The following is a 57,671-nucleotide window of genomic DNA, read 5'->3' on the forward strand; positions in this document are numbered from 1 at the left end:
TTAATTCCTTTAAATGTCTCAACAATTACCTTTCCTGTTTCATATTCATATCTTCCCTTAATTTCTTCTTGTGTCATTTTTCTAGTACAAGGAATACTTCCATAAAAATAATCCGCATGTGTTGTTCCAAAACAAGGTATTGCTCTCCCTGCCTGTGCAAAGCTTGTTGCCCAGCTTGAATGAGTGTGAACTATACCTCCAATTTCTTTAAATTTTTTATACAACAATACATGTGTATCTGTATCGGATGAAGGATTTAAATTACCTTCTACTATTTTGCCCTCTAGATCAATCACTACCATATCTTCAGCTTTCATTTCTTCGTAGGAAACTCCACTTGGTTTTATCACAATTAATCCTTTTTCTCTATCAATGGCACTTACATTGCCCCAAGTAAAAGTTACCAGCCCTTTTTTAGGAAGCTCTAAATTAGCTTCTAGAACCTTTTGTTTAAGCTCTTTTAGCATTATCCATCCCACCTTCAATCATTTTTTCTTGAACAAACATTCTTGCATTGTAAATATCCTTTATAGCATCTTCTTTTGTAATAACCTTACTATTATCAGCCCACATTTCTATTAAAAAAGGTCCTTGGTAATTTAGTTCTTTTAATTTTTTAAAAAGTGAAGCAAATTTTACAATCCCCTCTCCAAACGGGACCTCTTTAAATACTCCTGGCTTTGTCTCTTTTACGTGAATTGCAACAGTGTGTGGAAGTCCAAGCTCTAGTTCCGATTCAACATCACTACCCCACGCACTCAAATTACCTAAATCCGGGTATATCTTAAACCAAGGCGAATTAAATTTAGTTATATATGGCATTGCTCTTAATATAGTACTTATGAATTTAGTATCCATTATTTCGAGTGCAAGCATTACACCTGCTTTACTTGCCATTGCTATAGATTTTCCCATTCCTTCTATAAAGAAAGCTTTTGTAATCTCATCCTCTTCTTCATAATATACATCATAGGCTGCTAATTGAATTGTCCGTATTCCTAGATCTACTGATAGTTCAATTGCCTTTTTCATAATATCAAAAGCTTTTTTGCGAATATTTTCATCTTTACTCCCAAAAGGAAATCTTCTATGACCACTTAAACACATACTTGGAATCATAACTCCAGTAATACTAATGAGATTCTTTAATTCTTCTCTTTCTTCCTTTGACCAATCAAGTCTAGCTAACCTTTCATCTGTTTCATCTATTGAAATTTCCAAATAGTCGAAACCAGCCTCTTTTGCTGATGTTAGCTTTTCTTTCCAGGAAAAACTAGAAGGCAAAGCTTTTTCATAAATACCAATTGGAACTCTATCTAAATCATACATTTCCTATTCCCCCTTCTACAGAACTTTTATTTGTATGTTTCTGATTTGTAAAAAAAGAACAAAGTTAAAATTACATTATAATTTTAAAACTTTGTTCTTTTTTAATAAATCTAACCTCCATTTTTTTAATTATTAATTTATTAATATCGTTGTACTTAATATATCATCTAGTTTTTTCTCAGTCAACATATTGTCAAACATTGCACATATGTTCAGTGTAATTTCTAAGCCTTATGGAATATAGGTCATTGTGTTTTTCTCATTATAATATTATAATAATCTTATAAGTATATGTTCACTATAGATGCCATTTGTTCAAAACCAACTAATATTGGTTTTATAGAATTCTTTATAAATACACTTAGCAATTGAATTGTTAGTGATTAACTACCCTAGATCATGTATACCTTTACTTATAAATAATAATTTAAAAGGAGTTTTAATTATGAATGACTTTGAAAATATGAATGAAAATGAAAAAAACAGTCTTTTAGCTAGTGTATCAAGCCTTTATTATGAACATGATATGACTCAATCACAAATTGCTGAACGTTTGTTCACTTCCCGTTCTAAAATTTCAAGATTATTGAAAGAGGCAAGGGACAAAAAAATAGTAGAAATAATTATAAAAGAACCATGGGAAAGATTAATGGACATTGAGAATGAATTTATGAAGAGATTCAAACTAAAACATGTAAGAATTATCAATACAAAGGGATCTTCAAATGAATTAGCTCTAATTAAACTTGGAGAAATTGCAGCTTACTTTATTGATGCTAAAATAAATAAGAATACCATACTAGGTATATCTTGGGGTAACACCATATATAATACAGTTCAAAGTCTTAAATCCAACAAAAACATTCCGCTTACTGTAGTTCAGATAATGGGAGCCGCTTTAAAGGATAAGCCAGAGATAGACGGAATAGATCTGGTAAAACAATTTGCAAAGATCTATGGTGGAAAGTATCACTACTTATTAGCTCCTCTTTTTGTGGAGGATAAAGACATGAGAGATAAACTTATACGGGACCCTTATATATCAGATACTTTGTCTCTTGCTAAGAGAGCTACAATTATACTAACAAGCGTAGGATCTATAGATTCAACTATTTCTAATACAGCCTGGAGCAAATATATAGACAGCTATACTCAATATGCCCTTCAATCAAGTGGTGCTGTTGGTCATATTGGAGGACGTTTCTATGATATAAACGGTAAACAAATTGAGTCTGAGTTAAATAATACCATTATAGGAATAGATCTAGATGATTTTTATAATGCACCAGATGTTATATGTGTTGCAGGTTCTAAGGAAAAATCAAAAGCTATACTTGGCGCTATAAAAGGTAAGTATATAAAAACACTAATAATAGATGATACCGCAGCATTAAAAATATTAGAGTTGGATGATGAAAATCATTCTCACAACTGAACACATGTGCAATCGCTAATCATATGTTGACATTGCATTGTAATATCGTTATCATAAGCGTATACAGAATATTGAAACTTAATTTCTTAAAGGAAGTGATTAAAATTAATAATAACATTATTCTTTCGGAAAACATTAAACTAAAGGCTACAGCTAAAGATTGGGTTGAATCTATGAGACTTTCTGGTCAACTTTTGGTTAACTCAAACTACATTACTAAAGGTTATATTGACTTAACAATTAAAACTGTTGAAGAATATGGTCCATACATTGTAATAATACCCGGACTCGCTTTATCTCATTCGAGACCAGATGTAAGCGTTTTAAAGACTGGTATCAGTTTGCTTACTTTATCGGAGCCTGTGCACTTTAATTGCGAAAATGATCCTGTGGACATCGTTATAACACTAGCTGCTGTGAATGATACTGATCACCTTGGTTTGCTTGCAAAATTATGCGATTATCTCTCAGAAGAAGAAAATTTAAATTTTATACGTAATTGCTTAGACCCAAAAGAAATGGCAGAAGAACTAAACAAATTTCAAGTGGAATAATAGTTAAATTATTAAGGGGGGCTAATTATTGGATATTAATAGTATTGCAAATAGTGGTTTGTTTAAAGTGTTTTCAGACAATATTCTCACAAAACCAGAATATTTTATTAGTTTAATTGTATTGATTTGTTATTTGTTTTTAAGAAGACCAATACATGAAACTTTTGCAGGAACAATGAAATGTATCATTGGCATCATGATTTGGAATATAGGTGCAGGTGGTCTTGTTACTACATTCAGACCTATTCTTGCTGGATTAAATGATCGTTTCCACCTGAATGCTGCAGTTATTGATCCATATTTTGGACTAGCTGCTGCAAACAAGAGCTTAGGCACATTAGCTTCCATGGTTATGATTGCACTTATGTTTGCATTCATATGGAACCTTCTCTTGGTTGCATTTGGTAAAATAACAAAGATAAGAACTCTATTCCTTACTGGTCACATCATGCTTCAACAAGCTACAACAGCAACTTTTATTGTATTCTTTGCATTACCTGCTTACGCTAATGCAACTGGAGCTATTATAGTCGGTCTGCTTGTTGGTACTTATCAGGCTGTATTCTCAAACTTAACAGTTGAGGCATGTAACAACCTTACAGACAATGCTGGTTTTGCCATTGGACATCAACAAATGGGCGCAGTATGGCTAACAGATAAAATTGCGGGCAAACTAGGCGATAAGAATAAAAATCTTGATAATATAAAGTTGCCCAAGTTCCTTTCAATATTTAATGATAACGTTGTTACAGCAGGTACTTTGATGTTAGTTTTCTTTGGTATCATTATGCTAATTCTTGGTGAGCCATACATGAGGCTACTAGAAAATCCAATTGGCAAAGTTGCTTCAGGTAACTTTCCAATAACATTATCCTTCGCAGCCTATATTATAAATCGTTCTTTAACATTTTCAGTTTACTTATTCATACTTATGAGTGGCGTTAGAATGTTTGTTTCGGAACTTACAACAGCTTTCCAAGGTATATCTGATAAATTTATACCAGGATTAACTCCTGCTGTTGACTGTGCAGCTACTTATGGATTTGGTGCAAAGAACGCGGTTGTATATGGTTTTGTTTTTGGAGCAATTGGTCAGTTCATCGCAATCGCAGGGTTACTCATATTTCACTCCCCTGTTATGATTATCACAGGTTTTGTACCAGTATTCTTTGATAATGCAACTCTTGCAGTATTTGCTAATAAACGTGGTGGTGTTCGTGCCGCTACAATAATACCAATATGTTGTGGTATGCTTCAGGTACTAGGTGGTGCTTTTGCAATATGGTTCTTTGGTGCTGGAGTACAAGGCCCTCTTGCTGGTGGATGGCATGGTAGCATTGATTGGGATACCATTTGGCCTGCATTCGGTGTTTTTGCAAATACCTTTAAAATATTTGGTATATTTGCTCTAATTGTAGCAATGCTAATTATTCCTCAAATACAATATCGTAAAAACAAATCAACTTATTTTGCAAATATAGATACAGATACTGATTGTTAAACTCATATTAAAAAAGGAGAGATATAAATGAAAGTATTAGCAGCTTGTGGAAATGGAATGGGATCAAGTCAAATGATTAAAATGAAAATCATCAAAGTTTTTAAAAAACTTAAGATTGACGTAGATGTTGATCATCTTAGTGTTGGTGAGGCAAAGTCCGTCATATCTTCTTATGACATGGTTTTTGTATCTGAATCCTTAGTATCAAACTTTTCAAATGCCCGTTCTAAAACTAAAATCATTGGCCTTAGAAATCTTTTATCAGAAGTAGAAATAGAAAGTAAGATTAGAGAAGCTTTAAATTTAAATGAAGTAAAATTATAATAATTTAAAAGGAAAGGTGAGAGTAATATGAGTAAAATAGATGATATAACAAGAGAATCCTGGATACTAAGCACTTTTCCTCAATGGGGAACTTGGCTTAATGAGGAAATTGAAAGAGAAGTAGTCCATCCTGGTAGCTTTGCAATGTGGTGGCTTGGTTGTACAGGCCTTTGGGTAAAATCAGAAGGCAATGCCAATATTTGTATTGATTTATGGTGTGGCACTGGCAAAAAAACTATGAAAAATCCTTTGATTAAGCCAGAACATCAGATGGCAAGAATGTCCGGTGGTAAAAAGTTGCAACCAAACCTTAGAGTGGCTCCTTTTGTTTTAGATCCATTTGCTATCAAACAAATTGATGCAGTAGTATCAACCCATGATCATAATGATCATATTGATATAAATGTTGCAACTGCAGTTATGAAAAATTGCGATGCATCTGTACCTTTTATAGGGCCAAAAACTTGTGTTGATCTTTGGATTAGCTGGGGCGTACCTGCAAATCGTTGTATTATAGTAAAACCTGGAGATGTAGTTAAGATTAAAGATACAGAACTTATTGCCCTTGAGTCTTTTGACCGTACTGCGTTAATTACAGTTCCAAAGGGTGTTACTTTAGCTGGTAAAATGCCAGGAAACATAGATGAGCGGGCAGTAAACTATATTATAAAAACACCAGGCGGAAGTATATACCATAGTGGTGATTCACATTACTCTAACTACTATGCTAAACACGGAAACGATTATCAAATTGATGTAGCATTAGGCTCTTTCGGAGAAAATCCTAGGGGTATAACCGACAAAATGACTGCTTCAGATATACTTAGAATGGGCGAAGCTTTAAATACTAAAGTTGTAATTCCATTCCACCATGATATATGGTCAAACTTCCAGGCCGACACTGAAGAAATAAATGTGCTTTTCGAAATGAAGAAGGATAGATTACAATATAAATTCTTGCCATACATATGGCAGGTAGGTGGAAAATTTGTTTATCCTGATGACAAAGATAAACGTGAATATCACTACCCTCGTGGTTTTGATGACTGTTTTGATGGAGACATTGATTTACCATTTAAATGTTTCCTTTAAATTAAATCATGTTTGTTATCACTAATAGTAAAACATAATTTTAGAATATATTAAATTCTGCAAGCTGACGTCGTTTTTATTCTGATGTCAGCTTTATTTTGTTAAAAAAATGACACAAACAAATAACTATCTTAATCTAACAAGATAGTTGTTAAATAGATTATTTATACTTATGCATTGTAATTGAAACATGTTTAGATAATATTATTAGATACCCATAACCCAATATAAAAGCGGCAAAAGCCCATGGAATTATCGTTGAAACTAAGGGCCCAAGACCTATGTATTTTATCGTTAAGTTATCCTCTAATATCATTTTAAAAGATGTACGAGCTAGTATTGCACCACCTATGTATATAACAAAAGGGTGATCCTTCATTAAATTTGAAACAAATTGACTTCCATAGAAAATTATTGGTATGTTTATTAAAATACCAATAACAATTAATAACACATTGCCATCTGCTGTACTTGCTATCGCAATTACGTTATCAAGACTCATGCTAATATCAGCAATAATAATTATAGCTACAGCATCCCAAAATTCAACTCCTTTTTTTATGCTGCGATCATTTTCTTGGTACGCAGGTTTAATGAAGTCCCATGTGATTTTCACTAAAATTATCCCACCAACTAATTTAATTGGTAGCCACTTTATATTCATTATTTGTGTAATAATGCATGCAAATAGTATTCTTAATCCTATAGCTCCTGATATACCTATAGAACTAGCTTTTTTAGCATATTTAGGCGATAAGTTTTTTGTTGCTAAAGCAATGATACCAATATTATCACCGGATAATGTTAAATCGAGTATAGTAATTTCTAGTACTCCTATGATAAAAATCATTAGATTCTCCATTTGCCCTTCTTTCTTTTCCATACCTATGGAAATTACATATTATAATAAAGCTCAATCATTAACATATATTAATTTACGTATTATATATATGTATGGTTAATTTTTAATATATATGATTGTATTATCTTCTATAATAAATCTTCCTCTAATTACTAAAAAAATCACCCAATTTATTATAATTAGGTGATTAATATTCCTATTTTTTAGAATGACTACTCTTAGACTTTTTTTCATGTATTGTTTTGCCATTATTCTTGTCATTTTCCACCTTTGATTGTGGCATTGTAACCTGAACTACCTTTTTCCCCTGGCTTATAACTAAACTTATTTTTCCACCTTTTTCATATGATGTATTTACCGGGGGTGATTGACTAATAACTAACCCCTTAGCTATACTATTACTATATTTTTTTGTAATAGTACCAATTAGAAATCCATTATTAACTGCAATCTCCTTTGAAATATCTTGAGTCCTTCCCATAAGTGCTGGCACAAGATTTTTTTCAACTACCGGTGATTTTTCACTTACCTGTGGTTTAACCTCTGCTTTAGGATCAGAAGTATTTACAACAGGAGTGGTAGTTTTTACAATTGGAGTTTGTGTACTAGTTGGCGTTCCTTTTGAAAGAACTTTCCCTAATACTCCAGCAATCATAACTAAAATAACAGATGCAATTATTATCATTGCTTTTTTATTTTTACTTATCTTCTTTTTTCCCGTTAGTGTTGCTTCCTCTTTTTTAATTATTGTTTCTTCAGAGACTGCGGCTCCACTCATAACTATTGTATAATCATCTTTTACATCAGAAACAATTGTTGCACCCACAATCTTTGTAGCATCATCTGGACCATTATTTACATTCAGCATATAATTAGAATTTTCTTTAATTGCTCTTAAAATGTCTGCCATTTCCTTAGCTGTTTGAAATCTATTAATAGGTTCTTTTTGCATCGCCTTCAAAACTACTTGGTTTATATTTTCAGGTATATCTTTAATGATTTCTTTAGGCGCAGTAACAGCTTGGCTGATATGCATCATAGCTATCGATATAGAGCTTTCTGCATTAAATGGTACTCGTCCTGTTACCATTTCATACATAACAATACCTAAAGAGTATATGTCTGTTCTACAGTCTACAAACTTTCCTCTTGCTTGTTCTGGCGAGAAATAGCGTACGGTGCCCATAACCTTATTAGAATTCGTCATGGTTCTTGAATCCGTAACTTTAGCTATCCCAAAATCCATAACCTTAACTGTATTGTCTTCTTTTATCATAATGTTATCTGGTTTTATATCTCGATGAATTATATTGTTTTTATGAGCACACTCAAGCGCTTTTGCTATTTGCAAAACTATGTCTATTGTCTTCTCAGAACTAAGCCTATCATTTTCCTTTATTACTTGCTTTAATGTTTTCCCATCAATATATTCCATAACTATAAAATTAATTTTATTTTCTATACCAACATCATGTACATTCACTATGTTTGGATGAGACAATTTTGCGATTGAAGTAGCTTCCCTTTTAAACCTAGAAGCATATTCTTCATCATTATTTAACTCTGCTTTTAATATCTTTACAGCGACAAATCTATTTAATAAATGGCACTTCGCTTTATAAACAGTACCCATTCCACCTTCGCCAATTTTCTCTAATAATTCGTATCTATTTAGAAGTAATGTTCCTATCATATTTTTTTATCCTCCAATCAAGAATAGTAACGTATATATTATATCATAATTATCGAGTTCATTACTTTAAGTACAATTTGCTTATATCCCCCCGTTAATTATTGCAAAATTTCACGTACATTAGACCCTTATCATTAATATTTTATATTCAATTTAAACTAATGATTGTATACTTAAATAAATATATACACTGCGACGCAGTTTAAGAATAAGATATAGAAAGTGAGTGAACATCAATTTAAATAAGGGGGGGTAGATGTGCTATCACCATATATGATATCCTCGTTTTTTATTAGCCTATTTTGTGTTTTAACTGCGCATAGATTACTTACAAGAAATAAAACAATAAAATTCTGTATTGTTACCTATATATTAAATACATTATTTATTTTTTTAGGAAGCATTTATATTATAAAGCATATACAAAATCCAGCGATGGTAAGATACTTAGTATACTGTTTTGCCTTTTTATACATAGTATATTTATGCTTAGTATTTGAAGAGTCAATATCAAAAAAAGTATTTACTATGTTTAGCATTTGGCTGTTTACTACAATTGCGCTTCTTACTGCAATTCAATCTGCACAGTTAATTTCAGGTACTAGTAATGTTAAATATTTTCAAAACCTTATCTATATTTTTAGAAATTGTATTCAAATTTTATTATTAATAATAGTTTGTTTTTGGATAAGTAAACCTTACAAATCAATTCTTAGCTTAGTATCTGACAAAACAATCAGGTATATGTCTTTGTACCCAGTTATTGCATTTTTATTACTAATTACTAACTTTACAACCTCCCCTGAACGTTTAGCAAATTTTAATTCTATATATGATATGTTATTGTTTTTAGTCTTTATAATTTTGGGATATGTATTTGTATTCGCAGGTATATCATCAGCATCTAAAATAATATCTCTTCAATATGATATGGAAAAGTTAGAGCTTATTTCAAAGACAGATCCCTTAACTGGATTATTAAACAGAAGAAATATTATAGAAAAGATTGAAAATGAAATTGTAAAATATAAAATAAATAAAATTAAATTTGCACTGATTATTGCAGACATCGATTTTTTTAAGAAAGTAAATGATACTTTTGGACATGACTGTGGGGATCGTGTACTAAAATCAATATCCAAAAACCTACAAGATGCAGTACGAGAGCAAATGATGGATCTCAGGTGTCAATTACTATGACCTTTGGAGTAACTGTTAATGAATATTATGAAATGATAAGCGATACTATAAAAAAAGCAGATAAGGCCCTGTATAAAGGAAAAAGTCGAGGAAGAAATTGCGTTATTATAGGATAATATTTTAATGTTAAAGCTGTGAAATAATTATTTCACAGCTTTTCTGTTTATTTAATGCTTTCTATTTATTAAGATATTCATTAGCAAGATCTGGAGAAGAGAACATTTTATCTAAATCCATAAAGCTATTATATCCTTGCGCTTTTATGGTTACATTGCTACCTACTTCTGATATAATCGATGGAAAGGTTGTAGCGCCCAATATGTTTGCCATATCAAAGCATTTAAATGTCTCTTGTCTAATTTCTTCAGAATTAAATTCTTTCTCAAACTCCTCGCTAGGTATATTAAACCCTTTAGCTATTTCGGTATACACCTTTATACTATTCATATCTTTTCCATCAATGAAAAAGGCATCTTGAATTTCCTTTAGAAAATTAAAAGCTACTTCTTTTTTTAATTTTTGAACTGTAACCACTGCCTTTGCTCCTGGAAAACTATCTAGAACTATAGAATCACCTTCTAATACATTTTTATTATAGCCTTCTCCAAAACACTTACCAGTTAATTTTTCTATTTCTACATTTTGACCTTTCATAAAATTTCGCATATCGATATTTGTTTTTTTAACATTATCACCAGTCCACATTCCTCCTGGCAAAATATTGAAATCATATATATCCTTATACTTTTCTTCTATCTTTGTTATAACATCACTAGTACCATAAGACCATCCACACATTGTATCCACAACATAATATATTTTAGTTTTCATCTTTAATTACCTCCAATTTCAATTAATATTTTTTAATAAATAACTCTGATCATTTTATGTAATTTCAAACCCCATCTCCATCAATAAACTTATACTTCCCCATTAATCCTTGTTTTAACAATATAAATTGACTAGCTTGCTTATTTATATATTTTTTTTAGAATAATATTAGAAAATCTACAATAATTTAATATAAAGGTATTTTAAATATAAGAATATGGGAGGACATATGAGAAGAAAAAATATGAGAAAATCCTTTAATAAAAGAAATCCAATAAAACTAGGGCTTATAATATTAATTTTTATAGTACTAGTTCTAATATATATGAGTTTTACCATTTTCTCAAATTTTAAAACTCCACTAAATAAAGCTGAATATAAATCAAATGGACAACAATATAAAGTTTCAGTAAATGGAAACAATCTAGTATCATATGCGAATACATTTCTAGGAATGAATTACTTATGGAGTGGAACAACGCCCGCTATATTCAATGCTGCTGGGAAATATGTAAGTGGTGGTTTCGATTGCTCTGGTTTTGTACAATATACTTATAAACATTTTGGCATAAATTTGCCTAGAACAACTATGAACCAGATAAATAAGGGTACTTCTATTAAGATAAATGACCTTAAAAATGGGGATTTAGTCTTTTTTATGACTAATTTGGATCTGCCATATCAAGTATCTCATGTAGGAATATATATTGGAAACAATAAATTCATTCACTCACCAAAATCAGGTGATGTTATAAAGATTTCTGAATTGACTGGGTATTACAAAAAAAAATTTGTTATAGGTAAAAGAATAATAAAATAATTTATTATTCTTTTATTACTTTTTATTTTCATTGATTACAAAATATAAAAGACATCAATGAATAAGTTATTGGTATATGCTCACACTATATGATATGAAATAACTCGAAGGAAGTGAATGACTATGACTAGAAATAATGTATTAAAAAATTTAATTATTATTAATTTAGTTTTTTTGGGCATACTTCTTTTCGGTAAGATGTTCTATCTTCATAAGATTATAAGGATACTTAACAAATCATTTCTAGCTCCTCTTATAATTTCTGTATTTTTGTTTTATATTATAAAACCATTAAACACGATTTTCATAAAACATGGACTAAAGCCAAGTGCCTCCGCTTTATTAACATTAATCCTTGGACTATTCCTTTCCATAGGCGTTATAACCTTTTTCAGTAATTATATTGCAATCCAATTTGATGGAATAATAAAAGAACTAACCAGTATTGTCAAAAACCAAGACTCTATTAATCAATTAATGAGTAAAATTAATAACTATATTCTTGATAATGAGTTTTATAAAACCTTTGCTAATGTAGCTAACACTTATATGAAGAACTTAGCTCATAACCTTATGTTTGCAGTAAGATATACTATACATACCTTTTCAACTTTGTTCCTTATGTTGATTATACTATTTTTTTTGCTTAAAGATGGTCATAAATTAAAAGATAAAATTATGTACATTATTCCTGAAAACTATAAAAAATTTGCATTAAAAACCCTATATGATAGTAATAAGGTATTAGATGCATATGTTACAGGTCAAGCAAAAGTAGCTCTTTCTTTATCAATTATGATATTTGTCGCCTACAAAATCATAGGTATTCCTAATGCCTTGCTTCTCTCTTTAATAACTTTTATTTTGGCTTTTATTCCTTTTATAGGTTTCTTTATTTCTATGATTATTCCTTCTATAATTGCTTTAAGCATGGGGTTTGTAATGATAGGAAAACTTATAATTGTGTTCATCATTGTTCAGACTTTAAAAGGAAGAGTAGTTGTTCCTGCAATTATGTCTCACGCAATGAAAATCCATCCTTTAACTGACATTTTTTTAGTAATTAGTGCAGTTGCAGTAGGAGGACCTTTGGCAGCTTTTGCTGTTATTCCTATTTATGCTATTATTAAAATAATATTATCTAACTTGTACAAATGCCACATAATTAAAAAGTATAATTAAGAATCACAAATATATTTAAGGCTATGATGGGTAGTCATAAATACCTATCCATCATAGCCTTTATTAATCATTTATGAAGCAAAATTATTGTTTAGCATATTTTGCTTTGTAAGCAGCTAAATCATCACTTACAGTTGTTTTTTCTAGAGCGTCAAATTCATCCTCTAAAGATTCAACTTTAAGTTCTCCTAAACCCTCTGCTAAACATTCTTTTTCTTCTATCTTACGTTCTAATCTATCTAAATCAATACTATTACCTTTTGTTCTAACATTAGCAGTAATTTCATTTACTTGTTGCGATGCCTCAGCTGTTTTAAGTCTAGCTATTAAGCCATCTCTCTTGCTTCTCAAATCTCTTAAATCGTCATCTAATTCTACTAAGCTTTTCCTTAGGTTGTCTGCAGTAATTTTAGCTGCTTGATAAGATTTTGATAATGCTACCTTAGTAGATTCACACTCTTTTTGTTTAGCTATTGCTTTAGTAGCTAATTCATCATTACCTTTTTCTATGGCTAATTTAATTTTAGATTCCCAATTACTCATATCTTCAATAGACGAGTTCATTTCTCTTTCAAGTCTTTTTACATTTCCAAAAACTACAGCTGATTTAGTCTTAGCTTCATTTAAAGATGCATCTTTATCTCTTATCGCTTGGTCTATAAGAGCCTCTGTATCCTCATTTGCATCCATAATCTTGTTAACCCCTGCTTTTATATTATTACTTATCCTATTAAAAATCCCCATTATTTATATTCCCCCTATTTATATTTATTGCCTTTTATTGTTATCTTTATTGTATACTAGCTCTCCATAAATAGTCCAGCTATATTCTCTAACTCTTCTTCATTTTCTATACTTATATACTCTGTATCGTCTAGTCCATCACTCATAATAAACATTTGTTTATTATCCTCATCATCCTTTTCTTGCAGTAGTATATATATTTTATCATATGACTTACTCTCTACTATTGCTAATATTTCAAATTCAACATCTCTTTCTTTTTTATCATTGTATAATTTAAGTGTTTTAGTACTTTCTATTATACAATTTTCTTTTTTATCACAATTCTTAACTCTGCAGCCTGATAAACAATTACCACAAGAACTAAATTTACATTCATACGCACAATCTATACATTCACACTTAGAACAATTTACAACTTGATTTAATTGATTCACGTATTTTCTATGATATTCACGAACCTCTTTAGTATCATCTACTACGACATGTATTAGTTTACCAGACTCTTTAATAGCTTTATTTATTAGCTGCGCAAAATCCTCAGATATTACCTTAAACTTTAATGCTTTAACTTTGTTCTTTAATGTATCATCTCTGAACTCATTAGAATATATCTTGAGAAACAAATCCCCATGAGCTTTTACATAAGTGTCACTCATTTTATTTAAATACTCTTTTTCATTACCCATTAAACTTTTATCCCCCTATACCTTATATTAGTGTTTTTTCTTAAGAGCTTTTAACACAAAGTAAATTATTACAATGATTACTACTCCAACTATTAGCATTGATATTATACCTGAAAACAAACTTCTACCAAATATCATTGGCATAAAACTTCTATTATTGCTATTTCTAACTATAACCGGTGTTTTGATTCCACTATTGCTACTATTCTTATTTACATCACTTGTACTTGTAGATTTACTAGTTGATGTTGATGGTTTAGTCGTAGTTGATGTTGATGGTTTACTATAACTACTACTTGATTTAAAACTTCCACTCTTACTACTACTTGAACTTTTACTGCTACTTGAACTGCTATGACTACTACTTGATTTAAATCCACCAGACCTGGATTTTGCATATACATCAAAATTTATTGTTACTAACAATGCTACCATCAATAGAATAGATAATATCTTTGATAACTTCTTCAAATTTATCTCATCCCCCATTTTATAAAAATTCTTTCTCTACCACTAATATATTTATATTTCAATAGATTCATATTATGCTTGCACAGTACATTCAGCTTATCTATTTAAGTTTTACATTAAATTTATCAACTTTTTCTTTTGCAACATCTATATGATAAGTTACCTGCTTAATATATGGTTTTTTAGAGACAATTAGCCATGCTATAAGACAAATAATTCCTATAATTAAAAACATTAGACCCATTACAACTATTTTATTAGAAAAGTTATCAAAAAATAATGGATAGGCACTTCTTGCCTATCCATCCATAAATCGTGTCAATTTTTTATAAAAATGAATATATTAAATACAAGAAAACTCTACATTTAATAATTGTTAAGTCTTCTAAGATGTCGTTAACTTGGTTTATTGGGGTCATCCAATGCTGTGCTTTTGCCAAAATAATATGCAACAACGGATACTACAATAGTCTTAAATTCATCTGGTAGGGTGTTATTACGATTGAAAATTATAAAATAAATTTGAAAGGATACATATATAAATACTAAGCTTAACGTAATACTTCTTCTAGTTAACCCTTTTATATCTATAATCTCGTGAATTTTTCTCATATTAATTATATCTAATATTATAGGGAAAGAAATAATAAGAAATGTTGTAATAACTAAAATACTAAATAATACATAATCGGCCATTATTAAAAACACCCCCTCTATGCTTTATTAAGATATCGATATTTGTATATATCATAATATTCTAATGAGGTGTTACTTGCTATATTATCATTGTAATTATCCCTGCTATTCTAAGTTGCCTCAAAGAAGTTAGTGAAATACCTCTTAGGTATAATTAAGCAATAACTAACTATCAACAAATTCTGTAAGTTCTTTATTAAACTTATCTGTCTCATCAAAGAATGTTGCGTGACCACTAAATTCAAATGGTATAAGTTTTGAATTTTTAATTCCTTGTTTTTGTGCCTGCCCTAATGTGAAGTGGCAGACCTTATCATGAATACCATGAAGAATTAAAGTTGGAACACTTATCTTCCCTAAATCAGAAAATAAACGTTCTTCGTCTAACCAAGTTGTTGAAGTTGCTGCAGTACCCCAGCTTGATGCTTGTAGTCCCAATTGAAAAACCCAATCTGAAAACGCCGCAGTTCTATGCTGAAAGAAAAATATATCTCCAAACTCTCTTAACATTTTAGGTCGATCATTATATGTTCCATTAATGATATCTTTAACAGCTTGTGCTTTTAAACCATAAGGAAAATAGGGACGCTGGATAAGACTTGGAGCTGCTGCTGCAAAAAGAGCCAATTTTGATACACCATATTCATGATGCCTAGCCATGTATCTAATCGCAATTGCTCCTCCTGTAGAGTGCCCTGCTAGTGTAATATTCTTTAATTTAAGTGCATCTACTACACCTCGAACATCGTCTGATAATCTATCGTAGTCATAACCTTCAAACGGTTTATCGGATTCACCGAATCCCCTCTGATCTATACCAATACACCTATATCCCATTTTGGGAAGTTGATTAAACTGATATTCAAACAGATTATGATTTCCAGGCCAACCATGAAGAAACAATATTGTTTTTTTGCCCTCTGGGTTAAGATCTTCGACATAAATCTTTACATTTTCCTCTACCCTTATATAATATCCCACTCAATACCTCCATGAAAAATAATCCTACATTCATATACTATTCTTATGAGTTTGAATATGTTAATCAAACTCAACAATTTTAATTGACAGAATATTTTTTCTAGTTATAATAAAAGTGAGTAGTCACCCCCTTTACTTGGAATGATACTTATAATAAATGATATTATATTAAATGTATTTGAATATAAGGAGCGTGTAATAAATGAAGAGTGAAAATGTTATAGAGATAGAGCATTTTAAGCAACAATTCGGAAAATTTGTAGTACTTGAAGACATTAACTTGGAAGTAAAAAAAGGAGAAATACTCGGTCTCCTTGGACCATCTGGTTCTGGTAAAACTACTTTAATAAAGGCTATTGTTGGAATGAGTGAACCTACAAAAGGTTACGCATGCGTACTTCAAACTAAAATGCCCTCGCTTAATGTGGTTTCAAAAATTGGATATATGGCTCAAAGTGATGCACTATATGAAGACCTAACCGCCCTTGATAATATATTATTCTTTGCATCATTATATGGAATGCGTGGTAAAGCTGCTAAAACAAGAGCTGACGATGTTTTAGAATTAGTTCTTCTAAGAGACGAAGGTAAAAAACTCATTAAAAATTTTTCTGGTGGAATGAAAAGAAGATTATCCCTAGCTATAGCCCTAGTCCACAAACCAGAAATACTTATTCTTGATGAACCTACCGTAGGAATTGATCCAGTACTTAGAATTCAGTTTTGGAAAGAGTTTGAACGTTTAAAAAAAGAGGGAGTTACAATAATAATAACTACCCATGTTATGGATGAAGCTGAGCATTGTGATAGACTTGCTTTAATTAGAAATGGAGGGATAATTGCCATAGGCACTCCGCAGGAATTAAAGAAAAATTCCGGAGAAAATACTGTTGAAGGGGCATTTCTCTATTATGGAAAGGAAGGTGAGGTGAAAATAATATGAGAGTATTATCGATAGCTAAAAGATTAATTAAACAACTTAGAGGAGATAAAAGATCAATCGCCCTAATGTTTGTTGCTCCAGTTTTTGTAATGTATCTTTTAAGTGCTATTTTATCCTCAGCAACCACAACTCCAAATCTTGATGTTGTTTCAGCACCAAATGCCTATGTTAACAAGCTCCAAAGCATGGCCAATGTGAGTAGGGTTAGCAGTGAAGAAATTGCCTTAAAAGATTTGAATAATAAAAGTATAGATGCTTATATTGTTTTTAATGGAAATAAACCAAAGATTACATTAGAGGGAGCTGACCCATCTATCACTAGCCTAGTTATGAATACGCTTAATAAGCTTTCAACAAACAGTGCTCTGCAAAACTCAGAGATTAATTTTTTACATGGATCTAAAGATATGGGAGCGTTTGATTCTATGGCTCCAATTCTTATGGGCTTCTTTATCTTCTTTTTCGTGTTTCTAATAGCTGGAGTTGCGTTTCTTCGCGAGAGAATAAGCGGAACACTGGATAGAATACTTGCCACCCCGCTAAAGAGATGGGAGATAGTTTTAGGATATTTTCTAGGTTTCGGCTCCTTTGTAGCTATCCAGACTATAATACTTCAGGTCTTTAGTGTATATGGACTTAATGTTCCAATGGTAGGGAGCTTTTGGGCGGTTCTTGTAATCAATTTGGTACTTGCATCAGGATCTTTAGCCCTCGGAACCCTCTTATCTGCCTTTGCACGCAATGAGTTTCAATTATTTCAGTTTATACCAATAGTAATAGTTCCTCAAATTATGTTCAGTGGTATTTTTGATTTGAGAAACTCTCCTGCTTGGGCAAAAATACTATCAAAAATATTTCCTATGACTTACGGAGCAGAAGCACTAAGAGATGTAATGCTAAGAGGAAAGAGCCTAATAGACGTTAAGTATGATTTAATAATGCTTATAGGATATGCATTATTATTTCTTGTGTTAAACACAATAGCTCTTAAAAAATATAGAAGGGCATAAAAAAAGGGTTAATCATTATAATGTTAACAATTATAAATAAAATAAAAAGATATCGAATAAACAGTCATTTTAGACTACTATTCGATATCTATAATACTATATTTTATCACTGCTTATAACAAATAACCGGAGTATTAGCATCAATATTATCATATATCGTCTTTGCTAAATTAGGTGGTGAATTTATACAACCATGAGAACCATTTGTCAAATATATACTTCCACCAAAGGTATTTCTCCAACTTGCATCATGTATACCAATTCCACCATTAAATGGCATAAAAACATTGACTGGCACACTATAACCCTCTCCCTTTAGCGTGGCATTTTTTTCTTTATATTTTAGTTTGTAAACCCCTGTCGGTGTTGCATCATTTATACTTACATTACCAGTAACAACGTCTCCTTGTACAATAAGAGAACCGTTCTTATAAAACCACATATGCTGTTTTGTCATATTGATTTCCACATAGGTATTCCCTATATCATTAACATCATGAGATACAGCGGTTTGGATGTATCGGGGCTCCTTAGTTATGGTTTGTCCACCTTTTATAGCCACAATTAAATCATTGACTTCTCCATTACGGTTAACCAACCATCCATAATCGCCGCCACCAACCACTACTGTTGCTCCTACTGATGTAACAAACTCTCTTACCTTGCCATATGTATTATAATTATCGTCCAATTTTTGTACATAATTTTCCATTTTATTTTTATCAAATGTAATTTCAAGGTTTTTGTTAACTCCAAGCCAGTTATGTACTATAGAACCATCTAAAACCTCTTTACCTCCAGTAAAGGTATAAGTAATTTTTGAAGCTATATATTTATTAAGCAAAATTTTAGTGTTTTTAACTTTTGAAGAAGTTGAAGTATATTTTGGCTTTATATAAGCATTTTTTGTCTCCAAATTTAATGTTGTTTCTCCCTTAAGAATTGCATTTACAACATTTGCATACAAAGGCTTGCTATTGACTTTATTCCCCTTAACTTCACTTACAATTACATAGCCCTTAGCTAAATATTTAAAACTAGGATTTTTAGGTTCAATTACTTTCTTGCTATCAAAACAAGAGAGCTTATTAAAACCTTCTTTTAATAGCTTCTCATCATAGGTCACTATATCATTCATTTTAGAATTTTGCGGTTTAAAAAATGCATAAATCCACGTTAAAGAATTCTGACTGTCTTTTAAAACTTGAATTTTACCCTTTGCATTGTATTTCAAACCAATGTCAGCAGCCTTAATTTGTTCTTTCACACCGTTTCGTTCTTTAAGTTCTAGTGTATATGTTTTGTATCTTAATGATATTTCTTTATCTACTTCCTCTACGGTTTTACCAGAAGCATTAACGCCATTAATTACAGAACCATAATAAAAGTGATCCATAAAATATATAGATATTGCCAAATATAGAATAATAAAAACAGAAAAATAAATTATTCTAACTTTTATAGATTTAGTAGGTTTTATTGTTTGTATTTCCATAAGACACCTCTTTTAATGTAAATTCATTACCGCAATTAATTATATTATAGTACTTTATCCCTTATATGTATATAATTAAAACATGAACGGTAAAAACACATACATTAACAGTAATTTTACAATATATAAGTCGTTTTATGTACATTTTTCTATATAATATTGGCATTATTACCTACGTTATTTTTAATGGTATAAAAAATAGGACTACTAAATTTAAGTAGTCCTTACAAATTTTATTTTACCCTCCGGTTGCTTCGCATCATTATACTTTATATAATTATAAGTAGTATATTGTCCCATTAAAATTAACTTCTGTGTCTTCTTCGTAGTCAATATATGCACCTTTAAGCTCGGTAACATTTTCGTGTATATCAAATCCTTCAATGCTTATGGTTTCTATTACATTATGCTCATTTACGCATGTGGCCAACGTATCATAGTAATCTTCTTCATCATTATATATTATTGCTGTATTTAATATTCTAAAGGTTGCTTCTCTTTTAATTACTCTATCTTTTTTTAATTTCTTACCAAACTTAACCTTTTCTAATCCATCTTTGTTTTCTTTTTCATTAAATAAAAAGCTCATAACAATTACTTCCCTTCATCTTTATTATACTGCTAAATTCATTATTTAACAGAAACCCAATTATTGTTTTTTATATAAAATCTCCATAAAAAATCTGTTGCTTCCTCTGCATAATCAATGCCTACTCTCTTAGCTTCTATAATTATTATTTTTTCTATATCTTTTGAGTCTTCAATATACAGTTCACCCTTACACAAATCTTGATTGTTATTTCCTTTATTTATATTCATAGCTATGCAGAGCTTAGATGGCCCTGTAGTTAAATTTTTGATTTGAGATTTTGTTAATTCATTATAATCTTTTTTATATCTTAAATTTGACATTTCGTCTAGCCCCTGAATCGGCTGTAATGCTCTAATCAAAACTCCTTCTGGATAACCTTCTTCTTTTGTTATTACATTAAAGCAATGATACATTCCATAAATAAAATATACATATGCGATGCCAGGCCTACCATATAGTGTTTCTACTCTAGGTGTTTTTTTACCTCCATAAGCATGACATGCCTTATCTATTGAGCCAATGTATGCTTCTGTTTCAACTATCATTCCTCTTAGCTCTTCTCCGTTAACCTTATGTACAAGTATTTTCCCTAGAAGTTCCTTCGCAACCTGCAAAGTTTCTTTTGCGTAAAATTCTCTAGTAAGCTTCATTACTAACTCCTCCTAAGAAATATTATCAACTATAAAACCTCAAGTAATAGACATAATTATTATGCTCTTCTTCTATTATCTCATATTTTAAAAAGAATAGAAACATAGAGTCTAATTAGATTCATCCCCAAAATCAGACAAAATTATAGACTTACTCACGCCTTAACATAAATGTCTAGGTTTGATTAAGTCTACAAGGTCTATTATAATGTAATTATTCACTTTATTTGTTTAATAATTCTTTATAATATTTACTACAGATAGATATCCGAAAGCTCTACTCTTATATTTTGGTTTCGACTTTTCACGATGTCACTATATATCATATTTTCATTAAGTATCTTTTCTGAGGGAAGCACGACTGTAAAATTACTTCCTTTTCCAATTTGGCTTTCAACATATATACTACCACCATGTAATTCTACAATGGATTTAACTATACTTAAACCAACACCTGTACCTTCTGTATTTCTTGATAAGGATTTATCTACCTGCTTAAATCTATCGAAGATCATGTCTAAGTACTTGTCTTCAATTCCAATTCCATTATCTTTGACTGATACCTCAATAAATTCTTTCTTATCCTTGATATCTACAATTATTTCATCACCCTCATTTGAGAACTTTATTGCATTTGATATAAGATTTAAAACAATCCTCTCTATTTTTTGTGTATCACAAGAAATAATCTTTTCTTCTACATCTGTATCAAAAATAATATTTAACCCTTTACTTTCAATTAAACTAGTTACAGACATCACTATATCTTCTACTACGGTGACTATATTACTATTAGATAGGTTTAATTTAAAAATTCCCGCTTCTATTTTTGATAAATCAACCATATTATTAATGAGCTTACATAATCTATATGAATTGTGCTTAATCGAGTCTATATATTTAATGACTGAATCTCTATTCTCAGCTAATGAATCATTCTTGCAATACATATCAAATAATTGAGCTGTTGAAAAAATAACGTTTAATGGAGTTTTAAGTTCATGAGATATATTAATAATAAATTCTCCCTGTACCTTATTAGCAATGATCAACTCTTTATTAGCAATAATTAATTCTGCCGCCCTTTTGCATTTCTCTTCATTTTGATAGGTAAGCTCCTTATTAGCAATTACGAGCTCCGCCGCACGTTTACCTTTTTCCTCATTTTGAAAAGCAAGCTCTTTATTAGCAATGATTAGCTCTGCTGCCCTGTCTGCCTTTTCCTTACTTTGAAAGGCGAGCTCTTTGATAGCGATGATTAATTCTGCCGCCCTGTCTGCATTTTCTCCGCTTTGATATGCAAGCTCTTTATTAGTTATTATGAGCTCCGCCGCCCTGTCTGCTTTCTCTCCACTTTGAAAAGCAAGCTCCTTATTTGCTATAACGAGCTCTGCCGCTCTGTCTGCTTTTTCTTCGCTTTGATATGCAAGCTCTTTATTAGCAATGACGAGCTCTGCTGCCCTGTTTGCCTTCTCTTCATTTTCCTTAAGTCTCATTTCTAACTGTGCTGTTACCTGTTTATAAAAATTTTCATTCATTTAGAATCACCCTTCATAGATTACTTAATTATTTATAATAAATTTCTGTTGAAAATATTTTTGATGGAAGTTTTAGAAAAAAATTAAATTAAATGCATACATATTCATAATGTACGCATTTAAATATTATATCTAAATATAAACAAATTATAAAAGATATTTTAATAATTTAGCTTGTCTACTTTAAACATATTACATATTATTACAAATCGTTCTAATCTCTTATAACATAATACCATAATATGTTACATTATAATATGTTTTTGTTTCCCCATAACATGACATTATGAACTTATTATGTCCAAGATAATTACTATGATTTTTATATACATTTTTATTATTAAGGATTTAGAATATGCTATTGCTAATAACTATTTCTAATAAATAAAATTATGAATAAATAATCTTTTTCTACAAATAATGTATTTATGAGGTGATATTAATGGATAATAATATTGAGTTTTTAAACTATATTTATCAAAATGCTGAAATGGGCAAGGATACAATTAGTGAACTAATTACTATTGTAGAAGATGCATCATTCAAAAATATTCTCGAATCCCAATTAAAGGAATACACCGAGATATTCGACATATCAAGTAATAAAATTGAGCAGGCAAAAAAAACATCTAAAGGTATTGGAACTTTCTCTAAATTTACCACTTACCTAATGATTAACTTTAAAACCATGAAAAACAAAACCCCCTCTCATATAGCTGAAATGCTAATTCAAGGAAGTACAATGGGGATTGTTGATCTTACCAAAAAAATAAAAGAATATAAGGATGTTGCTCCAGACATATTAGCATTAGCAGATAGATTATTAAAATTTGAAATACAAAATGTTGATGAAATGAAGAAGTTTTTATAGAAATACATTATCACAAATAAAAGATAACAAAAGGGACTTTCCTTTGAGCAAATTTAATGTTCTAGGAAATACCTTTTTTTTATGTTCTATTAACAACTCCGTCAATTTATAACTCAATATTTTACTCCTACTTTATCCTCATATAAATTATAAAGAAGAACCTATAGCTCAAACACTGTTCTGGAAGTGTCTAGTCTATAGGCTCCTTATTAACTCTAATTAATACGTTTTAATTTTATGTCATATTTATTTTTATACTTTGCCATCCGAGGATCATTTTTAAAGTAACTCTCGTACATACCTTTAGCAACATTCGCGGCATCACTACCATAACCTCCATCAAACATAACTACAGATATTGCAATTTCAGGATTATTAGCAGGTGCATAGCCTACATACCACGCATAATCTCCTCTACCTACTTTATTCTGTATATCAGATGTATTAAACTGTGCTGTACCTGTTTTACCACCTGTAGGTATAGGAAAATTACCAAGTGCTCCAGACGCAGTACCATCTGTATTACCACCTGCGCCTGTAACTTTGTTCATTCCCTGCATAACTAAATCTCTAGTTTTTGCACTCATATCAGCTTTGTTTAAAACCACAGATTTTGTTTTAGATATTAACTTTCCATTAGAATCTTTTATGTTATCAACCAAATGAAGTTTATATCTCGTTCCACCATTTGCGAGTGTCGCTATATAATTTGCCATCTGAATAGGTGTGAAATTGTCCATACCCTGACCAATTGTGGCAATATACATGTTGTATGGAAAACCTAATGATGTATGCCCTGTCTGAACAGCTTGGACGTTTACATCGGCTACAATTGCTTGTATATTAGCCGCAGTGAAAGTTATTCCTTTATACTTAGGATCAGCTGCAATTAATTGCTTAAATAGCTTCTCGTAATTGCTCTTAGAAAAAGTTCCATTTTTTACTGAGTCCTTTATATCATTCTTAATCTCCGTTTTTATTTCTGAAAGTTTTTTTCCATTATTAACAATATTATTATCTCCATCTCTATCATATAAATCTATCTTAGGAAATTTTGTTCCTGTAGCACCAACTCCAAGGGTTAAATCCCCCTCCACACTTAAAAGATATTGAGTTGCTGACAGGTTTTTCTGAGATACTGTATTATATACCTGCCCAAAATTTTCATTTAGTTCTATTCCTGTACCAGGGTTAGTTTCAGTAGGTTTAGCTCCGAGCCCAAACCCCCATGCATATTTAGCTAAAATGTCATCTCCAAATTTAGCTCTTAACAAACCACCCACATTCATAAAAAATGGATTACTAGATTTTGCTATTGCGCTTACTACATTTACAACCCCAAGTGCCCCATCTGTTACGAAATGATCTATAACTCCCCCACCTATATCAAACTGACCTTGATCAACGTATGTAGTATTAGCATCTATAACTCCAGTTTCAAGACCTGCAATTGCTGTCATTGGTTTAAAAGTAGAACCTGAAGGTATAAGTGACATAGTTGCATAATTATACAAGTATTTTGGATAGTAATCAAACTTATCCTTTCTAATTGTGGTATTTCCCTTTATGCTTGTGTCTATTGGGAACATATAATCAATTAAAGTTTGTGATTTCCCTTGAGCTTTTGCCATTTTTTCATAATCTAGATTAAAATACTTTTTTGATTGAGCTTCTGTTAGACCTTGCGCCGTAGAAAAATCATTAGGATTGTATCCTGGCATGCTAGCAAGTGCTAGTATTCCACCAGTGTGGACATCTATTGCAACAGCCGCACCTCTTGTAGCATTTGTTACATTTAATCCATTCACAGTTCCTAGATCTTGTAATCTCTTCATTTCACTATTTAAAGCGTTTTCTGTACTGTATTGCAGATTTGCATCTATTGTAAGCTGAACATTTTTCCCGGGAGTTGCCTTTTCACTAGAAAATTCAGTCTTCACCCTACTCTGATTATCAACTTGAACCACTTTTCCTCCGTTATCTCCTTTGAGACTACTTTCCAATGCAGCTTCAATTCCAGACGTTCCCACATGATCTGCACTTGTGTCATAACCCTTTGCTGAATATTTTGCCTTATCGGCAGGGCTTATTTTGCTTATATATCCCAAAACTGATGAACCAAGCTGTCCATAGGGATATTGTCTCATAGGCTCATTTTGCACTTTAATTCCTGGTAACTCTGAAAGACTTTGCTCGAATATAAGCGATGTGTCTTTCTTTATATTAGTTGCTATGCTAATTGGTTTATATTTAGTGAATCCATTCATTTTTATAGCGTCTCCCACAACTAAATATCTTCTTATTAAAGCCGGTGTTTCCTGTGTATGCAAACTTGAAACTCCTTTTGTTACTCCATATTCCTTAAGAAGTTCATTATATACTTGCTCTGGAGTTAATTTCAAAAGTTCATTATTAAGCTTCGCAATTTCTTCTGCTGTTAAATCTGCTTCTTTTTTATCTTTAAATTTCGCTTTCAATATATCACCTTGAAACCCTCTATCTTTTAAAAATCTTAACTGTATGATTTGTATTCCCTTAGGATCACTTGAACTAAACTCAAATCTATATGGTTCAATCTTTAAAGGAAAACTATCAGTCTGAACTTGTCCATTTTCATCAAGAATTTTAAATACTTTTTGTAGTGTTGTAAATAATTCCAAGCTAGCCTTAGCTGTATCTGTGTATGTAAGGTTATAACCTACTACTTCATTTGCAAGGTTTATTCCGTTTTTGTCTGTTATGAGCCCTCTTGGCGCCTCTACTGTTATAACCTTAAGAGCTTCAGTATTTGCTGTATCTTTGTAATACTTCCCATTTAGCACTTGTAAATAATATAGTTTTCCAATTATTGTTAAAAATATAGCTATCATAATTACAACTAATACATTATACCTACTAAATTTTTTTTCTTTTTCCATTTCATCACCACTTAAACTTTCATTTTTTTATTATATGTGCATAGCAACATATAATTTAACATATCTTTTAAACTTATCTTTTAATTGGTAACAATATAATAGATGAGCTTCTCAATAAAATCTTTAGTTACTAGTTTCTCTTTAAATTAATACTATTTGTTCACTTGTTTTTATTATTATACCACTATTATATAAACATTTATTCAATAACAAACCACAAATGTTATCATTTGATATACAGGTGTGGTAATGCAATATTAATTCATCAAGTGATTTGCATTTTTAATATACTTCTACATTCAATCTTTGTCAATGTTATTAATTATATACTTTAGATTCCTATTCTTTATTTAGTTATTAAGATACTATATTCAAAATATTAATATTTAAAAACATATACTTAATAAGTTTAATTGAAAAATCTTGAAATTTCAAATATTTTTTTATTTATATAACAAATAAACTTAATAAATACTACACATCTTTGTCACTGAATTGACACAATTCTATACTATTATTTAAATATAGAACAAACGTTAGAATAGAGCCCCCTTTGTTCTAATGATTGACTATATATAAAATAGAAAATATTAAGTACATTGCCAAGGTTTTAATTACTTATTGCTAGAAACAAAAGAGTCTCCTGTTGGAATTATATCCAGCCTGAGGCTCTTTTTTATATTTATAATAGTTATACACATAAAATTCTAAAATTAGATATAATTATTTTATATTTAAATCAGGCATAATCTCTTTATCACTTTTCAACCAATTTTTACCTTCTACAAGTCTAGCTACAAGCATAGAACATACTGTATTCCCAGTAGAATTAAGTAGCGTTGCTGGCGCATCAATAATAACGCTAACAACAGCTATAATTGGAAGAACTTCTGGTGAAAAACCATATACACTTAATATTAGCATTTCTCCAATCATTCCCCCACTCGGAATAGCACCCATAACCGCTCCTACAAGCAATGAAACGCCTATAATACCGAGTATAGATGACAAACTAGTCATATCTTTACCAAACAAACCCATTAAGAGTGTAATTTTCATAACTCCTCCAAATACAGATCCATCTTTGTGCATATTTGCACCAAGTGGAATTACTATTTCTGAAATATCATAAGGTACACCAATTTTCTTAACAGCGTCTAAGTTAGCAGGTATGCAAGCGGCACTAGAACAAGTAGCTAGAGCTGTGACTGAGGGTGTAATAGCATTTTTCCAAAATACTGTTACAGCATTTTTCCCACCTGAAATAAATGCATATAGGCTAAAAAATCCAAAATAATAAATAACCGAAATAATTATATATAATAAAAATATTCTTAAATAACCATTTAATATTTGGCCGCCAAGTTGACCAACAATAGCTGCAAAATAACATCCAAGGCCAATAGGTGCATAATACATTATAATTTTAACAACTTTCATCATCGTAACCGAACCTGCCTCAAGTATATTGGCAAGAGGTTTTCCCTTTTCACCAGAAAGAGAAACAGAGATACCAAAGATAATTGAAAATATAACAAGTTGTAACATGTTTTTTCTTGAAAGCAAATCAACAAAATCTGAAACAGTAAATGTATTTACAAGTTGATTTAGAAAAGAAACTTTTTCACTAGTTTGAGTTTCTATGGCATTCTTCATTAAGCTTTTAAACATATCTATATGAAGACCATTAGTCGGCTTCATAATAAGAGCACCCACTGTTCCAATAATAGCAGCTATAAGTGCTGTAGATAAAAATACTAACATAATACTACCCATGATTTTACCTAGTCTTTTCATTCCACTTATATTTGCCATGGCTGATGAAACGCTGAAAAATACTAATGGGACTAAAATCATAAACATTAGATTTATAAATAATTTCCCAAAAGGTTCTAGTACAGAAGATCTTGGTCCCATAATACTACCAACTACACCTCCAATTATTACGGAACATAAAAGAATAATCGTTGATTTATAATTCTTAAATATTTTTTTCATTTGTACCTCCTTTTGATTAAATTCTATTACATAATATAATAAACTATATATATATTTCACACTATAATTTGGTAAGTAATGTTATATTAAATAAATAATTGTTAAAAGAATTTATTCAGAGGTAATAAATTTGAATGAATTAAGCTTTTACATCTCTAATTGGTTTAATTAATTATATTATCATTAAGGTATATACTTTAGATGATCTTATGTCGTTTTTTATTATAAATCACATAATCTTTACATAAATAATTAGAAATGTTTCGAGAATTATGTGATAGAATATAATTTAATAGGTATTATATGTAACATAATTAAATTATCTTTATAAATTATAGGACTTAGTGCTTAAAAAATCAGGGGTGATCTACTTGTCAAAGAAAATATATCTTGTTGAGGATGAAATAAGTTTAAATCTTTTGCTTGAGAAATACCTACAACGTGAAGGTTATGAAGTAACTACCTTCTCAAATGGTAATTCTGCAGTAGCAAGAATTGAGGATATGCCAGATTTATGGATACTCGACATAATGCTTCCAGACATCGATGGCTATGAAATTATTAAAGCTGTTAAAGCTCATAATAAAAATACACCTGTCATTTTTATGTCTGCAAGAAACGAAGAACTTGACCGCGTGGTAGGCCTAGAGCTTGGCAGCGACGATTATTTATCAAAACCATTTTTACCTAGAGAACTTATTATAAGAACTAATAAACTTCTAGAGAGAATATATGGTGCAAATAGAGACGATGTAACGCAAATCGATGATAATCTAAACATGGGCGGATATCGCATTAGCAAGAAACAAAGAACAATTTTTATAGGAGATATAGAGGTTATTTTAACTAAAAAAGAATTTGAACTACTCTATTACTTTATCGAAAACAAAAACAATCTAGTGTCTAGAGAACAGATATTAGACACAGTATGGGGCGATGATTACTTTGGTTCAGATAGAGTTGTGGATGATGTTATAAGGCGCCTTCGTAAAAAGATAGATAAATTCACAATAGAAACTGTGTACGGTTATGGTTATAAGCTAGTGTACAAATCATGAAAAAATTAAATTTTAAATTCAACTCATTAACTATGCGGATATGGACAACTTTTACAGTCATTATACTTATAATAATTTCAAGTATCTCATTTTTCTATCTGGTTGCTTTTAGAACCATAAGTGAGAAAGCAAAAACTCAAGACTTAAAAGTATCTCACGATATTTTATTAAAGACTAATAATTTTACCCAGCCTAATAGATTTGACGAATTAAGGAATTTAAAAGGTAGCGATTATTATATATATAATGTAGATAAAAACAATAACGCTTCAATTGTAAACATAAATAAAAGTCATGGGTTGCCACCAAGTACTCAAACTGACCTTAACTCACCTTTTAAGATAAATGATACAAATATAAAGCTATGGATGTCAAGTTACATTACGCCGGGTACTCTTTATGAAAAACAATTTAAAGCGACATACAATAATATGAAATTCATATTTATAATAAGTTCTATTAACTATGGAAGTTCTGGAAAATCATATTTAATAACCTATATGCCAGAAATCGTAGATAATAGTTTGCTTTACATGGTACTTTGGGTAGGACTTATATTTATAGCAATTGGTTTTTTAACTGCTAAATTAGTTGCAAATTATATTTCAAAACCCCTTAAAGAACTTGAAAATTGTACTATTAGAATAGCTCATAAAGATTGGACAAAACCTATTAATGTTAAAAATGATGATGAGATTGGAAGACTTGCAAATTCAATGAATTTGATGCAAAAGGAACTAAGACGCACAGATGAAGAAGAGAAAATGTTTTTACAAAGCATATCTCACGATTTAAAAACACCAATTATGGTAATTATGAGTCATGCTGAGGCTATTATTGATGGTGTATATGTGGAATCAGTAGAGAAAAACGCTGAAATAATAAGGGATGAATCTCTAAGCCTGGAAAAAAAGGTTAAGCAGATGTTATATTTAAATACTCTTGATTATGTTCTAGAAAATAATCTTGAGAAGATAGAAATTAACTTGCATCGCTTACTTACCCACATTATAAATAGGTTTGAAGTAATTAATAACAATATAAAGTGGGATTTAGACATTGAAGAAGCTATTATAGTTGGAAACGTGGATAAAATACAAGTTTCTATTGAAAATATATTAGATAATAGCCTTAGATATGCCAATGGTAAAATATGTATATCTCTTAAAAAAGAAGGTGCTTTTGCAGTAATTGGGATTTATAACGATGGTCCTAATATTCCTGAAGAACATCTATCTCATATTTTTGATAATTTCTATAAAGATAAAACCGGAAAATTTGGCCTCGGCCTTGCCATTTGCAAGAAAATTGTAAATTATTATAATGGAGAAATAGAGGTTACAAATAGGGATATTGGAGTTAGTTTTTTAATTAGATACCCCCTATAAATAAAAGCAATCAGCAGAAATGTTGATTGCTTTTATTATGTTGTCCATAATCACATAAAGCTCACACAATTATTTGATACTACTAATACAATTGATGACTATAATCTTATATATCGAGATATTACGAAAACACCTGTGTTTAAGTGTGAGATTTTACTTGAAATAAAATGGGGGTGAACAAATGTGAGGGTAAATGGTAATAATTTTGTACTTAATAAAAACCGGACTTTTTCTACTAATTTTATAAATAAAACTACTCATGGACTTTTCAATTTTATAAACTGTGGATATTTAATAAGGTAGTCTACGAATAAATACAACTAAATTAATTATGAGAATACCTGTTACTACAGTGAATACTCATTATAAAAAGGAGTAAATTAAAATGAAAAAATTAAAACTTTCAAAAGAAAAGCTTTTATTATCATTAGTCCTACTATTATCCGGAATATTAAATTTCGCTAATTTAGGCATAGAGGGATATTCAAATCTGTATTATGCTTCTGGTGTAAAAAGTATGACTATGAGTCTTAAAAATTTCTTTTTCGTATCATTTGACCCAACTGGCTTTGTAAGTATCGATAAACCTCCTCTAGGGTTTTGGATTCAGGCAATCTCAGCTAAGATCTTTGGATTTAGTGGATGGAGCATTCTTCTTCCTGAGGCCCTTGCAGGTGTAATCTCCGTTTTAGTAATATATATAGTTGTTAAGAGATCTTTTGGAACTACGGCTGGTCTTCTTTCAGCATTGTTTCTTGCAGTAACTCCAATATTCGTTGCAGTAAGTAGAAATAATACTTGTGATAACTTACTTGTTTTAACTCTTCTACTCGCATGCTGGGCTATTTCAATAGCAGCTGAGAAAGGCAAAGTTAAATATCTAATACTAAGTTTAGTTATTGTTGGCGTAGGTTTTAATATAAAAATGCTTCAAGCTTATATGGTTGTTCCAGCTATATATTTAACATATCTCCTATCTACTGCAGTTTCTCTTAAAAAGAGAATAATTCATCTTATTTGCGGAACACTTGTTTTACTTGTTGTTTCCTTCTCTTGGGCAATAGTTGTAGATTTAATACCTGCTGCAAACAGACCATATGTAGGAAGTAGTACAAATAACTCAGAGCTTGAACTTATAATTGGACATAATGGACTCGAAAGACTTGGAATTGGAACAAGTACCACTGGTGGTGCAAGTAAAACTCAAAGTGGTAACAATGAGAAAATGCAAGGTGGCACTCCTCCAACTGGTACTACTGCAAATGCAAGTTCTAGTAAAGGAATGCAGGGAGGTACTCCCCCTACAGGTACTGGTCAAGGTGGCACCCCTCCAACAGGTAGCATGGGTAAAGGTGGTCAAACTCAAGGTGGAAATTTTTGGGGCGGTGGTGGCTCTTCCATGGGAGGTAGTGAAAAATCTAGCATTACAAGGTTATTCTCTAATAATGGTATGTCTGATCAAATAATTTGGTTATTACCAATTGCCGTTTTAGGATTTATAGCAGCTTCACTTAAGGAAAAACTTAAACCTGCTTTCAATACCAAAAGAAAACAAGCATTAATCTTATGGTCAATGTGGTTAATACCTGAATTTATATATTTTAGTTTCACAACAGGTTTATTTCATCCTTATTATTTAACTATGCTTGCTCCACCAATTGCAGCTCTCGCTGGGATCGGAATTGTTTCTATGTGGTCACTTTATAAAGACTCAGGGTGGAAATCTTGGATTTTACCAGTATCTCTCCTTGTAGATGGATTGGTTCAATTACTGGTTTTATCTTATTTTTACAAAACCTCAACTATAACAAAATACTTAATGATTGCAATGGGAGTTTTATGTTTTGTATCGTCAATCATACTCATTGTTCTTAAATTAATGAAGAATGAAAATACTATGCTTAAGAAAATATTAATAGGTACAGCTTTAACAGGGCTTTTAATAACCCCTCTAGTTTGGTCTGGTACTACAATGTTTAAAGCTGTGAATGGAACCTTCCCTTCTGCTGGATTAAGTTTATTATCTAGCTCACAAAAGGGAGCTTCATCAATGGGTTCTTCTAACAGTAGTAGCAGTAGTTCAAAGTTAATAAAATTCTTACAAAGTAATAAAACGACTGAAAAATATCTACTTGTAACATCCTCAACAAATGGTGATGCAACAAATATAATACTCAATACTAATGAGTCTGTAATGACTTGGGGCTTTTTCGGAACTGATAAAGCAATAACACTCGCTCAGTTCAAAGCTTTAGTTAAAAAAGGAGAAGTTAGATATGTAATGGTAGGAGGTGGCCAAGGTGGCAGCTCAAGTAACGATATCATGACATGGGCTAAAAAGGTCGGTACACTTGTAAAAGAGAGTGAATGGAAAGACTCTACTACAACAAGTAAGTCAACTACTACAACTAATAAAAAATCAACTAGTACAGCGTCAACTTCAGCTAATAAATCAATGGGTGGACAAAGCTCAGGAGCATTATATGATTTAAAAGGTGCTGATACTACAAAATAATAATTAAGTGTAATACAAAAGCAGATTCTATTCCAACAGGATAGAATCTGCTTGTATTAAAAAAAGTTTAAAGGAGCAAGAAAGATGGGGATGCATGCATGAAAAAAAGTAAAAACATATTAACTTCGATCTTAACTGTTATGGTTACTCTCTCAATTTTAATGGGTACGCTTTTATATGCATATCAGTATACCTCAAACAATACAATAAGTACTAATTCATCCTCAAATGTAAATAGAGGACCATCACAAGGTAATTTGCAAAACAAAGATGGTAATAAACCACAAGGTGAGTTCCAACGAAATGCTGGTACTAAACCTCAAGGAAGCCCTCCAAGTGGAGATTCCAAAAAAGCAGAAAACTAAGTTGGAGGAGATTTATGAATAAAAATAAAAGATTTTTAAAAAAATTTGTTATACTAGCTGCTATCATATGGCTTGCATTTGTTGTTAGAATTCATGGTTTGCCCACTACAAGTCAGGACTATAACGCCTTCTTAAGTAGATGGTTTGATAGTATAAAAACCGGCGGTGGCTTTAGTGCCTTAAAAAATTCAATGGGTGATTACACTCAGCCCTATTTATATTTATTAACACTGGGTACTTATACGGATATAAACAAGTTATTCTATATAAAAATGATATCTTTTGTGTTTGAAATAATGGTTGCTTTTTATATAATGAAAATTGTTAATATGAAATATAAGAATGAAAAGATAGGGTATCTATCTTTTGGAATTCTTCTTATAATTCCAACAGTTATATTTAATGGGTCTGTATGGGCTCAATGCGATATAATATATACTTCCTTTGTTATCGGCTCTATCTATTATATTCTACGTGAAAAGCCAATTACTTCAATAATATTTTATGGAGTAGCATTATCTTTTAAACTACAAGCAATATTTATATTGCCATTGTTTGCAATTCTGTTATTTAAAAATAGGATTAAGATATATCATCTACTACTTATCCCTATTACCTACTTATTTTTAAGTATTCCTAGTCTAATTGTAGGTAGACCTCTAAAAGATATTTTACTTACTTATCTTAATCAATCCAGTGAGTATACAAATTTAACTTACAATGCACCCTCAATATATCAATGGTTCACTAGTAGCTTTTTCAGCAATACAACTCTTATAGGTAATATAGGAATAATGTTTACTCTTGTGGTTGTACTTAGTATTATCTATGTAAGTTTTAGATATATTAAAGTCATCAAATATGAAAATGTTATAGAATTATCCTTATTGTTCGCTGTTATAATACCCTTTTTATTACCAAGAATGCATGAAAGGTATTTCTTTATGGCAGATATAATCTCACTACTATATGCCTTTTGTTTTCCCAGGAAATTATATGTAGCTATAATAATACCTTTGGTATCATTGTTTTGCTATTTCCCATTTTTGTATAATACTTCAATTGATTCTATAGTTGATCTTTCTATAGTTTTATTCGTAATAATAATTGATTTAATATGCACATTTAGAATTCATTTGATTAATGAAATAAAGCTGCAAAAAATCTAATAATATAAAACATACAAAATAAATATAACCTATATCTTATATTACAACTAAGATATAGGCTATTTTCTTTGGTTTATATTATATTCTGCTTTGAATTGTGATGTCCACACATGTTCCAACTATTGTAGAATTCTTGCTAGAATAAACTTTTTCAGTCTGTTAACCACTCACCCATAATGAAAGTTATAAAACTAATATATATTTCTTTCAATTCAACTAATTCTTCTGATATATATGTTTAACAAAAATAAAGCATCCGCATACTATGTATAGAACGTACAAGCTTTAAATAGAAAGTACAAGCCTTTTAAATAGAAAGTACAAGCCTTTTAAATAAGAAATTAAAGCAACTTAAATAAAGTAAATATAATTAATAAGGAAGGTGTCTATATTGAGTAAAAACAAAGAAGATGATTCTTCTCTCTATTTCATTCCTAAAAAACACGATTGTGACAAAAAACATGATTGTGATGACAAGCACGATTGTTGCGCTCCTTGCGATTGTTGTGTAATATGTAAAACTAAAACTGGACGAACTGGTGCTACTGGCGCTACTGGTAGAACCGGAGCAACCGGCGCTACTGGTAGAACCGGAGCAACCGGCGCTACTGGTAGAACCGGAGCAACCGGCGCTACTGGTGCAACTGGCGCAACCGGAGCAACTGGTGCTACTGGTAGAACTGGAGCTACTGGTGCAACCGGAGCTACTGGCGCTACTGGTGCAACCGGAGCAACTGGCGCAACCGGTGCTACTGGTGCAACCGGAGCTACTGGTGCAACTGGTGCAACTGGTGCTACTGGTGCAACCGGAGCTACTGGTGCAACTGGTGCTACTGGTGCAACCGGAGCTACTGGTGCAACTGGTGCAACTGGTGCTACTGGTGCAACCGGAGCTACTGGTGCAACCGGTGCTACTGGTGCAACCGGAGCTACTGGTGCAACCGGTGCTACTGGTGCAACCGGAGCTACTGGTGCAACCGGAGCAACTGGTGCAACCGGCGCAACTGGCGCAACTGGCGCAACTGGTGCTACTGGTGCTACTGGTGCTACTGGTAGAACTGGTACAACCGGAGCAACTGGTCCAAATTTTAATTCGTATGCAAATGGAGTTATAACAACAAATAAAATATCAATTCCTGTAGGAGGCACTATTATTTATGATACTGTAAATATTGTAGGACCTGATTTGAGTTATAATCCAGCAACAGGTTTCTTTACAGTTAATACAACAGGTGTTTATGTAATCGACTGGAAAATGTCTGTTACTCCAGTTCCTTTAACCACTGCTATACAAATCGATTTACAAAAATTGCCTTCAACCTTTATTGCTGGTATATCTATTACAGTAACAAATCCAACAGTAACTGGCTCTAATGTAATTTATGCCGCAACCGCAGGAGACACTTTGAGATTTGTTAACAACTCAAATGGACCTATTAGTATAGTAATTGCAGGTTTAGGTGGACCTATTGGAACTGTATCTATTTTCAGAATTAGTTAGTAGGATTAAGTTAATTTTAAGAAGTAACAGATTATAAAATAATTTCATTACCTTACCTTAAAAGGCTGCCTATCGTAGGCAGCCTTTTTACTTAATAATAAACAATACTTATATGAAAATATAAGTATTGTGAACTTTGTGTTATCACATAAAGTTCACATATTAATTTGATACTGATGCTACAATTTGACCTTATAATTTAAATTATAGAGAAACATTAAAAAGTGAAGGGAATGATAAATATGAGTAATGAAATTGTTTATTCCGTGGTAGTGCCTTTATATAATGAAGAACTCGTTATAAATGAAAGTTACAAAAGATTAAAATCCGTTATGGATAGCTCAATGGAAACATATGAAATATTATTTGTTAATGACGGAAGTCATGACTCAACTAGGGATGAAGTAGAAAATATATGTAGAAAAGATAAGAATATAAAGCTCTTAAATTTCTCAAGAAACTTTGGACATCAAGCTGCAATAACTGCAGGGATGAATGAGGCTTTAGGTGATGCAGTTATAGTAATAGATGCGGATCTTCAAGATCCACCTGAAGCTATTTTAGACATGATTAAGAAATGGAAAGAGGGTTATGAAGTTGTATATGGCAAAAGAACTAAGAGAGAGGGAGAAACATTTTTCAAGAAATTCTCAGCTAGTGCGTTTTATAGAATACTTAGAAGTTTAACAAGTATTGATATCCCAGTTGACACTGGAGATTTTAGACTAATAGACAGAAAAGTATGCGATGCTCTTAATTCATTGCCAGAAAAGAATAGATTTATAAGAGGTTTAGTTAGTTGGGTTGGCTATAAACAAACCTTTGTAGAGTTTACACGCCAAGAAAGATTTGCTGGTGAAACAAAATATTCTCTTAAAAAAATGTTAACTTTGGCCTTTGACGGTTTGACATCCTTTTCTTACAAACCATTAATATTAGCTGGATACTTCGGAGGATTTGCTGGTTTTATAGGTACTTGTTTGTTGCTTTACAGTATTATAACTTCAACGGTTAATCAAAGTAACATATTAAGTTTAGGGTTTATTCTTTCAATTACCTTAATGATGTTTGGCATAATGTTTTGTTTTCTCGCTATTATGGGTCAGTATATCGGAAGAATTTCTGATGAGAGTAAAAACAGACCTTTATATATAGTTGCTAGTAAAGTAAGTTATAATGAACTTAAAAATAGTGTTACTTTTAAAGGAAACAGATCTTCTGAAATATATGATATAGTTATTAATACAAAAGGTGAGGTAGCAAACAATTAGCTAGGCTTTTGTATATATATAATCCTCCTATAAATGATATGGTAAAACACCAAAATATCATGTATAGGCGGATTTGTTTTTTAATAATTAGTTTTTATAACTAATTAAATGATTCTATCCTTATTATGCTTTCTACTTTGTTAACACTTTCAAGTTCTACTATTTTCTTAAGTGAATTATTTATGTTCTTTTCTGAACTTTTATGTGTAATAAATGCTAATGTTGAATGAGTCTTATGTGCTACATCTTGAGTAATGGATACAATACTAACATTATTTTTACCAAATATTTCAGCTGTATCTCCTAAAACTCCTGCTTTATCTTTAAAATCGAGTCTTATATAAAATTCCGATTCGTTATCGTTAGATTTTTTCACTTCTTTAAAATCGACTTTAGCATTTGCGGCCTTTACCTCAGTTGGTGCTACATTATTTCTTAATATCGATATTATATCACCTACAACAGCGGAACCAGTTGGCAACGCACCTGCTCCTTTACCATATAACATTAGTTCTCCAACTGCATTACCTTTTATTAAGATAGCATTAAATGCATCATTTACGTTTGCCATTGGGTGACTCGACGGTATAAAGGTTGGATGTACTCTTAGTTCTAGTTTATTATTTTCTTCCTTTGCTATTGCAAGAAGTTTTATTGTATAACCAAACTGTTTTGCATATTGTATATCAATATCACTAATATTTCTTATTCCTTCCCTATAAATACAATCATGATCTACCTCTGTTCCGTAAGCTAGAGAAGCCATTATTGCAAGCTTATAAACAGCATCATAACCATCTATATCTGAGGTTGGATCTGCTTCAGCATAACCTTTTTCTTGAGCCTCTTTTAATGCCTCATTAAAACCACTACCATCTATTGTCATTTTACTTAACACATAATTAGTTGTTCCATTTATAATTCCGGTTATTTGCTGTATTCTATTTGCTGTAAGGCTCTCATTTATTTCACGTATTATTGGAATTCCACCAGCCACACTTGCCTCATAATAAAATAATGCATTTTCCTCTTTCGCTATTCTAAATAACTCTTTGCCCCAGTTTGCAATCACTAATTTGTTAGCAGTTACAATATGTTTTTTAGCTTTCATTGCCCTTATCATATATTCCTTAGCCTCGCCTCGTCCACCAATAAGTTCAACTACTATTTTTATACTTTCATCATTTATAATATCATCAATATTATCTGTTAGCACTTCCCTGGGCAATGCAATATCTCTTTCTTTATTTATGTCTTTTACGAGTATCTTAGCTACCTCTATATCATAATTCGAACGTTTCATTATTTCTTTTTTATTTTCCAGGAGTATTTTCCATACGCCTGTTCCAACATTTCCAAAACCTAAAATTGCTATTTTCACCTTTTCCATGCTAATTTCTCCTTTCCTAAATCTTTATATAAAAACACCATTCATAGTGCTTTTTAGATTCGTTTTAAAATTTAATAGACTCCATTATATACTAGATTGATTCTATTATATAATAGAGTAATCCTAAATATATGTTAAGTATCCTATTTATATGTTAAGAATTTTTTCAATTTGTATTTGCATTTCATTCTTTTTGCATACTGTTTTATGAAGAACAGGTCTTGTTTCTAGATCTTTTATACCTGCTGGAATATCGACCTTTGTTATTTTACTAAGTTCTTTTATTAGTTCGAAATCATTTAACCCAGCATATTTCTTGTCTATTGATTTCATAACATCTGGTGTAAATTTATATGGACTCGCAGTGGACACAATAACTGTCTTTGTAGTATCCTTTGTTTCTTCTAAGTATTTTTGATATACAGCATATGATACTGCAGTGTGAGTATCAATTACGTAATTAGTGGTTTTATAAACATTAGTTATTGCCTTTGCAGTATCCTCTTCAGTTGCATAACCTCCAAAAAAGTCCTTTAGTTCCTTTTTCATGTTATCGTCAATCTCATATTTCCCATCTTTTTTTAGCTTATCCATAAGTCCTTTTATTTTATTTGAATCTTCACCGCTTATAGCATATAGGAGTCTTTCAAGGTTACTTGAAATTAATATATCCATAGAAGGTGACATAGTAATTACAAAATCTCTAACTCTATCATATACGCCTGTCTTTATGAAATCATATAACACCTTATTTTGATTAGATGCACATATTAGTTTTTTAATTGGTAATCCCATTTTCTTTGCATAATATCCTGCTAATATGTCGCCAAAATTACCAGTAGGAACACAGAAGTTTATTTCATCTCCTATTTTAATATCTCCCATCTTACAAAGCTGAGCATATGCATAAAAATAATATACAACCTGAGGTATTAGTCTTCCTATATTTATTGAATTAGCTGAGGAAAACATTTTATTGTTTTTATCTAGTGACTTAAGAAGACTCTCATCAGTAAGCATCTGCTTAACTCCATTCTGTGCATCATCAAAGTTTCCTTCAATTCCAATTACATAAGTATTATCCCCAGCTTGCGTTAACATCTGTCTTTTTTGAATCTCGCTAACACCCTCCTGTGGAAAAAAGACTATTATTTTTGTGCCTTCGACGTTTGCAAAACCTTCTAGTGCCGCTTTGCCTGTATCACCAGATGTTGCAGTCAGAATAACCATTTCTTTATCTATGTTTAATTTTTTTACTGCATTTTTTAAAAGATAAGGTAATATTGATAAAGCCATATCTTTAAATGCTAAAGTTGGTCCATGATATAATTCTAAAAAATATGCATCGCCATGTTTTACAAGTGGTGCAATAACTTTCGAATCAAACTTCTCGTCATATGCTTTATCTATAGATTCTAATAAATCTTTATCATCATAATCAGTTAGGAATTCTTTCATTATAGTAAACGCTAATTCTTTATAATTCATATGTCCTAATTCTTCGAGCCCTATAGTTAATTTTGGTATTGATGTAGGTACAAAAAGTCCTCCATCCTCACTTAATCCTCTTGCAATAGCTTCCGCAGATTTTACCTGTCGTTCATTTCCCCTTGTACTCTTATAATATATTTGTTTCATAATATTATTCCTCCTATCTATCACATTTTATATATTTCCTTTTATTTATCGCCTTTTATAAAATAATCCATTAGCTTATATCCCTCTGGGAAATATAGTCCTGCCTCTTTAGCTGTAATTTCATTATAAGCACCTTTTAAGTTGTCCTTTTCACTATTACTTTGATAAATTAAAAATGGAACTGGCTCACTTGTATGCGTTCTAAGAGATAGTGGTGTAGGATGATCTGGAAGTATTATCATTCTATAATCTTCACCTATTCTTTCCATTTCGTCTTTAATAACCTTAATTATTTGGTCGTCTATAAGTTCTATAGCCTTATATTTGTTTTCTACCTCATATCTATGACCACATTCATCCGGTGCTTCAACATGAATATATACAAAATCGTTACCCTTTGCCATTTCATCAAGGGCTGCTTTTGCTTTACCTTTAAAATTTGTATGAATATTTCCAGTAGCACCTTCTACCTCAATAACATCCATCCCTGCACACATCCCTATCCCTTTTATTAAATCAACTGCAGAAATTACTGATCCTTTTAAGTTGTATTTTTCATAAAAGCTAGATAGAAGTGGCTTTTTTCCTTCACCCCAAACCCAAATTGAATTGGCTGGTTTAAGTCCCCTTGCTACTCTCTTTTTATTTATATCATGCTCAGATAAAAATTTATAACTTTTCTTTGTCATTTCCTCAATTATTTCACTACCCGGGCCTTTAGGCATATAATCCTTTACCTTTTGTCCTAGAATATCATGAGGTGGTGTAAGCGTCCACTCGTAGGGACCCTTATCCCATATCATAAGATGCCTATAGCTAATGCCAGCATAAAATTTAATAGCCTCAGTGCCTAAATATTCACTTAATGCTTTTATTAATACCCCTGCCTCCTCAGTTGTAATCTCATCGGAGCTATGATCTATCATAGTCTTTTCTTCATATGGCTCATCATCCGATACTGTTACCAAATTACATCTAAAGGTAATATCTGTATCTAGCATTGGAACCCCCATGCTAGCTGCTTCAAAGGGTGAACGTCCACTATAATAAACAAATGGATCATAACCAAAAACAGCCATATTTGCCGTATCACTTCCTGCAGGCATACCCTTAGGCACAGTTTTAACTAGGCCTTGAGTGCCATGCTTTGCCATGTAATCCATAGCAGGAGTCTTCGCATACTCAAGCGGTGTTTTATCATCCAGCTCAGCTATTGGATAATCTGCCATCCCGTCTCCTAGTACTACAATGTATTTCATATTAACACTCCTTCTTAAAATTTTATTTATTATTGCTTAATAAGTATTTTAGCTTTTTTATTAATAAATTACTACTATTTATATGTATATAAAAAAACTGCTTTCAGGTAAGAAAGCAGTTTTCCATATTGCAATATGTAAAAAACTGATTTTCTTATTACTCAGAACCATGTTCTGCAGGAATTGACACCTTTATATTCAAATATGAATACCGGTTGTCGGGTTTCATAGGGCCAGTCCCTCCACCTCTCTAAATAAGAAATATATTAAATTTTATTTGTTTTAAATTGTAACTCATGTAGGATTAAATGTCAATGCAAACATAAATGTATTAAATGTAATTAATAAATATAATATTTGCAATTATTATATTTATACCTTATTCTAGTATAAAACTAAGTGGAGGCTACTATGGAAATTGATAAAAAAGAAGTATTAAGATATTTGGGTTATAAAAATCAAAATATCGATAAAAATATGACCGATTTAATTGATGTTTGCACGCGAGAGATAATTGATATAAGCAAAGCTAGTTCTGTATATGAAATTTTCGATATTGAAAGAAAAAACAATCAACTTTTCTTACTAGGTAGCACTTTAGTTTTAAAAGATAAAGATATAAAAGATCTCCTACTAACCTGTGAAAAGTGTGTAGTTATGGCTGCAACATTAGGTGCTGCTGTCGATAGCAAACTAACTTACTATTCAAGGTTTGACATAACGAAAGGTGTAATCATGGATGCCTGTGCAAGCACAGCAATAGAGTATGTATGTGATGAACTTCAAGATGTAATTATGAATAACGCATTAAAGGATAATCTACATATTACAACTAGATATAGCCCAGGTTATGGAGACTTCGCTATTGATAATGGTACTGAAATATTAAATGTATTAGATGCTTATAAAAAAATAGGATTATCTATTACTGAAAATAGTATTATGCTTCCAAGAAAATCGGTAACCGCACTTATAGGGCTTAGTAAAATTGCAAGTTCAAAAAAACATACCGGATGCGCAAGTTGTAAAAATGTAGGTTGCGAATTCAGAAAGGATGGGGGACATTGTGCAAAATAAAATAAACTTTAATAACTTTTTATTATTTGACGGGGCTATGGGAACAATGCTTCAAAAATACGGAATGCAGAGGGGTGAATTACCAGAAAGCTATAATATATTACACCCAGAAATTATTGAAAAAATTCATAGTGAATATCTAGGTGTTGGATGCGACGTTATAACTACTAACACATTTGGTGCAAACAGGTATAAACTTAAAAATACGCAATATGCTGTTGAACAAATTGTAGGAAATGCAGTAAAAATAGCAAGAAAAGTTGCTGGCGACAAATTTGTTGCACTTGATATTGGACCTATTGGACAATTAATGCAGCCACTTGGGACATTGTCATTTAATGATGCATATGAAACCTTTGCAGAGCAGATTAAAATCGGTGCTAACTGTGGCGCTGATATTATACTTATTGAAACAATGTCTGATATTTATGAAGCAAAAGCTGCTATTCTTGCTGCTAAAGAAAATAGTTCACTTCCAGTAATATGTACAATGTCATATCAAGATGACGAACGGACATTAACAGGAACGGACCCACTAACTATGGTCAATGTACTTCAAGGACTTGGAGTCGATGCACTTGGAGTGAACTGTTCCCTGGGACCAAATGAAATGCTTCCCATAATCGGAGAGATTCTTAAATACTCAAGCATACCAGTTATAGTTCAGCCTAATGCAGGTCTTCCTAAACTTATAAATGGAGAGGCAGTTTATGATGTTCATGCACATGAATTTGCGCAATATGCAAAAATTATGGCAGAGCTTGGTGTTACAATACTTGGAGGTTGCTGTGGAACCACTTGTGAGCACATAAAAGCTATAAAAGATGAGATTATAAAGTTAACTCCAGTTAAACGAGACGTTAAACGAATAACAGCTGTCAGCTCTCCCTCCTTAACAGTAGCTCTTGGAGAAGAAATAAGAGTTATCGGTGAGAGAATAAATCCCACAGGCAAAAAGAAGCTTAAAGAAGCTTTAAAAAGTAACAATATGGATTATCTTCTCATTGAGGCTATTAATCAAAGAGATGCAGGTGCAGATATACTTGATGTAAATGTGGGACTTCCTGAAATTGATGAACTTGAAGTTATGGTTCGAGCAATTAAAGAAATACAAAGTGTGGTTAATCTTCCCCTTCAAATAGACAGTGTACGATGTGACGTAATTGAAGCAGCAGTTAGAATATATAATGGTAAACCGCTCATAAATTCTGTTAATGGTAAAGACGATACAATGGATTCTATATTCCCAATAGTTAAGAAATATGGTGCATGTGTAATAGGCCTCACCATTGATGAAGACGGTATCCCAAAGACAGCTGAAGGAAGACTTAAAGTAGCTGAGAAAATTGTACGCCGTGCACAGGAGTATGGAATAGATAAGTCAGACATTATAATAGATTGCCTTGTTTTAACTGCATCTGCTCAACAAAGTGAAGTTAAGGAAACTATTCGTGCCGTTGGGCTTGTTAAGTCTACATTAGGAGTTAAAACTACTCTTGGAGTAAGTAACGTATCATTTGGCTTACCACAAAGAGAGCTATTAAATAAAACATTTTTGGCTGCTGCATTAACCGCTGGACTTGATGCGCCTATATTAAATCCTATGTCTGAGGCTATGATGGCAACAATACATGCATTTAATGTTTTATGGAATAAGGATATTGCATCAAAGAAGTATATAAGTGTTTATTCATCCTTTGCAGGAAAACAAGTTACTGGAGTCACTAGTAATGATAGAGATTTAAGTAGAATCATTATTGATGGCATGAAAGAAGAGGCTGCAGCATTAACAAAAGAACTTTTAAAAACAATGTCCGAAATGGAAGTTGTAAACAAGTATCTAATTCCATCGCTTGATATTGTGGGTAAAAAGTATGAAATTGGAGAAATATTTCTTCCTCAATTATTACAATCTGCAGAAACAGTAAAAAAATCATTTGAAATAATTAAAGAAAGAATGATGGCAAGCAAAGACAAAAAACTTAGTAAAGGCACAATTGTGCTTGCAACTGTTAAAGGCGACATACACGATATAGGAAAAAATATAGTTAAAATATTACTTGAAAACTATGGCTTTGACGTAATAGACCTTGGTAAAGATGTTCACGAGGATGTTGTAGTTAATGCAGTGAAGAGTGGAAACATTAAATTAGTTGGTTTAAGTGCACTTATGACCACAACAGTTCGTAGCATGGGTGAAACAATAAAAGCACTTCATGACAATAATTTGGATTGCACAGTTCTTGTTGGAGGGGCAGTTTTAAATGAGGAGTATGCAAAAATGATAGGTGCCGATTATTATGCAAAAGATGCAACTCAAACTGTAGCGTTTGCAAGAAAATTCTTTAAGTGTGAATAAATAGTTCCTATGAATTTAAATGGTGTATTGTAAGTAACCATCGGATATGGGTATGGCAAGAATTAATGATTTAAATCATTAATTCTTGCCATACCCATTATAGATTGTTATATATATTTCATTATTTTTTTTAACAAAGCTTTTAAATAATACACAATTAATGCAATGGCTGGAATTATTACAGCTAATGGTAAAAGGATATATTTAAGTGTTTCTTGACCTATATATATATGCTGAGGATAATCTGAAGCTATTAACAGTGAAGTAATAAAAACCGCGATACCCAAAGGTAGCGCTAAATTTTTAGTGTTATCTAATTTTATTAGTTGAGATATACCTAACATAGATCCATACATAAAAAAGCTCACCTTAATAAAACCACCTATTAACATATAGAGAATAGCAAGTATACCCAATCTGTTAAAGGCCTCTCCTATTTTCATGATCCGAAAGATCTGAAGAAAGGGAAATAGTGAAGTAGTCGCGAAGTTTAATCCAAGTACTGATATAAACATTATAGCGTTAACCGTAAGGAGAATTCCTAAAATTATAGTAGCTAACACTGCTGCTTTTCTTACTCTTGATGATTCAGTGACTGATGGATATAGCATAGCTAATACAATACTCTCACCATATGGAAAAGTAATGAGGGGCCACCCTTCTTTTATAACAGGTAATATACCTTTTTCAAGCACAGGCTTTAAATTATAAAATTTTAATGCATCTGGCGTTGAAAGTAAGAATATCCATTTCATCACAAATAAAAACACAAACAAAATCAGAAAAATACAGCACACTCGTGATAAATTTTCAATTCCAGTGTATGTTCCATATATAACTGTAGACATAAATAATATTCCAATTATGTACATCGACATTCTAGGCATTACAGCAATTAATATAAGTTCACTAATATCTCTTGTTGCTCTTGCAGCTTCATAAGCAAAATAAATAATATATATTACACTCAATGTATATCCTATTACTTTCCCAAAAATTTTGGGCATATATGTAACTATAGTATCCTTAGGATATTTTTTCCATAATTCAACATAAATAAGTTGCAGAATAATGCCTGCAAGTATATAAATAAGCATTGATATCCAAGCATCCTGTTTTGCTTTAGGGGTCATGAAATAAATCACTGCAGTACCATAGGGCACCATTACAATGGCACTAAAGAGTTGAAAAGCTGATATTTTTGTTTTCACTTAAGTTCCACCTTCTTTAAAAATTTTTCTATCAATTCATAGGTTTAGATATATATCCAGGTCTCTTTAAACTAGAACTTACCGTTACCTTGATATTTAAATCAGGAAATATATCCTTCCATTTTCCTTCAATATGAGTCCATTCTTTAGGACAATCTCTATGTATAATTTCACCAAACCCAAAAATATCTGCATCAAACTTTTTTTGTGCTGCATTTATGGCTAACTTAATTTCATTAGATATGGCATCATCCTGTCTGATATTTAATCTATTCATTATTTCAGGGGTCTTCATTGGATCCAACTCATCTGTCATCTCACATATCACGCTCTCTTCTTTTATGGTTATCAGCATTGCATATGAATCAGTTTTTATTGAGGGTTTTATCTTACTACTTGATCTATCAATCTCAAAAGTTATTTTAGCTCCATCCTGTGATAAAGTTGTTATAAAACCGAACTTAACCTTACCTTTTATCCATTGCATACCTCGTGTTTCGTTCATGCCCATAAATCCCAAGAGCTTATCCTTCTTAAAGACTGCAGTACCAACCACTTCAAATGTTTCATCTGCATCATTATCTTCACTTAAATTAACAACCCCTACAACAGGCGATGCTGTCTTACTTGATAAAGAATTAACAAAATCTAAGATTGAAACAGTATTTGTGAAACCAAAACTGGATTGTAAACTTAATATATTATCCAATTCATTAGCAGGAATTTTCTCTTGAACTGAGGTTGCCCTTATAATATCGAAAGCGTCACCTTTTGTTACAAGCAATGGAGTATCCGGGCTCATTTTATAACCTCTTAATGCAGCATCTAAGACCGTGTATATTCCTGAATCTGCCAGGTGCTTACCTACCACTATAAAGCTTACATGACTATAATTTAGTTCCTTACCAAGCTTTATAGTTAATTGACCTTTACAATCAGAAATACTATCACCTATAGAGTTAAAAACCACTACATCTGTAGCCTTCTGCTGACTTCCAGCTTTTTTTCCCATCATACCTCCACTTGAGTCTTTTTGTGGATTTAATATCTGTGCAGTTAACATGTATTTCCCCTCAGGTGTTATATCATATCCTATTGCCACAGCTACAGCCAGGTTATTAAGTTCCACTTTTGTTCCCTTACAACTAGTTGTAAAAATCGAAATCATAATCAATAGGAAAATAAAAATAATTTTTTTCATAAACTACTCCTCATTTTCTTTTTACTTTAACTTCTTTTTGTTCTCTCTATAAAAATTTTTAGTAAAGTAGTTATCAATTTTTAGTAAAGTAGTTATCTACGTGTACTATTCCTTCCTTTAATAAACCAGGATTTCTTAAACTTCTTCAATAGAGGTCTTCTTATAAATATGTCTAACAGTCTTTTTCCTTGAATTGGAGCCATAGGGATTAAATATGGAACACCATAGGACCTTAATGATGTTAATCTCAAAAGCAGTATTATCATTCCGCAGGTAAGGCCCACAAATCCCAATGCTCCACCAAGAAGAAGAAATATTGCTCTTGGATATGTTAATGCCAAGCTCATATCTGTAGATGGTAAAGCAAATGAAGATAATGCTGTAAGAGCTATAACTATAACCATAGCTGTACTAGCAAGACCTGCTTCAACTGCTGCTTGGCCTAACACCAGTGCACCAACAACGCTTATAGTCTGCCCGAGCGCCCTTGGCATCCTGACACCAGCCTCCCTAAGTAACTCATAGACGCTTAACATTAATATGCACTCAACTAAAGCAGAATAAGGTACACCAGCACGGGTTTTTATTAAAGTTACTATTAAAGGAGTTGGAATAAGCTCTGGATGAAATGTTGTTATAGCTACGTAAAATCCTGGTAATGTCGTGGATATAACAAATGCTATATATCGAATCCATCTATTAAATGTGGCTGCAACAAATTTCAAATAATAATCCTCATTGTTTAAAAAAAATTCTGTAAAAAGTGAAGGGACAGTTAAAACTATGGGAGTTCCATCAGTTAAAATGGCAACACGTCCTTCTAGTAGCTTACCGGCTATCACATCTGGCTTTTCTGTACTATATACAGTAGGAAAATTACTTGAAGGCTCATCCCCTATGTACTCTTTTATATAGTTAGATTCCAATACAAAATCTATATCAATTTTATTTATTCTTTCTTTTACCTCATTTACTATCTTAGGATTAACTATATTTGAAAGATAGACAATGATAACTTTTGTTTTTGTCTCTGTTCCGACTCTAAATTCTTCCATTTTAAGATTTGTGCTCTTAATTTTCTTTCTTAAAAGTGTTATGTTAGAACTTATAGATTCTGTAAATCCCTCCCTGGGGCCCCGCAAAACAGTTTCCGATTGGGGTTCCTCCACATTCCTGCCAGGAGGGTTATTTATATCAATTATAATTGCCTCATTTATTCCATCTACAAATAAAGCAACTTTACCGTCTAATATTGAATCCACAACTCTGCTTAGGTCTTGATATATATTGTTATCGCTTATCCCCAGTAAATACTGTGAATACTCTTTACTATTAGGAGGATATGAATATTCAACCTTTTTATTTATCAATCTTTCAATAATAGATTCTTCAAATATTATTGTTTCTATCATATTATCTATATACACAAGAATAGCCCCGAATTTTTCATTACTTGCAATCTTGAATTCTCTTATAATTAAATCAGTCGATTTTTCAAAAATATTATTTATATTATTACTATTTTCCTTTAATCTATTTGAAACTTTCAAGTTTTTGTATTCTTCTTTTATGTTTTTATGACTTATATCTTGTTTTTTATTATTACCTTCACTTAACGAAAAAAAATTCTTTATAGAATTCAACATTAAATCAGCCTCCACTCTAATATTTTGTGATTAATCAGGTTATTTATACCTAATAATTCTAAAATTTTAAAGACTTCATTAACGTTTAAAGTGGGATAGTACCAGCATACTAACAGATGCTGGTACTATCCCACTTTTATAAAAAAAAATATTGAATATAATTTAAACGACAGGGTAGCTACCCTGTCGTTTCCACTAATTAAATGATTCTATTCTTATTATACTTTCTATTTCATTAACATTTTCAAGTTCTTTTATTTTTTTAAGTGAATTATTAATATTCTTTTCTGCACTTTTATGTGTAATAAATGCTAGTAATACATGTTCTTTATGAACTACATCTTGAGTAATAGATGTAATGCTAACATTATTACCTCCAAATATTTTCGCTGTATCTCCTAAAACTCCTGCACGATCATTAACATTAAGTCTAATATAAAATTCTGACTCATTTTCTTCTGATTTTTTTACTTCTTTAAAATCAGCATCATCATTTAGTGCTTTTAATTCAGATGGCTTTACATTGTTTCTCAATATAGATATAATATCTCCTACAACTGCACTTCCAGTTGGCATGTCTCCTGCACCTTGTCCATAAAGCATTAGTTCCCCAACTGCATTTCCTTTAATAAGAATTGCATTAAATGCATCATTTACATTTGCCATTGGGTGACTTGATGGTATTAGTGTTGGATGTACTCTTAACTCTAATTTGTTGTTTTCTTCTTTAGCTATTGCTAAAAGTTTTATTGTATAACCAAATTTCTTAGCATACTCTATATCAACAGCACTAATTTTGCTTATTCCCTCTCTATAAATGCGATCATGATCCACCTTAGTTCCAAAGGATAATGAAGCCATTATAGCAAGCTTATATACAGCATCATAGCCCTCCACATCAGATGTTGGATCTGCTTCAGCATATCCTTTTTCTTGGGCCTCTTTTAAAGCCTGCTCAAAGCTAAGTCCTTCTAATGTCATTTTACTTAATATATAATTAGTTGTTCCGTTTATAATTCCAATTATCTGTTCTATTCTATTTGCAGTAAGACTTTCATTAATTTCACGTATTATTGGAATACCACCAGCAACACTTGCCTCATAATAAAATAAAACATTCTCCTCATCAGCTATCTTAAATAACTCTTCGCCCCAGTTTGCAATAACCAATTTGTTAGCAGTTACAATATGTTTTTTAGCCTTCATTGCACGTATCATGTACTGCTTAGCTTCATCTCGTCCACCAACAAGCTCAACAACAATTTTTATACTCTCGTCGTTTATTATATCATCAATATTATCTGTCAATATTTCCTTAGATATATCAATATCTCTTTTTTTATTTATGTCGTTTACGAGTATTTTAGCTACCTCTATTTGGCAGTTTGACCTCTTCATTATTTCTTTTTTATTCTCTTGTAATATTTTCCACACGCCTGTTCCAACATTTCCAAAACCCAGAATTGCTATTTTCACCTTTTCCATATTAATTTCCTCCTTTTAAACTTTAAATTAATAATTGCATATTCGCAAATCATGAACAGCTCCGCAGATAATAACTAAATATCAAAGGCTCCGTATACTGCCCTAATTGCATTTTCAAAATCATCGTTTTCTACACCAATAATAATGCTTAGCTCACTTGATCCTTGATTAATCATTCTAATATTTATATTACATTTTGATAATGCACTAAATACTTTAGCAGATATTCCTTTAGTTTTTATCATACCTTCTCCAACAACTGCGATTAGTGCCATATTAGGATGTACAATTATTGAATCTGGGCTACATTGATATTCTATTTCCTCGAGTATCTTATCTATCTTGTTGTCAAGTTCTGAATCATCTATTACTAGTGACACTGAATCTATTCCTGATGGAATATGTTCAAATGCTACATTATTGTTTTCAAGAACTGAAAGAATTCTGCGGCAATATCCTATGTCCCTATTCATAAGTGTTTTTTCAATCGCTATGACCGTAAAATCTTTTTTTCCTGCTATTCCTGTTATACTTCCAGGTTTTCCTTCTGATTTAGAATCTAGTATAAATGTTCCTTTTCCTAAAGGGTCATTAGTGTTTTTTATGTTGATTGGAATTCCATCATTTTTAACAGGAAAAATTGCTTCCTCATGAAAAACATTTGCCCCCATATATGAGAGTTCTCTAAGTTCTTTGTAGGTAACTTCCTTAATAGGTTTAGGATTACTCACAATGCGAGGGTCTGCCATTAAGAACCCTGACACATCTGTCCAGTTTTCATAAACAGTTGCACCTATACCTCTAGATATTATTGCACCGGTAATGTCAGAGCCACCTCTTGAAAATGTTTTTATTTTACCGTCAGGAGATGAGCCATAAAATCCAGGTATTACCGCTTTTTTAACCTTTGATAATATATTCTTTACAGCGTCATAAGTTGCGAGCTCATCCAAACGTCCACTTTTCTTAAATATAATTATATCAGCAGCATCAATAAATTCATACCCTAAATATTCAGCGAGCATTAACCCATTTAAATATTCTCCCCTACTTGCTACAAAATCTTCTGTAGCTCCATTAAGTATCTCTTCCTTAAGATCACATAAATATTTTGACATATCAATGGAAAGTTTTAATTCGCTACATAAAATAGTATATCTTTCATCAATTATTTTTAATAACTCATCAAATGGCAATGATTTTTTCGCATGTTGATGGCATAAATATAATAGGTCTGTAATTTTATAATCACCTTTACTCCTCTTACCTGGAGCTGATGGTATAACATAACATCGTCTTTCATCAGACAATACTATATCTTTTACTTTTTTAAATTGATTACTATCACATAATGAACTTCCACCGAACTTTGTAACTATAATTTCCATAATTATCCTCCTGTGTGATACCTTCTATAAAAAGTCAATTAATTTATATCCTTTCTTTTTATTATTTTCCCTATGTATAACATTGATAGCAGTATTATACTTGTAATAATTAATGATAAAAAAAAATAATGCAGGTTATTTTTTAATTTCTAATACGTTTTAATTTTTATTGCACACTTTATTACAATTAAAATTTTTTTATTAGTTTACCACTATCATAAATTAGTGTTGAATTAATTATACTCGTTTTTCCCATAATGTCACCTAATATTTAAAGCCTTTGACTCTACCGGCTATTTTTGATGTTTATATTTATAAAATAAATAAGTTAGCAACATATGGAAATTTATGTATGTTTATAGTTAACAAATACTTAATGCTTTCTTCATTGAATCGTAACAGTTATATGTTATTGTTGAATTAGTAACTGGTAAATTAAAGCGAAGTCCCCCTTTACTTTAATAATAAAAGCTGTGAAGTAAACTTCACAGCTTTTTCATTTGATTTATTATACCATACATTATAAATTTTAGCCTATTTGTATACTGGTCATAGACATAGAACCGTGTTGTATGCCCTTGTATATATAATTAACTTCATCAGAGTCTTCTTGCAAACCAACTATATAAAGTAATGGCAGGTAATGCTCTTTAGTTGGTACAGATAACTCAGCACTTTTACCTAGTTTTTGATATGATATAATATTATTATGTTTTCTATTTACTACAGCATCGCAAATATAGTTATCAAATTCAGTTGCCCAATCAAATGGGGTTGCATTCATATCATAATCCATTATTCTTAAGTTATGAACTATATCTCCACTTCCTATTATTAAAATTCCTTTATCTCGAAGCTTAGATAGTTTTTTGCCAAGGTCATAATGATACTGCTCATCGCCTAATCGATTTAAACTCATTTGAAATACTGGAATATCGGCTTTCGGATACATATGTGTAAGTACTGACCAAGCACCATGGTCCAATCCCCATTTTTCAGTGAGCATAACCTTCGAATCCACAAGTTCTCGCGCAACCATTTCTGCATACTTTTTAGATCCGGTCGGATTATATTTAAGATTATAGAGTTCTTCTGGAAACCCGTAAAAATCATATATCTGCTCTGGCGAATCCGAAGACGTTATAAAAGTTCCATCGGTTTCCCAGTGAGCTGAAATCACTAAAATTGCTTCTGGCCTAGGTAAGTTTTTAGTTAATTTACTAATAGATTCTGTATATGAATTATTTAACACTGCATTCATAGGACTTCCGTGGCCAATAAACAATACTGGCATTTTTTTACTCATTAATAATCCCCCCTAATGTCAATATGACACAAATACTATTTTGACTATGCTTTTTCTATTTAAAGAAACTTTATGTTAATGGCTTAAACCCCTTTAAGCGTAATGCATTTGTTAATACTGAAACTGAACTAAAACTCATTGCAAGTGCTGCAATAATAGGATTTAAAAGTGGACCACCAAATAAATGTAGTACTCCCATTGCAATTGGTATCCCAAGGATGTTATACCCAAATGCCCAAAATAAATTTTGCTTAATATTTGTTATAGTTTTCTTACTTAGTTGAAGTGCTGTAGCTACATCCATTAGGTCACTTCTCATAAGTACAATATCTGCGGATTCCATTGCAACATCTGTACCCGATCCTATGGCAATGCCAATATCAGCTTGAGCAAGTGCTGGAGCATCATTAATTCCATCCCCAACCATAGCAACCTTTTTACCTTCTGCTTGAAGTTTTTTAACTTCATTTGCTTTATCTTCCGGTAATACCTCAGCGAGTATTGAATCAATGCCAACTTGCGCCGCAATAGCTCCTGCGGTCCTTTTATTATCACCAGTTATCATAGCAACCTCTATTCCCATGCTATGAAGTCTTTCTATAGCTTTTTTACTATTTTCTTTTACTGTGTCGGCTACTGCTATTATTCCGCTTAGAGTTCCTTCAATAGCAATATACATAGGTGTCTTTCCTTCTTCAGCAAGTTTATCTGATTGGTTCTCTAAACTTTGAACGGAAATATGACTTTCATCCATAAGTTTTTTGTTCCCTAATAATATTTTTTTACTATCGATAGTTACTTCTATACCCTGCCCCGGAATAGCATTAAATTTTTCTGTCTTTCTAAATTCTAATTTTCTTTCCTCTGCTCCCTTAACAATAGCTTCACCAAGCGGATGCTCTGAACCTTTTTCTGCAGTGGCTGCTATTATGAGCAAATAATCTTCATTTATACCTTCTACAGTAAGTATATCTGTTACCTTTGGTTTTCCCTCAGTAAGAGTTCCTGTTTTATCAAATACGATAGTTTGAATTTTATGAGCAGTTTCAAGGGCTGTTCCGCTTTTTATAAGAACTCCATATTCAGCGCCTTTTCCTGTTCCAACCATTATAGCTGTTGGTGTAGCTAAACCAAGAGCACATGGGCAAGCTATTACAAGCACTGAGATGAATATTGTTAATGCGAAAACTCCTGTTTGACCAGCTAAAAGCCAAGATAATGACGATACTAGCGCAAGTCCTATAACCACAGGAACAAAGTAACCAGATATAATATCTGCCATTTTAGCTATTGGAGCTTTTGAACCTTGAGCATTTTCAACTAATGTAATAATTTGTGCAAGAGCCGTGTCTTTGCCAACCTTAGTTGCTTTAAACTTAATAGAACCATTTTTATTTATACTTGCTCCTATTATTTTATGTCCAATACTTTTTTCAACTGGCATACTCTCACCTGTGAGCATTGACTCATCTACAGATGTAGTTCCATCTATTACTTCACCATCCACAGGCATTTTTTCTCCTGGCCTCACAACAACTATATCTCCAACTTCTACCTCATCAATTGGGATCTCAATTTCTTTATCTTCTCTAATTATAATTGCAGTTTTAGGTTGGAGACCCATAAGCTTTTTGATTGCCTCTGAAGTCTTACCTTTAGTCACTGATTCTAAATATTTTCCGAGAGTTATAAGAGTTAAAATTATACCTGCTGATTCAAAATACATCTCATAGCCTGTATTACCAATAAATATTTCATATACTGCAAATATACTGTATAAAAATGCAGCTGATGCTCCCATTGATATTAACGAATCCATATTAGGACTTAACCTTACTAAAGACTTAAAGCCCACTATAAAATATCTTCTACCTGTCGCCATTATTGGCAGAACAAGTATTAATTGCAGAGCAGCAAACTCTTTTAGATGCATCATAGGATCAATAACACTCGGAAGCATAATATTCATTTTACCAAAAATCATTGGTACCATTGCAATAATTAATAGTGGCACTCCAAAAATTGCAGATATTAAAAATCTATTCCACAAAGCTTTTATCTCATTTTCCTTTTTTTCTTTATCGAGATCCACATTACTTTCTTCCTCTAGTGCCTTGTACCCTCCTTTTGCTATTGCCTTTTTTATATCCGAAATTTTAACCAAAGATGGCTCAAAAGATATAGTTAATTTTTCAGTGGCATAGTTAACATTGGATTCTATAACTCCATTAAGTTTTCTGGTTATTCTCTCTATGTTTTTTGCACAAGATGCACAACTCATTCCCTCGAGTTTTAGTGTTTTGTTAGTTGTTTGAACTACTAATTTGTACCCAGCCTTCGCAACTGCATTTTGTATATCGGAAAGTTTTATTAATGAATCATCATAAATTAGGTTTAATTTTTCTGTAGCCAGATTTACACTAGCCTCCTCAACACCAGACAACTTTTTTGAAACTCTTTCAACAGCTTTTGCACATGCAGCACAGGTCATACCTTCAATGTTGAGTATTTTATTTTTCATATTACACTCCTCCTTATATCATTTAATTTATAATCTATTTATAGAATATCTGATTCCATAATGTTTATTATTTCTTCCCTATAAGGGGAGGTGATTTTACCTTAGGATATTAATTTAATAATACTCTTAATTTATATATTATCACCTCATTATGTAGACTTTATGAAGAAACCCTTCTATTAAAAGTATATTTAATATTTATTTTAAGTCATGTAAATTTATAATACTTATTTATTTGTTATTTACTTTTGAAGTTTAAAAGGAGCGCAGAATTAATAATAACTGCAACAGAGCCAACATTATGCACTAAAGCACCAGTGACTGGGTTTAATATTCCTGCCATTGCAAGCATTATAGCTACAAAATTGAGAAGCATTGAAAGAGTCAAATTTAATTTAATGGTTTTCATGGTTTTCTGTGATAAGTTTAATAGGTGAGGAATACATTTAATGTCATCACTTACAAGTGCAATATCTGCCGCATCAACAGCAATATCGCTACCGATTCCACCCATTGCAACACCTACATATGCTTTTTTCAAGGCAGGTGCATCGTTAATTCCATCACCAATCATACAAACCATCTTATTTTCATTTTGATATTTCTCAATTATGGACATTTTATCTTCTGGTAAACATTGAGCATGAAAGCTTGTTATACCAACACTTTTAGCAATATGCGAAGCAGTTAATGGATTATCTCCTGTTAGTAATACACTTTCTACGTTTAGTGCTTTAAGCCCTTTAATCATATCAAAAGAATCCTTCCGAAGTGTATCAGATAGAGCCAAGAATCCTGCCTCAGAGCCGTTTATAGCAACATATATAATTGTACACCCGTCGTTTATGTATTTTGATGCATCGTCAATCATGCTTTGAGAAATGGTCACGAAGTTTTCAGTCAATAGTGGTGTATTTCCAGCAAAAATTATATCGCCTGAAATCATTGCTTTAACGCCTCTACCTGCAATCATTGTAAACTGCTGTGGTTCTTTTAGAGTTATGTTTGATATGTTTCTAAAGTGTGAAACAATAGCTTTACCTAATGGATGCTCAGAACGTAGCTCAGCTGAAGTCGTAATTGCCAATAACTGTTCTACACTTATATCAGAATTATAGCTTTTAACTGCTACTACATCAGGTTTGCCGTAAGTAAGTGTTCCAGTTTTATCAAATGCAATTATTGTTACCTTTGATAGTCTTTCTAGAGCATCTCCTTCCCGAACAAGTATACCAAACTTTGTAGCATTACCAATGCTTGCCATAATAGCTGTAGGCGTTGCAAGAACTAAAGCACATGGGCAAAAGACAACAAGAATGGTAACACTACGAATAATCTCTCCCGTAACAAGCCATGTAATAAATGCACTTGTGAGAGCAATCACAACTATCCAAGTAGCCCATCTGTCTGCAATGCCCACAATTTCAGCTTTGCTTGCATCTGCAGATTCAACTAACTTAATCATCCTTTGAAGTGAACTGTTCTCCCCAACCTTTGTAACTCT

47 protein-coding genes, 1 pseudogene and 1 riboswitch (2 of these 49 cut by a window edge) are annotated in these 57,671 nt (G+C 31.6%); of the genes and pseudogenes, 20 read left to right on the forward strand and 28 right to left on the reverse strand.

Translation table 11 applies throughout. The annotated features are described in order from the left end of the window. Together araD and LGK95_RS04195 are read right to left on the reverse strand one after the other, a co-directional pair. Positions 1-467: the 5' portion of an L-ribulose-5-phosphate 4-epimerase gene (gene araD, locus LGK95_RS04190; RefSeq protein ID WP_226122562.1), read on the reverse strand. 223 nt of this gene lie to the left of the window's left edge; the window shows 467 of its 690 coding nt (coding positions 1-467); it begins with the start codon at positions 465-467; its stop codon lies off the left edge, out of view. Beyond that, entirely contained in the window at positions 451-1,329 is an 879-nt protein-coding gene (locus tag LGK95_RS04195) for an L-ribulose-5-phosphate 3-epimerase (protein ID WP_226122564.1), read from the reverse strand. The genes araD and LGK95_RS04195 overlap by 17 nt, the downstream gene beginning before the upstream one ends. A gap of 445 nt (positions 1,330-1,774) precedes the next feature. On the opposite strand from LGK95_RS04195, the gene LGK95_RS04200 reads away from it, so the two are divergent. The 5 genes from LGK95_RS04200 to ulaG all read left to right on the forward strand — a co-directional run bounded on the left by LGK95_RS04200 (position 1,775) and on the right by ulaG (position 6,235). Next, positions 1,775-2,764, forward strand: a complete 990-nt coding sequence (locus tag LGK95_RS04200; protein WP_226122566.1) for a sugar-binding transcriptional regulator — start codon at positions 1,775-1,777, stop codon at positions 2,762-2,764. Between the two features lie 95 nt (positions 2,765-2,859). Then, positions 2,860-3,318 (forward strand): PTS sugar transporter subunit IIA, encoded by a 459-nt coding sequence (locus tag LGK95_RS04205; protein ID WP_226122568.1) that lies wholly within the window; start codon positions 2,860-2,862, stop codon positions 3,316-3,318. 28 nt (positions 3,319-3,346) lie between these two features. Beyond that, complete coding sequence (locus tag LGK95_RS04210; protein WP_264174471.1) at positions 3,347-4,819, forward strand: PTS ascorbate transporter subunit IIC; 1,473 nt, start codon at positions 3,347-3,349, stop codon at positions 4,817-4,819. Between the two features lie 27 nt (positions 4,820-4,846). After that, complete coding sequence (locus LGK95_RS04215; protein ID WP_226122569.1) at positions 4,847-5,143, forward strand: PTS sugar transporter subunit IIB; 297 nt, start codon at positions 4,847-4,849, stop codon at positions 5,141-5,143. Between the two features lie 27 nt (positions 5,144-5,170). Continuing rightward, positions 5,171-6,235: an L-ascorbate 6-phosphate lactonase gene (gene ulaG, locus LGK95_RS04220; protein ID WP_226122571.1), complete on the forward strand. Its 1,065-nt coding sequence runs from the start codon at positions 5,171-5,173 to the stop codon at positions 6,233-6,235. A gap of 160 nt (positions 6,236-6,395) precedes the next feature. On the opposite strand, the gene LGK95_RS04225 is transcribed toward ulaG, so the two are convergent. Both LGK95_RS04225 and pknB read right to left on the reverse strand, forming a co-directional pair. After that, positions 6,396-7,118 (reverse strand): YjbE family putative metal transport protein, encoded by a 723-nt coding sequence (locus tag LGK95_RS04225; RefSeq protein WP_319001895.1) that lies wholly within the window; start codon positions 7,116-7,118, stop codon positions 6,396-6,398. 175 nt (positions 7,119-7,293) lie between these two features. After that, positions 7,294-8,790, reverse strand: coding sequence for a Stk1 family PASTA domain-containing Ser/Thr kinase (gene pknB / locus LGK95_RS04230; RefSeq protein WP_226122573.1), 1,497 nt, complete (start codon positions 8,788-8,790; stop codon positions 7,294-7,296). A gap of 930 nt (positions 8,791-9,720) precedes the next feature. On the opposite strand from pknB, the pseudogene LGK95_RS22335 reads away from it, so the two are divergent. Continuing rightward, positions 9,721-10,106, forward strand: a pseudogene (locus tag LGK95_RS22335) (GGDEF domain-containing protein). Positions 10,107-10,167: 61 nt separating this feature from the next. Here LGK95_RS22335 and LGK95_RS04245 read toward each other — a convergent pair. After that, on the reverse strand, positions 10,168-10,821 hold the full coding sequence (locus tag LGK95_RS04245; protein WP_226122578.1) for a DsbA family protein: 654 nt from the start codon (positions 10,819-10,821) through the stop codon (positions 10,168-10,170). Between the two features lie 229 nt (positions 10,822-11,050). On the opposite strand from LGK95_RS04245, the gene LGK95_RS04250 reads away from it, so the two are divergent. Further along, positions 11,051-11,641, forward strand: coding sequence for a C40 family peptidase (locus tag LGK95_RS04250; RefSeq protein ID WP_226122580.1), 591 nt, complete (start codon positions 11,051-11,053; stop codon positions 11,639-11,641). Between the two features lie 117 nt (positions 11,642-11,758). Further along, positions 11,759-12,823 (forward strand): AI-2E family transporter, encoded by a 1,065-nt coding sequence (locus LGK95_RS04255; protein ID WP_226122582.1) that lies wholly within the window; start codon positions 11,759-11,761, stop codon positions 12,821-12,823. An 84-nt stretch (positions 12,824-12,907) separates the two neighbouring features. Here LGK95_RS04255 and LGK95_RS04260 read toward each other — a convergent pair whose 3' ends face one another. From LGK95_RS04260 to LGK95_RS04280, 6 genes are all read right to left on the reverse strand, one after another. Beyond that, on the reverse strand, positions 12,908-13,567 hold the full coding sequence (locus LGK95_RS04260) for a PspA/IM30 family protein (RefSeq protein WP_226122584.1): 660 nt from the start codon (positions 13,565-13,567) through the stop codon (positions 12,908-12,910). A 56-nt stretch (positions 13,568-13,623) separates the two neighbouring features. Continuing rightward, a complete protein-coding gene (locus LGK95_RS04265; RefSeq protein WP_226122585.1) occupies positions 13,624-14,256 on the reverse strand; it encodes a DUF1292 domain-containing protein in 633 nt (210 codons plus the stop codon). A 27-nt stretch (positions 14,257-14,283) separates the two neighbouring features. Then, positions 14,284-14,727 (reverse strand): hypothetical protein, encoded by a 444-nt coding sequence (locus LGK95_RS04270; protein WP_226122586.1) that lies wholly within the window; start codon positions 14,725-14,727, stop codon positions 14,284-14,286. A 100-nt stretch (positions 14,728-14,827) separates the two neighbouring features. Continuing rightward, the gene (locus tag LGK95_RS22340) at positions 14,828-14,962 is read right to left on the reverse strand and encodes a hypothetical protein (protein WP_264174472.1); all 135 of its coding nucleotides are present in this window, start codon (positions 14,960-14,962) and stop codon (positions 14,828-14,830) included. A gap of 161 nt (positions 14,963-15,123) precedes the next feature. Then, on the reverse strand, positions 15,124-15,423 hold the full coding sequence (locus LGK95_RS04275) for a hypothetical protein (protein WP_226122587.1): 300 nt from the start codon (positions 15,421-15,423) through the stop codon (positions 15,124-15,126). 165 nt (positions 15,424-15,588) lie between these two features. Then, positions 15,589-16,404 carry an alpha/beta fold hydrolase gene (locus tag LGK95_RS04280; protein WP_226122588.1) on the reverse strand — a complete coding sequence of 272 codons (816 nt, stop codon included), beginning with the start codon at positions 16,402-16,404 and terminating at the stop codon, positions 15,589-15,591. Between the two features lie 202 nt (positions 16,405-16,606). Between LGK95_RS04280 and LGK95_RS04285 the strand changes: the two genes are divergently transcribed. Both LGK95_RS04285 and LGK95_RS04290 read left to right on the forward strand, forming a co-directional pair. Then, complete coding sequence (locus LGK95_RS04285) at positions 16,607-17,347, forward strand: ABC transporter ATP-binding protein (protein ID WP_226122591.1); 741 nt, start codon at positions 16,607-16,609, stop codon at positions 17,345-17,347. Beyond that, positions 17,344-18,357 carry an ABC transporter permease gene (locus LGK95_RS04290; protein WP_226122592.1) on the forward strand — a complete coding sequence of 338 codons (1,014 nt, stop codon included), beginning with the start codon at positions 17,344-17,346 and terminating at the stop codon, positions 18,355-18,357. Before LGK95_RS04285 ends, LGK95_RS04290 begins: the two co-directional genes overlap by 4 nt. A 106-nt stretch (positions 18,358-18,463) precedes the next feature. Here LGK95_RS04290 and LGK95_RS04295 read toward each other — a convergent pair whose 3' ends face one another. The 4 genes from LGK95_RS04295 to LGK95_RS04310 all read right to left on the reverse strand — a co-directional run bounded on the left by LGK95_RS04295 (position 18,464) and on the right by LGK95_RS04310 (position 22,632). Then, entirely contained in the window at positions 18,464-19,852 is a 1,389-nt protein-coding gene (locus LGK95_RS04295) for a L,D-transpeptidase family protein (RefSeq protein WP_226122594.1), read from the reverse strand. Between the two features lie 277 nt (positions 19,853-20,129). After that, positions 20,130-20,441 carry a hypothetical protein gene (locus LGK95_RS04300; protein ID WP_226122595.1) on the reverse strand — a complete coding sequence of 104 codons (312 nt, stop codon included), beginning with the start codon at positions 20,439-20,441 and terminating at the stop codon, positions 20,130-20,132. A 41-nt stretch (positions 20,442-20,482) separates the two neighbouring features. Next, positions 20,483-21,094 (reverse strand): DNA-3-methyladenine glycosylase, encoded by a 612-nt coding sequence (locus tag LGK95_RS04305; protein WP_226122597.1) that lies wholly within the window; start codon positions 21,092-21,094, stop codon positions 20,483-20,485. 254 nt (positions 21,095-21,348) lie between these two features. After that, complete coding sequence (locus LGK95_RS04310; RefSeq protein ID WP_226122599.1) at positions 21,349-22,632, reverse strand: sensor histidine kinase; 1,284 nt, start codon at positions 22,630-22,632, stop codon at positions 21,349-21,351. 442 nt (positions 22,633-23,074) lie between these two features. Between LGK95_RS04310 and LGK95_RS04315 the strand changes: the two genes are divergently transcribed. Further along, complete coding sequence (locus LGK95_RS04315) at positions 23,075-23,503, forward strand: hypothetical protein (RefSeq protein ID WP_226122601.1); 429 nt, start codon at positions 23,075-23,077, stop codon at positions 23,501-23,503. A gap of 215 nt (positions 23,504-23,718) precedes the next feature. On the opposite strand, the gene LGK95_RS04320 is transcribed toward LGK95_RS04315, so the two are convergent. Both LGK95_RS04320 and LGK95_RS04325 read right to left on the reverse strand, forming a co-directional pair. After that, positions 23,719-26,421, reverse strand: a complete 2,703-nt coding sequence (locus tag LGK95_RS04320; RefSeq protein WP_226122603.1) for a peptidoglycan D,D-transpeptidase FtsI family protein — start codon at positions 26,419-26,421, stop codon at positions 23,719-23,721. A 723-nt stretch (positions 26,422-27,144) separates the two neighbouring features. After that, entirely contained in the window at positions 27,145-28,419 is a 1,275-nt protein-coding gene (locus LGK95_RS04325; protein WP_226122605.1) for a dicarboxylate/amino acid:cation symporter, read from the reverse strand. A gap of 371 nt (positions 28,420-28,790) precedes the next feature. On the opposite strand from LGK95_RS04325, the gene LGK95_RS04330 reads away from it, so the two are divergent. The 7 genes from LGK95_RS04330 (at position 28,791) to LGK95_RS04360 (ending at position 37,686) form a co-directional block, all read left to right on the forward strand. Then, entirely contained in the window at positions 28,791-29,477 is a 687-nt protein-coding gene (locus LGK95_RS04330) for a response regulator transcription factor (protein WP_226122607.1), read from the forward strand. Then, positions 29,474-30,865, forward strand: coding sequence for a HAMP domain-containing sensor histidine kinase (locus LGK95_RS04335; protein WP_226122609.1), 1,392 nt, complete (start codon positions 29,474-29,476; stop codon positions 30,863-30,865). Before LGK95_RS04330 ends, LGK95_RS04335 begins: the two co-directional genes overlap by 4 nt. A gap of 385 nt (positions 30,866-31,250) precedes the next feature. Next, positions 31,251-33,380 (forward strand): glycosyltransferase family 39 protein, encoded by a 2,130-nt coding sequence (locus LGK95_RS04340; protein ID WP_226122610.1) that lies wholly within the window; start codon positions 31,251-31,253, stop codon positions 33,378-33,380. 98 nt (positions 33,381-33,478) lie between these two features. Continuing rightward, positions 33,479-33,745 carry a hypothetical protein gene (locus LGK95_RS04345; RefSeq protein ID WP_226122612.1) on the forward strand — a complete coding sequence of 89 codons (267 nt, stop codon included), beginning with the start codon at positions 33,479-33,481 and terminating at the stop codon, positions 33,743-33,745. A 14-nt stretch (positions 33,746-33,759) separates the two neighbouring features. Beyond that, positions 33,760-34,914 (forward strand): hypothetical protein, encoded by a 1,155-nt coding sequence (locus LGK95_RS04350; RefSeq protein ID WP_226122614.1) that lies wholly within the window; start codon positions 33,760-33,762, stop codon positions 34,912-34,914. A 391-nt stretch (positions 34,915-35,305) separates the two neighbouring features. After that, positions 35,306-36,415 carry a BclA protein gene (locus tag LGK95_RS04355; RefSeq protein ID WP_226122616.1) on the forward strand — a complete coding sequence of 370 codons (1,110 nt, stop codon included), beginning with the start codon at positions 35,306-35,308 and terminating at the stop codon, positions 36,413-36,415. 242 nt (positions 36,416-36,657) lie between these two features. Further along, positions 36,658-37,686: a glycosyltransferase family 2 protein gene (locus tag LGK95_RS04360; RefSeq protein WP_226122618.1), complete on the forward strand. Its 1,029-nt coding sequence runs from the start codon at positions 36,658-36,660 to the stop codon at positions 37,684-37,686. 100 nt (positions 37,687-37,786) lie between these two features. Here the strand turns inward: LGK95_RS04360 and LGK95_RS04365 are convergent, their stop codons facing one another. The 3 genes from LGK95_RS04365 to LGK95_RS04375 all read right to left on the reverse strand — a co-directional run bounded on the left by LGK95_RS04365 (position 37,787) and on the right by LGK95_RS04375 (position 41,973). Then, positions 37,787-39,076, reverse strand: a complete 1,290-nt coding sequence (locus tag LGK95_RS04365; protein WP_226122619.1) for a homoserine dehydrogenase — start codon at positions 39,074-39,076, stop codon at positions 37,787-37,789. 147 nt (positions 39,077-39,223) lie between these two features. Beyond that, a complete protein-coding gene (gene thrC, locus LGK95_RS04370; RefSeq protein WP_226122627.1) occupies positions 39,224-40,714 on the reverse strand; it encodes a threonine synthase in 1,491 nt (496 codons plus the stop codon). Between the two features lie 41 nt (positions 40,715-40,755). Continuing rightward, complete coding sequence (locus LGK95_RS04375; RefSeq protein WP_226122629.1) at positions 40,756-41,973, reverse strand: cofactor-independent phosphoglycerate mutase; 1,218 nt, start codon at positions 41,971-41,973, stop codon at positions 40,756-40,758. A 151-nt stretch (positions 41,974-42,124) separates the two neighbouring features. Then, positions 42,125-42,234, reverse strand: a riboswitch (SAM riboswitch). Between the two features lie 150 nt (positions 42,235-42,384). Here LGK95_RS04375 and LGK95_RS04380 point away from each other — a divergent pair. Together LGK95_RS04380 and LGK95_RS04385 are read left to right on the forward strand one after the other, a co-directional pair. Beyond that, positions 42,385-43,050, forward strand: a complete 666-nt coding sequence (locus tag LGK95_RS04380) for a vitamin B12 dependent-methionine synthase activation domain-containing protein (RefSeq protein WP_226122631.1) — start codon at positions 42,385-42,387, stop codon at positions 43,048-43,050. Continuing rightward, positions 43,028-45,409: a homocysteine S-methyltransferase family protein gene (locus tag LGK95_RS04385; RefSeq protein WP_226122632.1), complete on the forward strand. Its 2,382-nt coding sequence runs from the start codon at positions 43,028-43,030 to the stop codon at positions 45,407-45,409. Before LGK95_RS04380 ends, LGK95_RS04385 begins: the two co-directional genes overlap by 23 nt. Before the next feature lie 107 nt (positions 45,410-45,516). Here the strand turns inward: LGK95_RS04385 and LGK95_RS04390 are convergent, their stop codons facing one another. The 8 genes from LGK95_RS04390 to LGK95_RS04425 all read right to left on the reverse strand — a co-directional run. Next, a complete protein-coding gene (locus LGK95_RS04390; protein WP_226122634.1) occupies positions 45,517-46,620 on the reverse strand; it encodes a GerAB/ArcD/ProY family transporter in 1,104 nt (367 codons plus the stop codon). 31 nt (positions 46,621-46,651) lie between these two features. Further along, positions 46,652-47,821 carry a Ger(x)C family spore germination protein gene (locus tag LGK95_RS04395; RefSeq protein ID WP_226122636.1) on the reverse strand — a complete coding sequence of 390 codons (1,170 nt, stop codon included), beginning with the start codon at positions 47,819-47,821 and terminating at the stop codon, positions 46,652-46,654. A gap of 92 nt (positions 47,822-47,913) precedes the next feature. Beyond that, positions 47,914-49,467 carry a spore germination protein gene (locus LGK95_RS04400; protein ID WP_226122638.1) on the reverse strand — a complete coding sequence of 518 codons (1,554 nt, stop codon included), beginning with the start codon at positions 49,465-49,467 and terminating at the stop codon, positions 47,914-47,916. A gap of 195 nt (positions 49,468-49,662) precedes the next feature. Beyond that, complete coding sequence (locus tag LGK95_RS04405; protein WP_226122640.1) at positions 49,663-50,952, reverse strand: homoserine dehydrogenase; 1,290 nt, start codon at positions 50,950-50,952, stop codon at positions 49,663-49,665. Positions 50,953-51,026: 74 nt separating this feature from the next. Beyond that, the gene (locus LGK95_RS04410) at positions 51,027-52,343 is read right to left on the reverse strand and encodes an aspartate kinase (protein ID WP_226122836.1); all 1,317 of its coding nucleotides are present in this window, start codon (positions 52,341-52,343) and stop codon (positions 51,027-51,029) included. Positions 52,344-52,869: 526 nt separating this feature from the next. Then, a complete protein-coding gene (gene ygiD, locus LGK95_RS04415) occupies positions 52,870-53,646 on the reverse strand; it encodes a 4,5-DOPA-extradiol-dioxygenase (protein WP_226122650.1) in 777 nt (258 codons plus the stop codon). A 70-nt stretch (positions 53,647-53,716) separates the two neighbouring features. Further along, the gene (locus tag LGK95_RS04420; RefSeq protein ID WP_226122651.1) at positions 53,717-56,167 is read right to left on the reverse strand and encodes a heavy metal translocating P-type ATPase; all 2,451 of its coding nucleotides are present in this window, start codon (positions 56,165-56,167) and stop codon (positions 53,717-53,719) included. Between the two features lie 238 nt (positions 56,168-56,405). After that, positions 56,406-57,671: the 3' portion of a heavy metal translocating P-type ATPase gene (locus LGK95_RS04425; RefSeq protein ID WP_226122652.1), read on the reverse strand. 600 nt of this gene lie beyond the right edge of the window; the window shows 1,266 of its 1,866 coding nt (coding positions 601-1,866); the start codon falls outside the window, past its right edge; it ends in the stop codon at positions 56,406-56,408.

The organism is Clostridium algoriphilum, from assembly GCF_020443705.1.
Lineage (GTDB): Bacteria > Bacillota > Clostridia > Clostridiales > Clostridiaceae > Clostridium_AD > Clostridium_AD algoriphilum.

Bases quoted from the DNA above. Each gene is read 5' to 3' on its own strand.
- LGK95_RS04365 (WP_226122619.1), bottom strand. From the start codon at position 39,076: ATGGAAAAGGTGAAAATAGCAATTTTAGGTTTTGGAAATGTTGGAACA.
- LGK95_RS22340 (WP_264174472.1), bottom strand. From the start codon at position 14,962: ATGTTTTTAATTATAGGAATTATTTGTCTTATAGCATGGCTAATTGTC.
- LGK95_RS04260 (WP_226122584.1), bottom strand. From the start codon at position 13,567: ATGGGGATTTTTAATAGGATAAGTAATAATATAAAAGCAGGGGTTAAC.
- LGK95_RS04380 (WP_226122631.1), top strand. From the start codon at position 42,385: ATGGAAATTGATAAAAAAGAAGTATTAAGATATTTGGGTTATAAAAAT.
- LGK95_RS04375 (WP_226122629.1), bottom strand. From the start codon at position 41,973: ATGAAATACATTGTAGTACTAGGAGACGGGATGGCAGATTATCCAATA.
- LGK95_RS04290 (WP_226122592.1), top strand. From the start codon at position 17,344: ATGAGAGTATTATCGATAGCTAAAAGATTAATTAAACAACTTAGAGGA.
- LGK95_RS04395 (WP_226122636.1), bottom strand. From the start codon at position 47,821: ATGAAAAAAATTATTTTTATTTTCCTATTGATTATGATTTCGATTTTT.
- LGK95_RS04265 (WP_226122585.1), bottom strand. From the start codon at position 14,256: ATGGGTAATGAAAAAGAGTATTTAAATAAAATGAGTGACACTTATGTA.
- LGK95_RS04255 (WP_226122582.1), top strand. From the start codon at position 11,759: ATGACTATGACTAGAAATAATGTATTAAAAAATTTAATTATTATTAAT.
- LGK95_RS04325 (WP_226122605.1), bottom strand. From the start codon at position 28,419: ATGAAAAAAATATTTAAGAATTATAAATCAACGATTATTCTTTTATGT.
- thrC (WP_226122627.1), bottom strand. From the start codon at position 40,714: ATGAAACAAATATATTATAAGAGTACAAGGGGAAATGAACGACAGGTA.
- LGK95_RS04315 (WP_226122601.1), top strand. From the start codon at position 23,075: ATGGATAATAATATTGAGTTTTTAAACTATATTTATCAAAATGCTGAA.
- LGK95_RS04195 (WP_226122564.1), bottom strand. From the start codon at position 1,329: ATGTATGATTTAGATAGAGTTCCAATTGGTATTTATGAAAAAGCTTTG.
- LGK95_RS04310 (WP_226122599.1), bottom strand. From the start codon at position 22,632: ATGAATGAAAATTTTTATAAACAGGTAACAGCACAGTTAGAAATGAGA.
- ygiD (WP_226122650.1), bottom strand. From the start codon at position 53,646: ATGAGTAAAAAAATGCCAGTATTGTTTATTGGCCACGGAAGTCCTATG.
- LGK95_RS04420 (WP_226122651.1), bottom strand. From the start codon at position 56,167: ATGAAAAATAAAATACTCAACATTGAAGGTATGACCTGTGCTGCATGT.
- ulaG (WP_226122571.1), top strand. From the start codon at position 5,171: ATGAGTAAAATAGATGATATAACAAGAGAATCCTGGATACTAAGCACT.
- LGK95_RS04245 (WP_226122578.1), bottom strand. From the start codon at position 10,821: ATGAAAACTAAAATATATTATGTTGTGGATACAATGTGTGGATGGTCT.
- LGK95_RS04360 (WP_226122618.1), top strand. From the start codon at position 36,658: ATGAGTAATGAAATTGTTTATTCCGTGGTAGTGCCTTTATATAATGAA.
- LGK95_RS04200 (WP_226122566.1), top strand. From the start codon at position 1,775: ATGAATGACTTTGAAAATATGAATGAAAATGAAAAAAACAGTCTTTTA.
- LGK95_RS04385 (WP_226122632.1), top strand. From the start codon at position 43,028: ATGGGGGACATTGTGCAAAATAAAATAAACTTTAATAACTTTTTATTA.
- LGK95_RS04295 (WP_226122594.1), bottom strand. From the start codon at position 19,852: ATGGAAATACAAACAATAAAACCTACTAAATCTATAAAAGTTAGAATA.
- LGK95_RS04305 (WP_226122597.1), bottom strand. From the start codon at position 21,094: ATGAAGCTTACTAGAGAATTTTACGCAAAAGAAACTTTGCAGGTTGCG.
- pknB (WP_226122573.1), bottom strand. From the start codon at position 8,790: ATGATAGGAACATTACTTCTAAATAGATACGAATTATTAGAGAAAATT.
- LGK95_RS04275 (WP_226122587.1), bottom strand. From the start codon at position 15,423: ATGGCCGATTATGTATTATTTAGTATTTTAGTTATTACAACATTTCTT.
- LGK95_RS04225 (WP_319001895.1), bottom strand. From the start codon at position 7,118: ATGGAAAAGAAAGAAGGGCAAATGGAGAATCTAATGATTTTTATCATA.
- LGK95_RS04340 (WP_226122610.1), top strand. From the start codon at position 31,251: ATGAAAAAATTAAAACTTTCAAAAGAAAAGCTTTTATTATCATTAGTC.
- LGK95_RS04350 (WP_226122614.1), top strand. From the start codon at position 33,760: ATGAATAAAAATAAAAGATTTTTAAAAAAATTTGTTATACTAGCTGCT.
- LGK95_RS04320 (WP_226122603.1), bottom strand. From the start codon at position 26,421: ATGGAAAAAGAAAAAAAATTTAGTAGGTATAATGTATTAGTTGTAATT.
- LGK95_RS04345 (WP_226122612.1), top strand. From the start codon at position 33,479: ATGAAAAAAAGTAAAAACATATTAACTTCGATCTTAACTGTTATGGTT.
- LGK95_RS04215 (WP_226122569.1), top strand. From the start codon at position 4,847: ATGAAAGTATTAGCAGCTTGTGGAAATGGAATGGGATCAAGTCAAATG.
- LGK95_RS04405 (WP_226122640.1), bottom strand. From the start codon at position 50,952: ATGGAAAAGGTGAAAATAGCAATTCTGGGTTTTGGAAATGTTGGAACA.
- LGK95_RS04400 (WP_226122638.1), bottom strand. From the start codon at position 49,467: ATGTTGAATTCTATAAAGAATTTTTTTTCGTTAAGTGAAGGTAATAAT.
- LGK95_RS04250 (WP_226122580.1), top strand. From the start codon at position 11,051: ATGAGAAGAAAAAATATGAGAAAATCCTTTAATAAAAGAAATCCAATA.
- LGK95_RS04300 (WP_226122595.1), bottom strand. From the start codon at position 20,441: ATGAGCTTTTTATTTAATGAAAAAGAAAACAAAGATGGATTAGAAAAG.
- LGK95_RS04285 (WP_226122591.1), top strand. From the start codon at position 16,607: ATGAAGAGTGAAAATGTTATAGAGATAGAGCATTTTAAGCAACAATTC.
- LGK95_RS04335 (WP_226122609.1), top strand. From the start codon at position 29,474: ATGAAAAAATTAAATTTTAAATTCAACTCATTAACTATGCGGATATGG.